The sequence below is a fragment of the Streptomyces sp. LN549 genome, assembly GCF_043203805.1.
Lineage (GTDB): Bacteria > Actinomycetota > Actinomycetes > Streptomycetales > Streptomycetaceae > Streptomyces.
Window position 1 is genome coordinate 2924218 of sequence record NZ_JAZHRI010000002.1, and the last position, 57671, is coordinate 2981888.

45 protein-coding genes and 2 tRNA genes (1 of these 47 running past the window's edge) are annotated in these 57671 nt (G+C 70.8%); 25 read left to right on the forward strand and 22 right to left on the reverse strand.

Features of this window, described 5'->3' with window-relative positions:
• Positions 1-136: 136 nt before the first annotated feature.
• Positions 137-1522 (reverse strand): trigger factor, encoded by a 1386-nt coding sequence (gene tig, locus SH922_RS13055; RefSeq protein ID WP_393058133.1) that lies wholly within the window; start codon positions 1520-1522, stop codon positions 137-139.
• A 151-nt stretch (positions 1523-1673) separates the two neighbouring features.
• Positions 1674-1750 (reverse strand) — tRNA-Pro (locus tag SH922_RS13060).
• 165 nt (positions 1751-1915) lie between these two features.
• Here SH922_RS13060 and SH922_RS13065 point away from each other — a divergent pair.
• Positions 1916-1989 (forward strand) — tRNA-Gly (locus SH922_RS13065).
• A gap of 118 nt (positions 1990-2107) precedes the next feature.
• Here the strand turns inward: SH922_RS13065 and SH922_RS13070 are convergent.
• Entirely contained in the window at positions 2108-2302 is a 195-nt protein-coding gene (locus SH922_RS13070) for a hypothetical protein (protein WP_123471025.1), read from the reverse strand.
• 491 nt (positions 2303-2793) lie between these two features.
• On the opposite strand from SH922_RS13070, the gene SH922_RS13075 reads away from it, so the two are divergent.
• Positions 2794-3945, forward strand: coding sequence for an acyltransferase family protein (locus SH922_RS13075; protein ID WP_393058136.1), 1152 nt, complete (start codon positions 2794-2796; stop codon positions 3943-3945).
• Positions 3946-4021: 76 nt separating this feature from the next.
• Here the strand turns inward: SH922_RS13075 and SH922_RS13080 are convergent, their stop codons facing one another.
• Positions 4022-4507: an HD domain-containing protein gene (locus tag SH922_RS13080; RefSeq protein ID WP_393058137.1), complete on the reverse strand. Its 486-nt coding sequence runs from the start codon at positions 4505-4507 to the stop codon at positions 4022-4024.
• Positions 4508-4677: 170 nt separating this feature from the next.
• Between SH922_RS13080 and SH922_RS13085 the strand changes: the two genes are divergently transcribed.
• On the forward strand, positions 4678-5841 hold the full coding sequence (locus SH922_RS13085; protein WP_393063548.1) for a cation:proton antiporter: 1164 nt from the start codon (positions 4678-4680) through the stop codon (positions 5839-5841).
• Positions 5842-5892: 51 nt separating this feature from the next.
• On the opposite strand, the gene SH922_RS13090 is transcribed toward SH922_RS13085, so the two are convergent.
• Entirely contained in the window at positions 5893-7038 is a 1146-nt protein-coding gene (locus tag SH922_RS13090; protein ID WP_393058138.1) for a PP2C family protein-serine/threonine phosphatase, read from the reverse strand.
• Between the two features lie 105 nt (positions 7039-7143).
• Here SH922_RS13090 and SH922_RS13095 point away from each other — a divergent pair, with 105 nt between their 5' ends.
• Positions 7144-8376, forward strand: a complete 1233-nt coding sequence (locus tag SH922_RS13095; protein ID WP_393058139.1) for a GNAT family N-acetyltransferase — start codon at positions 7144-7146, stop codon at positions 8374-8376.
• A 67-nt stretch (positions 8377-8443) separates the two neighbouring features.
• Here the strand turns inward: SH922_RS13095 and SH922_RS13100 are convergent, their stop codons facing one another.
• Positions 8444-9253, reverse strand: coding sequence for an Fpg/Nei family DNA glycosylase (locus SH922_RS13100; RefSeq protein ID WP_393058140.1), 810 nt, complete (start codon positions 9251-9253; stop codon positions 8444-8446).
• Positions 9254-9318: 65 nt separating this feature from the next.
• The gene (locus tag SH922_RS13105; protein ID WP_326736186.1) at positions 9319-9807 is read right to left on the reverse strand and encodes a ribose-5-phosphate isomerase; all 489 of its coding nucleotides are present in this window, start codon (positions 9805-9807) and stop codon (positions 9319-9321) included.
• A gap of 231 nt (positions 9808-10038) precedes the next feature.
• Here SH922_RS13105 and SH922_RS13110 point away from each other — a divergent pair, with 231 nt between their 5' ends.
• Positions 10039-11499 (forward strand): amino acid permease, encoded by a 1461-nt coding sequence (locus SH922_RS13110; protein ID WP_393058141.1) that lies wholly within the window; start codon positions 10039-10041, stop codon positions 11497-11499.
• Between the two features lie 87 nt (positions 11500-11586).
• The gene (locus SH922_RS13115; RefSeq protein WP_393058142.1) at positions 11587-12894 is read left to right on the forward strand and encodes an FAD-binding oxidoreductase; all 1308 of its coding nucleotides are present in this window, start codon (positions 11587-11589) and stop codon (positions 12892-12894) included.
• Here the strand turns inward: SH922_RS13115 and SH922_RS13120 are convergent.
• Positions 12875-13471, reverse strand: coding sequence for a biotin transporter BioY (locus tag SH922_RS13120; RefSeq protein ID WP_393058143.1), 597 nt, complete (start codon positions 13469-13471; stop codon positions 12875-12877). The genes SH922_RS13115 and SH922_RS13120 overlap by 20 nt on opposite strands.
• Positions 13472-13862: 391 nt before the next feature.
• Between SH922_RS13120 and SH922_RS13125 the strand changes: the two genes are divergently transcribed.
• Positions 13863-15284, forward strand: a complete 1422-nt coding sequence (locus tag SH922_RS13125; RefSeq protein ID WP_393058144.1) for an amino acid permease — start codon at positions 13863-13865, stop codon at positions 15282-15284.
• Between the two features lie 190 nt (positions 15285-15474).
• Positions 15475-16116: a superoxide dismutase gene (locus tag SH922_RS13130; RefSeq protein ID WP_393058145.1), complete on the forward strand. Its 642-nt coding sequence runs from the start codon at positions 15475-15477 to the stop codon at positions 16114-16116.
• A gap of 150 nt (positions 16117-16266) precedes the next feature.
• Here SH922_RS13130 and SH922_RS13135 read toward each other — a convergent pair whose 3' ends face one another.
• The 3 genes from SH922_RS13135 to SH922_RS13145 form a co-directional block, all read right to left on the reverse strand.
• A complete protein-coding gene (locus tag SH922_RS13135; protein ID WP_393058146.1) occupies positions 16267-17157 on the reverse strand; it encodes a DUF4232 domain-containing protein in 891 nt (296 codons plus the stop codon).
• Positions 17158-17307: 150 nt separating this feature from the next.
• The gene (locus SH922_RS13140; protein ID WP_393058147.1) at positions 17308-18771 is read right to left on the reverse strand and encodes a pyridoxal phosphate-dependent decarboxylase family protein; all 1464 of its coding nucleotides are present in this window, start codon (positions 18769-18771) and stop codon (positions 17308-17310) included.
• Positions 18761-20131, reverse strand: coding sequence for an MFS transporter (locus SH922_RS13145; RefSeq protein WP_393058148.1), 1371 nt, complete (start codon positions 20129-20131; stop codon positions 18761-18763). Before SH922_RS13145 ends, SH922_RS13140 begins: the two co-directional genes overlap by 11 nt.
• Before the next feature lie 129 nt (positions 20132-20260).
• On the opposite strand from SH922_RS13145, the gene SH922_RS13150 reads away from it, so the two are divergent.
• Positions 20261-20386, forward strand: a complete 126-nt coding sequence (locus SH922_RS13150; protein ID WP_393058149.1) for a hypothetical protein — start codon at positions 20261-20263, stop codon at positions 20384-20386.
• A 45-nt stretch (positions 20387-20431) separates the two neighbouring features.
• Here SH922_RS13150 and SH922_RS13155 read toward each other — a convergent pair whose 3' ends face one another.
• Positions 20432-21082 (reverse strand): DsbA family protein, encoded by a 651-nt coding sequence (locus SH922_RS13155; RefSeq protein ID WP_393058150.1) that lies wholly within the window; start codon positions 21080-21082, stop codon positions 20432-20434.
• Positions 21083-21216: 134 nt separating this feature from the next.
• Between SH922_RS13155 and pepN (SH922_RS13160) the strand changes: the two genes are divergently transcribed.
• From pepN (SH922_RS13160) to SH922_RS13175, 4 genes are all read left to right on the forward strand, one after another.
• On the forward strand, positions 21217-23814 hold the full coding sequence (pepN, locus tag SH922_RS13160) for an aminopeptidase N (RefSeq protein WP_393058151.1): 2598 nt from the start codon (positions 21217-21219) through the stop codon (positions 23812-23814).
• A 279-nt stretch (positions 23815-24093) separates the two neighbouring features.
• Positions 24094-25161 (forward strand): hypothetical protein, encoded by a 1068-nt coding sequence (locus tag SH922_RS13165; RefSeq protein WP_393058152.1) that lies wholly within the window; start codon positions 24094-24096, stop codon positions 25159-25161.
• 176 nt (positions 25162-25337) lie between these two features.
• Positions 25338-28649: a S8 family serine peptidase gene (locus tag SH922_RS13170; protein ID WP_393058153.1), complete on the forward strand. Its 3312-nt coding sequence runs from the start codon at positions 25338-25340 to the stop codon at positions 28647-28649.
• A 178-nt stretch (positions 28650-28827) separates the two neighbouring features.
• On the forward strand, positions 28828-29856 hold the full coding sequence (locus SH922_RS13175; protein ID WP_393058154.1) for an aspartate-semialdehyde dehydrogenase: 1029 nt from the start codon (positions 28828-28830) through the stop codon (positions 29854-29856).
• Between the two features lie 73 nt (positions 29857-29929).
• Here SH922_RS13175 and SH922_RS13180 read toward each other — a convergent pair whose 3' ends face one another.
• The gene (locus SH922_RS13180) at positions 29930-30433 is read right to left on the reverse strand and encodes a DUF1203 domain-containing protein (RefSeq protein ID WP_393058155.1); all 504 of its coding nucleotides are present in this window, start codon (positions 30431-30433) and stop codon (positions 29930-29932) included.
• A 112-nt stretch (positions 30434-30545) separates the two neighbouring features.
• Here SH922_RS13180 and pepN (SH922_RS13185) point away from each other — a divergent pair, with 112 nt between their 5' ends.
• Positions 30546-33122, forward strand: a complete 2577-nt coding sequence (gene pepN, locus SH922_RS13185) for an aminopeptidase N (RefSeq protein ID WP_393058156.1) — start codon at positions 30546-30548, stop codon at positions 33120-33122.
• A 73-nt stretch (positions 33123-33195) separates the two neighbouring features.
• On the opposite strand, the gene SH922_RS13190 is transcribed toward pepN (SH922_RS13185), so the two are convergent.
• From SH922_RS13190 to SH922_RS13215, 6 genes are all read right to left on the reverse strand, one after another.
• Complete coding sequence (locus tag SH922_RS13190) at positions 33196-33657, reverse strand: hypothetical protein (RefSeq protein WP_393058157.1); 462 nt, start codon at positions 33655-33657, stop codon at positions 33196-33198.
• 501 nt (positions 33658-34158) lie between these two features.
• Positions 34159-35298, reverse strand: coding sequence for an allantoicase (gene alc / locus SH922_RS13195; RefSeq protein ID WP_393058158.1), 1140 nt, complete (start codon positions 35296-35298; stop codon positions 34159-34161).
• 57 nt (positions 35299-35355) lie between these two features.
• Entirely contained in the window at positions 35356-36276 is a 921-nt protein-coding gene (locus tag SH922_RS13200) for a LysR family transcriptional regulator (RefSeq protein WP_393058159.1), read from the reverse strand.
• 116 nt (positions 36277-36392) lie between these two features.
• Complete coding sequence (locus SH922_RS13205; RefSeq protein WP_326736202.1) at positions 36393-36623, reverse strand: hypothetical protein; 231 nt, start codon at positions 36621-36623, stop codon at positions 36393-36395.
• A 20-nt stretch (positions 36624-36643) separates the two neighbouring features.
• Positions 36644-38875, reverse strand: a complete 2232-nt coding sequence (gene malQ / locus SH922_RS13210) for a 4-alpha-glucanotransferase (RefSeq protein WP_393058160.1) — start codon at positions 38873-38875, stop codon at positions 36644-36646.
• Entirely contained in the window at positions 38876-39172 is a 297-nt protein-coding gene (locus SH922_RS13215; protein WP_393058161.1) for a hypothetical protein, read from the reverse strand.
• A 310-nt stretch (positions 39173-39482) separates the two neighbouring features.
• On the opposite strand from SH922_RS13215, the gene SH922_RS13220 reads away from it, so the two are divergent.
• On the forward strand, positions 39483-42491 hold the full coding sequence (locus SH922_RS13220; protein WP_393058162.1) for a beta-N-acetylglucosaminidase domain-containing protein: 3009 nt from the start codon (positions 39483-39485) through the stop codon (positions 42489-42491).
• A gap of 40 nt (positions 42492-42531) precedes the next feature.
• Here the strand turns inward: SH922_RS13220 and SH922_RS13225 are convergent, their stop codons facing one another.
• A complete protein-coding gene (locus tag SH922_RS13225; protein ID WP_250969730.1) occupies positions 42532-43068 on the reverse strand; it encodes an HNH endonuclease in 537 nt (178 codons plus the stop codon).
• Positions 43069-43444: 376 nt separating this feature from the next.
• Between SH922_RS13225 and SH922_RS13230 the strand changes: the two genes are divergently transcribed.
• Positions 43445-44515 carry a mechanosensitive ion channel family protein gene (locus SH922_RS13230; protein WP_393058163.1) on the forward strand — a complete coding sequence of 357 codons (1071 nt, stop codon included), beginning with the start codon at positions 43445-43447 and terminating at the stop codon, positions 44513-44515.
• A gap of 73 nt (positions 44516-44588) precedes the next feature.
• Here the strand turns inward: SH922_RS13230 and SH922_RS13235 are convergent, their stop codons facing one another.
• Both SH922_RS13235 and SH922_RS13240 read right to left on the reverse strand, forming a co-directional pair.
• The gene (locus SH922_RS13235; RefSeq protein WP_393058164.1) at positions 44589-45020 is read right to left on the reverse strand and encodes a hypothetical protein; all 432 of its coding nucleotides are present in this window, start codon (positions 45018-45020) and stop codon (positions 44589-44591) included.
• A 92-nt stretch (positions 45021-45112) separates the two neighbouring features.
• Positions 45113-46687, reverse strand: a complete 1575-nt coding sequence (locus SH922_RS13240) for an RHS repeat domain-containing protein (protein ID WP_393058165.1) — start codon at positions 46685-46687, stop codon at positions 45113-45115.
• A 430-nt stretch (positions 46688-47117) separates the two neighbouring features.
• On the opposite strand from SH922_RS13240, the gene SH922_RS13245 reads away from it, so the two are divergent.
• From SH922_RS13245 to SH922_RS13285, 9 genes are all read left to right on the forward strand, one after another.
• A complete protein-coding gene (locus SH922_RS13245) occupies positions 47118-48341 on the forward strand; it encodes an ROK family protein (RefSeq protein WP_393058166.1) in 1224 nt (407 codons plus the stop codon).
• 61 nt (positions 48342-48402) lie between these two features.
• Positions 48403-49740, forward strand: a complete 1338-nt coding sequence (locus SH922_RS13250; RefSeq protein WP_393058167.1) for an ABC transporter substrate-binding protein — start codon at positions 48403-48405, stop codon at positions 49738-49740.
• A gap of 7 nt (positions 49741-49747) precedes the next feature.
• Positions 49748-50689, forward strand: coding sequence for a carbohydrate ABC transporter permease (locus SH922_RS13255; RefSeq protein ID WP_393058168.1), 942 nt, complete (start codon positions 49748-49750; stop codon positions 50687-50689).
• Position 50690: 1 nt separating this feature from the next.
• A complete protein-coding gene (locus tag SH922_RS13260; RefSeq protein ID WP_393058169.1) occupies positions 50691-51593 on the forward strand; it encodes a carbohydrate ABC transporter permease in 903 nt (300 codons plus the stop codon).
• A gap of 3 nt (positions 51594-51596) precedes the next feature.
• A complete protein-coding gene (locus SH922_RS13265; RefSeq protein WP_393058170.1) occupies positions 51597-52862 on the forward strand; it encodes a 6-phospho-beta-glucosidase in 1266 nt (421 codons plus the stop codon).
• Positions 52853-53827: an N-acetylglucosamine kinase gene (locus SH922_RS13270; RefSeq protein ID WP_393058171.1), complete on the forward strand. Its 975-nt coding sequence runs from the start codon at positions 52853-52855 to the stop codon at positions 53825-53827. Before SH922_RS13265 ends, SH922_RS13270 begins: the two co-directional genes overlap by 10 nt.
• A 339-nt stretch (positions 53828-54166) precedes the next feature.
• The gene (locus SH922_RS13275) at positions 54167-55570 is read left to right on the forward strand and encodes a hypothetical protein (protein WP_393058172.1); all 1404 of its coding nucleotides are present in this window, start codon (positions 54167-54169) and stop codon (positions 55568-55570) included.
• Between the two features lie 89 nt (positions 55571-55659).
• Complete coding sequence (locus SH922_RS13280; RefSeq protein WP_393063549.1) at positions 55660-56634, forward strand: glutamate ABC transporter substrate-binding protein; 975 nt, start codon at positions 55660-55662, stop codon at positions 56632-56634.
• 112 nt (positions 56635-56746) lie between these two features.
• Positions 56747-57671 carry the 5' portion of a hypothetical protein gene (locus SH922_RS13285; protein WP_393058173.1) on the forward strand. Its footprint extends 410 nt past the window's final position, so 925 of the gene's 1335 nt are visible here — the first part of the coding sequence; its start codon is at positions 56747-56749; its stop codon lies off the right edge, out of view.

Below are 57671 nucleotides of genomic sequence, written 5' to 3' on the forward strand. Positions count from 1 at the left end.
CCCGCTTCCGCAACTGTTCGCTGGGAGCGCAAGGTCCGCAGTCCGCACAAGGGTTGTGGGGGACGTCCGCCGATACGACGACGGGCTCCGGACGCGGTGGCGTCCGGAGCCCGTCGTACGGGGTTCAGCGCGAGGCTCAGGCCTCGGTCTTCTCCTCGGCGACGTCGGCGGTGCCCTCGGCGGCCTCGACCACCTCGGTGGCCTCCTCCTCGTCGTCCTCCAGCTCGACGATCTCACCGTTGGTGTCGACGACCTTGGCGGCCTCGACGACCACGGCCAGCGCCTTGCCGCGGGCGACCTCGCCGACGAGCATCGGCACCTGGCCACCCTCGACGACGGCCTGGGCGAACTGGTCCGGGCTCATGCCGGAGGAAGCGGCACGCCGCATGAGGTGCTCGGTGAGCTCCTCCTGGTTGACGTTCAGCTTCTCCTTGTTGACGAGCTCGTCCAGGATGAACTGGGTCTTGATGCCCTTGATGGCCTGCTCGGACGTCTCCGCCTCGAACTCCTCGAGGGTCTTGCCCTGGATCTCCAGGTACTTCTCGAGGTCGAGACCCATCTGGCCGAGCTGGTGGTGCTCCAGGTTGTGCTTGCGGGTCTGGACCTCGTCCGCGAGCAGCTTCTCCGGGATCGGGACCTCGGCGAGCTTCAGCAGCTCCTCCAGGACGCGCTCCTGGGCCTGGGTGGCCTGGTCGTACTGCTTGGTGTTCTCCAGGCGCTTGCGGCTGTCCGCCTTCAGCTCCTCCAGCGTGTCGAACTCGCTGGCCATCTGGGCGAAGTCGTCGTCCAGCTCGGGGAGCTCACGGGCGGCGACGGCGGTGACCTTGACGGTGACCTCGGCGTCCTTGCCCTCGGCGGAGCCGCCCTTCAGCGCGGAGGTGAAGGTGGCCTCGCCACCCGCCTCCAGGCCGGTGACGGCGTCGTCGATGCCTTCGAGGAGCTCGCCGGAACCGATGGTGTACGAGACACCTTCGGCCACGCCGTCCTCGAGGACCTCGCCCTCGACCTTGGCCTGCAGGTCGATCGTCACGACGTCGCCCTCGGCGGCGGCGCGCTCGACCGGGTTGGTCGAGGCGAAGCGCTCGCGGAGCTGCTCCACGGCCTTCTCGACGTCCTCGTCGCTGACCTCAAGCGCGTCGACGGTGACCTCGATGCCGGAGTAGTCCGGGATCTCGATCTCGGGGCGTACGTCAACCTCGGCGGTGAAGGAGAGCAGCTCGCCGTCCTTCAGCTCCGTGATGTCGACCTCCGGCTGGCCGAGGACGTTGAGCTCACCCTCGTTGACGGCCTCGGTGTAGAACTTCGGGAGCGCGTCGTTGACGGCCTCCTCCAGCACTGCGCCACGGCCGAACCGCTGGTCGATGACCCGGTTGGGGATCTTGCCCTTGCGGAACCCCTTCACCGTGACCTGCTGGTTGATCTTCTTGTACGCCGCGTCGAGGCTGTCCTTGAGCTCCTCGAAGGGCACCTCAATGCTGAGCCGAACCCGGGTCGGGTTCAGGGTCTCCACGGCGCTCTTCACGGTTCGGTCTCCTTGGTGGCTGACTTCTTGGGGTTCTGCTCCACCGCACAGGAGGCGGCTTCGCGGACCGAGCCCGGTACATCAGACACACGGGCACGCATTTTGCATAGTAACGGCAAGGGGGAGAACTCCCACAATGCGATCTTGCCGGTGGTCGGGGTGGCCGGATTCGAACCGACGACCTTCCGCTCCCAAAGCGGACGCGCTACCAAGCTGCGCCACACCCCGTCGGTGCGACACGTAGGGTACATGCAGACGGGCAGTGCATCGGACGCTTTACGCGGACGTCGCCGGACTCCGAGCCGCGCGCCGCAATCAGGTGTGCGGACAACGGCCGCGACCCGCTACGATGCTTCTCGTGCCGCGGTCCCCGTGACCTGCGGTGCGCTGCATGCGGGCGTAGCTCAATGGTAGAGCCCTAGTCTTCCAAACTAGCTACGCGGGTTCGATTCCCGTCGCCCGCTCCATGCTTCGGGCCCGGCCCGGCGGATCCCCTCGGGGATGTCCGCCGGACCGGGCCTCTTGCGTTCCCGGCCGGTTCCGGCCGCCCCACGCAGGGAGCGGCCCCGGCCAGTAGCCGATCCGTCAGAAGCTGATCTGGTTGATGCTCTGCGCTATCGAGTCCATGAATTTCTGGATCGACGGCGCCATGCCGGTCGATGCCAGGAAGAAGCCGAAGAGCACCGCGACGATCGCGGGTCCGGCCTTGATGGAGCCACCTCGGATCAGGACCACCAGGATGATCGCCAAAAGAAGCACCACGGACAGTGAAATGGCCACGACTGCTCACACCCTCGGTCGGTCCGCCTTGCCGGCCCGGAGGTGTGCGGCCGCGCACTCCTCCGTTGGCGTCCATCGTGCCACCAACTCCCCTGTGGTCGCTGCCAGGTGAGGAATCGACCTGTCGATATCGCGCCATCTTGCGCCCCCTGCGCCCCCTGCGCGCCGGTCACTTGACGGAGCAGGACCGAGCGCCGGCGGCGCGGCTGCCGGGCATCACGCCGGATCGCCCGGCAGCGGGAACTCCCTGCGCCCAGGAAATTGCGACGGTGATCGTTTCTGTATCCACACAGTTCATTCACAGGCAATTCCGACGTCCGGGCGAGACGTAATTCACCATCCCCAACCGCCTGCCGATATGCACCATTTAAGGAGGATTAACACGTGCATAACGGACAGTTTTCGATGGTTTGGCATTTAATCGAACGGGAACGCGAAGTAGTCCGACGACTGTTTTACGAATTGCAATCGAGGCGTCTAGGGTGCCTGAGATGTTCCAAGCTCCGAACGTATTTCAGAGGGCCACGCTCCCACCGGCGACCCGGGAGTCGGAGCCCAGACCCCAAGCAGCGGTGGCCACGGACGACAGCCCCGCGCCGGCCCCGGGCCGGCCTGGGCAGGACGCTGCCGCGAAGAGGCGTGACGCCTACTTCGACAATGCCAAGTACCTGGCCATCGTGCTGGTCGCGGTGGCTCACTCATGGGTGCCGGTCATGGAGGGGAGCAGGACAGCCCGTGCCCTCTACATGGTGACCTACACCTTCCACATGCCGGCCTTCATCATCATCTCCGGCTATTTCTCACGCTCGTTCGACATGAGCCCGGCCAAGGCGAAGCGCCTGATCACCAGCGTGGCCGTGCCGTACGTGGTGTTCGAGACGGCCTACACGCTGTTCCGGCGGTACGCGGGCTACGAGCCCGACGCCGCGATCAGCCTGACCGACCCGTGGTACCTCGCCTGGTTCCTGATCGCGCTGTTCATCTGGCGGCTCACCACCCCGCTGTGGCGCAGCATGCGCTACCCGCTGACGGTCTCCCTCGTCATCGCCGTCCTCGCCTCGGTCACCCCTGACATCACCGAGCACCTCGACCTGCCGCGCGTACTGCAGTTCCTGCCGTTCTTCGTGCTCGGCCTCCAACTCAAGCCCGAGCACTTCAAGTTGGTCCAACGCCGCGAGGTGCGGCTGTTGGCCCTGCCGCTGTTCGCCGGCGCGTTGACCCTCGCCTACTGGGTGGCGCCCCGGATGACGACCGACTGGTTCCTGCGTGACTACTCCGCCCAGGACTTGGGCGCACCCTGGTGGTCGGGCGTGCTCATGACGCTCCTGCTGTTCGGCAGCGCGACGCTGCTCACCGCCGGCTTCCTGTCCTGGGTCCCGAAGCGCCACATGTGGTTCACCGTGCTCGGAGGCGGCACGATCTGCGGCTATCTGTTGCACGGGTTCATGGTCAAGGGCGCCGAATACGCCGGTGTCTTCGACCGGAACGACTGGCTGATCTCGCCGACCGGTCTGGTGCTGGTCACCGTCGTCGCCTCGACCGGGGTGACCCTGATGTGCACGCCGCCGGTACGGCGTGTCCTGCGGTGCGTGACCGAGCCGGACATGAACTGGGCGTTCCGACGGGACTCCGCGAAGCTCTGAGAGCAGCAGACTCCCGTCAGCCTTCGGGATCCCTCGGAGCCCGGCCCCTTACCGGGCCGGGCTCCGACGTGTTGGCTCAATCCCGTTGGTCGGCGGGCGATTGCGGGACTGCGAGGCCGAGCAGCCCCCGTACCAGCGCATACTTTTCGGTCAGCCGGGTACGGGTCGCCGGGTCCAGCACCGCGAGGCGGGCCGGGTCGGCGTTGTGTGCGAGGTCGGCCTCCTTGATCAGCAGGGCGCCGGGCGTGGCCAGGATGCGCCGGGAGTACGCCGGCAGATCCTCGCCGTCCCGCTTGGTGACGGCGAGGACCATGTCCTTGACCTGCTGCGGCAGCGCGGCCCCGGCCAGCCACCGCTCCGACAGCGCGTCGTCCTCGACCGCGTCGTGCAGCCAGGCCGCGGCGATCTGTTCGTCGCTGCCGCCCCGGGCCCGCACCCCCTCGGCGACGGCCGCGAGGTGCTCGCTGTACGGCCTGCCCGCCTTGTCCCGCTGCGCGGCATGGGCCTCGCGGGCGATGGCCTCGACTTCGGTCAGGGTCAGCTGTGCGCGTGGTGCGGTCATGCCCCGACCCTACGAGGAACCGCCCTCGTTGCCTGCCCTTCGTCGCGGGGCCACCGACGGTCATAGTTGCAACGTCAATCGTTCGGTAAACTAATTACTGACGATTTCTTGACGCTCTCTTGACCCGACGAAGGATCAAGCTCATCGGACACGCAGACACGCTCATCGCCATGGGCGGCGCCTTCCTCGCCGCCGCCGTCCTCGCCCGCGTCGGCAGCCGTATCGGACTGCCGACCATCCCGCTGTTCATCCTGGCCGGGATCCTGCTCGGCCCGCACACCCCCGGCATCGTTCTCGTCGCCGACCCGCACGACCTGGAGATGCTCTCCGCACTCGGTCTGGTGCTGCTCCTCTTCTACCTCGGCCTGGAATTCCACCTGGACGACCTCAAAGCGGGCGGCCGCAAGATGGCCGTCGCGGGCGGCGCCTATCTCGCCCTGAACGTCGGCGCCGGGCTCGGTTTCGGCTTCGCGCTCGGCTGGGGCACGTCGGAGGCGCTGGTCCTCGCCGGGGTGCTCGGCATCTCGTCCTCGGCCATCGTCACCAAGGTCCTGGTGGACCTCGGCCGCATCGGCAATCCGGAGACCAAACCGATCCTCGGCATCATCGTCGTCGAGGACGTGTTCCTCGCTCTGTACCTGGCGGCCCTCCAGCCCATCCTCTCGGGCGCCGACAGCCTCGCATCGGCCGCGATCGACGGCGGCAAGGCCTTCGGATTCCTGCTGGTCCTCGCGCTCGCCGCCCGGTTCGGCACCAAGGTCATCGGCAAACTCATCAACACCCGGGACGACGAGCTCCTCGTCATCTCCTTCCTCGGCGCCGCCGTCCTCGTGGCCGGCGTCTCGGAGTGGTTCGGGGTCGCGGACGCCATCGGCGCCTTCATGGTGGGCCTGATGCTCGGCAGCACGACCTCGGGAACCCGCATCCTCAAGCTGGTCCACCCGCTGCGTGACGCCTTCGGCGCGATCTTCTTCTTCGCCTTCGGCCTCTCCATCAACCCCGGCGATCTGCCGACCGTGCTGTGGCCGGTACTGGCCGCCGTGGCGGTGACCCTCGCCATGAACGTCGCGGCCGGGCTCGCCGCCGCCAAGGTGTACGCGTTCGGCCCGCAGGCCACGGCGAACATCTCCACGACCCTGGTGGCGCGCGGCGAGTTCGCCCTGATCCTCGCCACGATGGCGGCGGGCGCGGGGCTGGACGAACGGCTCTCCCCGTTCATCGCGGGCTATGTACTCGTCCTCGCGGTCCTGGCCCCCCTGGCCGCCGGGCGCTCGCACTGGCTGGCCGGGTTCCTGCCCGGCGGGCGCGAGGCGGTTCCGCTCCCGATCCGGTGACGGGCCGGGCCCGTGTTGACGTACGTCCGGTTCGAACCGGTCCTGCACGGTTCAGGATCTGCGTGACAGCAGCAGCAGCGCCCGGTCGTCGTTGACGTCCTTGGCGCAGGCCTCGATGAGGTGCCAGGCCGCACCCTCGAAGCCCGTGGTGACATAGCGGTCGGCCTCGCCCGTCAGCCGGTCGATGCCTTCCGCGATGTCACGGTCGGAGGCCTCCACCAGTCCGTCGGTGAACAGCATCAGGACGTCGCCGGGGGCCAGATGGCCCTTCACGGCGTCGAACTCCGCCCCGTCGTACACCCCGAGCAGCGGGCCTTCCGCCGCCATCTCCTCCCACTGGCCGCTGCCGGCGTGGAGCTGGAGGGCGGGCGGATGGCCTGCCGAGAGGAGCTCGTAGTCACCGGACTCCAGGTCCAGCACCAGGTGGATCGACGTGGCGAAGCCCTCGTCCCAGTCCTGGCGCAGCAGATAGCCGTTGGCCGCGGGCAGGAAGCCGTGCGGCGGCAGTGATCCCAGAAGTCCGCCGAAGGCGCCGGAGAGCAGCAGGGCCCGGGAGCCCGCGTCCATGCCCTTGCCGGAGACGTCGGTGAGCACGGCCTCCAGGGTGCGGCCGCCGTTGGTGCGGGCCGCGACGACGAAGTCCCCGGAGAAGGACTGGCCGCCCGCCGGGCGCAGCGACATCTCGCGGTGCCAGCCCTGCGGGAGGCGGGGCAGCGCGCTCTGGACCCGGATGCGTTCGCGCAGGTCGAAGAGCATGGTGCCGCCGCGCCGCCACGGGACGCCGACCCTGGCACGGAACTGGGCGAGGATCAGGCCAAGGAATCCGCAGGCGGCGACCGTCAGCACGGTGCCGGGAGTGACCCTGGCCGGGCCGTCCTCGTACGGACCGAGCCAGAGGGCCTCCACGATCAGGGCCGCGGCGGCGGTCGCGTACAGGCCGAGCAGGCTGGCGGGCCGTAGCAGCAGTCCGCCGGCGACGATCGGCAGGACGAGCGCGGTGGGCGAGCACCAGATCGGGTTCCACAGGGTGGCGCAGGTGATCGCCGGGATGGTCAGCAGCAGGCCGGCCAGGGCGATCCAGTCCGATCCGTCCCCGCGGAAGTAGTCGACCCCGGACCTGCGCAGCGTGGTGCGTACCCGGTGTGCCGATTTCCGCAATCGGGCCGGGTATCTCTCTGCTCCTGCGCGTCGGGCCATTGCGGGGACCTTATCCACCCGGCGGGCTCCGGTGCAGGGGGACCCCTGTGACCACGCGTTCGAAAACGACTCGCCCAGCTGAGAAAGCCCTGGTAGGCATGGCTTATGACTACAGAGCTCCGCGTATTGCAGCAGTCCGAATGGAACAAGTGGTTTTCGTCCCTGGAGCTCGCGTTCGGAGGGGCCCAGGAGCCCGCCGAGCAACGGGAGCAGTATCAGTCCGTTACCGAGTACGAGCGGTCGATCGGGATCTGGGACGGCGACGACGTGGTCGCGACGGCGGGGGCGTTCAGCTTCCGGCTGGCCGTGCCCGGCGGGGCGCTGGTGCCTGCGGCCGGGGTCACGATGGTGAGCGTCGCGTCCACGCACCGCAGGCGCGGGCTGTTGACCGCGATGATGCGCCGCCAGCTCGACGACGTACGGGCGCTGGGTGAGCCGGTCGCCGTGCTGACGGCGTCGGAGCCGGCGATCTACGGCCGGTTCGGGTACGGGGCGGCGACCCGCCAGATGTCCCTGACGATCGACACGGACCGGGTGCGGCTGAGCGTGCCCGAGGGCACGGACGAGGTCCGGCTGCGGTACGCGCGCGAGGACGAGGCGGTCGCCGCGTGCGAGAGCGTGTACGCGCGGCTGGTGCCGGGCCGGCCGGGCACCCCGGCCCACGGCCCCGGCTGGGAGCGCAAGTCTCTGATTGATCCCGCGAGTTCACGCGAGGGCGGCTCGGCGCTGCAGTGCCTGCTGGCGGAACGTGACGGCGAACTCGTCGGCTACACGAATTACCACATCAAGCCGGATTGGGACGCTGCGGGTCCCAAGGGGCGCGTCGTGGTGAGCGATCTGGCGGCGCTCGACCCGGCGGCATACGCGGCGCTGTGGCGGTTCCTCTTCGCGATCGACCTGACATCGACGGTCGAGGCACGGAACAGGCCGACGGACGACGCGGTGCTGCATCTGGTGTCGGACGTACGGCGGTGCGACATCCGGCTGCGGGACTCGCTCCATGTGCGGCTGGTGGACGTGGGCGCCGCGCTGGAGGCGCGGACCTACCGGGGCCCGCTGGACGTGGTGTTCGAGGTCGAGGACACCTTCTGCCCCTGGAACGAGGGGTGTTGGCGACTGACGGTCGACGCGAAGGGCGGCGCGTCGTGCAAGCGCACCGAGGACGCGGCTGATCTGGCGCTGTCGGTACGGGATCTGGGCTCCGCGTATCTGGGCGGCGAGGCACTGGGTTCGCTGGCCCAGGCCGGACGGGTGCGCGAACTGCGGGCCGGTGCGGTGGCGGAGGCGTCGTCGGCGTTCCTGTCCGACGTGGCGCCGTGGCTGCCGCGCGGGTTCTAGGTGGGTCGGTTCGTCCGGTGAGGGGCCTTGTCCTCCATCACCGGACGGGCTGGATTTCGCGCCGTCGCTACGCGGACTGGCAGCCCGGGCACCAGAACAGGTTCCGGGCCGCCAGGTCCGCCGTGCGGATCTCCGTACCGCAGATGTGGCACGACTGGCGGGCGCGCCGGTAGACGTACACCTCGCCGCCGTGGTCGTCCACGCGGGGCGGGCGGCCCATCGCCTCGGGCAGGTGCTCGGGGCGCACCGTGTCGATGCGGTTGTTCCGTACGCCCTCGCGCATCAGCGCGCCCAGGTCCGTCCAGATCGCGTCCCACTCGCGGCGCGCGAGGTCCCTGCCCGCCCGGTACGGGTCGATGCCGTGCCGGAACAGCACCTCCGCGCGGTAGACGTTGCCCACGCCCGCGACGACCTTCTGGTCCATCAGCAGGGCCGCCACGGTGATCCTGCTGCGGGAGATCCGCTGCCAGGCCCGCTCGCCGTCGTCGCCGGGGCGCAGCGGGTCGGGGCCCAGCCGGTCGTGTATCGCGCGCTTCTCCGCGTCGGTGATCAGGGCGCAGGTGGTGGGGCCGCGCAGATCCGCGTGGTGCTCGTCGTTCAGGATGCGCAGCCGGACCGTGTCGGTGGGCGGCGGGGCCGGGACCGTACCGAATCCGAGCTTGCCGAACAGGCCGAGGTGGATGTGGACCCAGCCGGTGTCCTGGAAGCCGAGGAAGAGGTGCTTGCCGTGGGCGTCCGCTCCGTCCAGCACCCGCCCGTCGAGCAGGGCCGCGCTGTCGGAGAACTTGCCCTGCGGGCTGCTCACCCGCACCGGCCACCCGGCGAACCGGTCCCGGTGGTCCTCCGCGAGGCGGTGGATGGTGTGTCCCTCGGGCACGGCTGCGGTTCTCCTTGACGAAATGGCTGTGCCGCCGGGGGTACCGGCGGCACGGGTGGGGACGGTCAGCCCTGCTGCGGGTGGTGGGCCGGGATCGGGGGGAGCTCGCCGGTGTTCTCGTACGCCGTGAGCATCTCGATGCGGCGGGTGTGCCGCTCCTCGCCCGAGTACGGGGTGGAGAGGAAGATCTCGACGAACTTGGTGGACTCCTCGGCCGTGTGCATCCGGCCGCCGATGGAGATCACGTTGGCGTCGTTGTGCTCGCGGCCCAGTGCGGCGGTCTGCTCGCTCCAGGCGAGTGCGGCGCGGACGCCCTTGACCTTGTTCGCTGCCATCTGCTCGCCGTTGCCCGAGCCGCCGATCACGATGCCCAGGCTGCCCGGGTCCGCGGCCGTCTTCTCGGCGGCACGCAGGCAGAACGGCGGGTAGTCGTCCTGGGCGTCGTAGATGTGGGGACCGCAGTCGACGACTTCGTGGCCCTGTGCCTTGAGCCACTCGACGAGGTGGTTCTTGAGTTCGTAACCGGCATGGTCGGATCCGAGGTACACGCGCATGTGAGGAGTGTGGCACGAGCGACGCCGGGTAACCGACGACGGGGTGCGGTGTGCCCCTGATGTGCGGGCCCTGTGTGCGCAACGCCACTCAGGCAACGATCCGGTCAACTAACCGGAGGAAGGGGTTCCGCTTTCGGGGTTCGCCGGGCTTCAATGCATCGCTTGCCGTTCCGCCACCGCGGTGCGGCCGGCAACGCAACCGAGTGATCCGGAAACGTAAGGATTCGATCCATGACGTCGCAGACGACTCTGGCAGGGCCGGGCCACCAGCCCGACGGGCCGGACCGTTCGGACCGGACGGAGTCCCAGGGCGGGCTCCAGGCCGGTCTCAAGAACCGTCACCTCTCGATGATCGCGATCGGCGGTGTGATCGGCGCGGGCCTGTTCGTGGGCTCCGGGGCCGGCATCGCCGCCGCCGGGCCGGCCATTCTGCTGTCGTACGCACTGGTCGGCCTGATGGTCGTCTTCGTGATGCGGATGCTCGGCGAGATGGCGGCCGCCCGCCCCGCCTCGGGCTCCTTCTCCACCTACGCCGACCAGGCGCTGGGCCGCTGGGCCGGTTTCTCGATCGGCTGGCTGTACTGGTTCTTCTGGGTCGTGGTGCTCGCCGTCGAGGCCACGGCGGGTGCCAAGATCCTGGAGAGCTGGGTGCCGGGCGTCCCGCAGTGGGGCTGGGCCCTGATCGTGATGCTGGTGCTGACCGCGACGAACCTGGTCTCGGTCGGTTCGTACGGTGAGTTCGAGTTCTGGTTCGCCGGGATCAAGGTGGTCGCGATCGGCGCGTTCGTGATCGTCGGTCTGCTCGCCGTCTTCGGCGTGCTGCCCGGATCGGACCACGCCGGATCGGGTCTCTCCCACCTCACCGACACCGGCGGCTTCTTCCCCGAGGGTCCGGGCGCGATCCTCACCGGGGTGCTGATGGTCGTCTTCTCCTTCATGGGCAGCGAGATCGTGACGCTGGCGGCCGGTGAGTCGGAGAACCCGCAGCGCGCCGTCCAGAAGGCCACCAACAGCGTCATCTGGCGGATCGCCGTCTTCTACCTGGGCTCGATCTTCATCGTGCTGACGCTGCTGCCGTGGAACGACCCGTCAATCGTCGAGAAGGGCAGCTACGTCGCCGCGCTCGACGTCATCGGCATTCCGCACGCCGGCCAGGTGATGGACGTCATCGTGCTGACGGCCGTGCTGTCCTGCCTCAACTCCGGCCTCTACACGGCCTCCCGGATGGCTTTCTCGCTCGGTGGCCGCGGCGACGCGCCCAAGGCGTTCGCGCGGACCAACAAGCGGGGCGTGCCGCAGGCGGCGATCCTCTCCTCCGTCGTCTTCGGCTTCGTCGCCGTCTTCTTCAACTACCAGTGGCCCGACACGGTCTTCGCGTTCCTGCTGAACTCCTCCGGCGCGGTCGCCCTCTTCGTCTGGCTGGTCATCTGCTTCACCCAGCTGCGGATGCGCGGCATCATCCTGCGCGAGACGCCCGAGAAGCTGGTCGTACGGATGTGGCTCTTCCCGTACCTGACCTGGGCGACCATCGCGATGATCTCGTTCGTGCTGGTCTACATGCTGACCGACGACGCGGGACGCGAGCAGGTGCTGCTCTCGCTGCTGGTCGCGGTGCTGGTGGTGGGCATCTCGCTGGTACGGGAGGCGCGCAGGCGCCGGAGCGGTGCGCCGGCCGTGACCGCCGAAAGGTGATCACCCATACCTGACGGTCGTTGTCAGGTATACCGGGGAGGCTCTCCCTCGCAAGCGCATCGAGCGAGCGACTGGAGAGCCTCCGCCATGACTGCCGCCCCCACCGGTTACCAGACCGGTTTCGCGATCCGCCCGGACCTCGTCGTCGAGGCCGCCGGGGCCGAGGACGTAAGCACCGCGGTGTCCCGTGCCGCCCGGGACGGGCTCCGGGTGGGCGTCCACGCCACCGGGCACGGCCTGGCCGGGGCCGTCGAGGGCGGGGTCCTGATCGACACCCGGCGGATGGACTCCGTCCTGGTCGATCCGGTGCGCCGCACCGCCCGGATCGGTGCGGGCGTGACCTGGGGCCAGGTGATCGAGGCCGCCGCTCCGCACGGGCTCGCCCCGCTGAACGGCTCCTCCCCCGGCGTCGGGGCCGTCTCGTACACGCTCGGCGGAGGTCTCGGCGTGCTGGCCCGGGAGTTCGGCTACGCCGCCGATTCGGTCCGCTCGTTCGACGTGGTGACCGGGGACGGAGCGCTGCGTCATGTCACCGCAGAGGAGGAGCCGGAGCTGTTCTGGGGACTGCGCGGCGGCGGGCACCGGCTGGGCGTGGTGACCGGGATGGAGACGGGGCTGGTCCCGGTGGCCCGGCTGTACGGCGGCTCGATCGCCTTCGACGGGGACGGGGAGGCCGGTACGGAGGTGCTCCGGCGGTACCTGGAGTGGACCCGGTCCGTGCCCACGGCCCTGACCTCCTCGGCCGGCGCTCTCGTGTACCCGGACCTCCCTCAGGTGCCGCCGGAACTGCGGGGCCGGTACGTGATCTCGGTGCGGGTCGCGTACACCGGCTCGGCGGCCGAGGGCGAACGCCTTGTCGCACCGCTGCGGGCGATCGGTCCCGCACTGGCGGACTCGCTGCGGGAGATGCCGTACCCCGAGAGCCACACCATCCACAGTGATCCGCCGTTCCCGCACGCCTACTACGGGGACGGACTGATGCTGAGCGGGATCGATCCCGGACGTGCGGCGCGGGTGCTGGAGCTGACCGGCCGGAAGGCGCCGATGATGACCGTGGTGCAGCTCAACCACCTGGGCGGCGCCCTGGCCGCCGCGCCGGACCCGGACAGTGCCGTGCCGTACCGGGACGCCGGCTTTCTGCTGCGGCTGCTGTCGCCGCTCGACGGTACGGACGTGCCGTCGGTCCGGGCGTTGTACGAGCAGGTGGCGGCGGTCCTGGGGTCGCTGGTCGTCGGCCGTTCGCTGAACTTCTCCTTCGGCGGCGGGGACCGTACCGCGGGCCTCCACGACCCGGAGACGCAGAAGAGGCTCGCCGGTCTGGTGTCGCGATACGACCCGGCGAGCCTCTTCGGAGGTGCTTACGCAAGCGGTGGCGTCAGCCGCGACGGCCGATGAGCCTCCAGGACGCGGGCAGCGCGCCCATGGCGAGCGCGGCCTTCAGCGCGTCGCCGAGAAGGAACGGCGTCAGGCCGGCCGCGATCGCGGCGCTCGCCGACATGCCGGTGGACAGCGCCAGGTAGGGCACGCCGACCGCGTAGATGATCGCCGAGCCGAGCACCATCGTGCCCGCGGTGCGCAGCACGGAGCGGTCGCCGCCGCGGCGCGCGAGGCCGCCGACGACGGTGGCGGCGAGCAGCATGCCGAGCACGTAGCCGAAGGAGGCACCGCCCGCGCCCGAACTGCCGGCGGAGAACCACGGCATGCCGGCCATGCCGACGAGCGCGTACACGGCGAGGGCCAGGAAGCCGCGGCGGGCACCGAGCGCGGTGCCGACCAGGAGCGCGGCGAAGGTCTGGCCGGTGACCGGGACCGGGGAGCCGGGGACCGGGACGGCGATCTGGGCCGCTATGCCGGTCAGCGCGGCGCCGCCGAGCACCAGGGCGGTGTCCACCGCGTAGCGGTGCCGGGCGGCGGGCAGCAGGTCGGCGAGGACCGCTCCGGTACGGACGGGGGCGGCGGCAGCAGTGCTCATCGGGACTCCGCGGGGTGAGGGCAGGTGGGGACAGACTGAGCCTGACGTTAGCCGACGGAGCATCGCCGGATCACCATCAGCGGCCCACAAAGCGGCGGTTGGAGGATTGGTGGGATTCACACAAAGCACGGCCCGCAATCACGTCGGGGCGTGATGCTCATCACTGAGGTGATGGCAGTCAGCGCCACCTCGGGCCGGGAAGACCGGCCGAGTCCGGACTGTGAATTCCCTCTAAAACGACCGTTCATGGCGGCGACCGGTCCCACGCGGCCGGGTGTGCACGGTGTGTGAGCCTGGTGCCCGTATAGCGGACGGCTGTTCCCCGTGAACGGGGCACGCGTTCAGACTGTGTACACGTCCCCCCGTCTCACCGACCGAACAGAGCTCGTCCATGTCTCGGACCTCCGTGCCTCCCCCCACAGGCTCCCCGGCTGTCGCCTCCGACGCCGGAGGCGACTCGGCCCTCACCCACGGACTCAAGCAGCGCCACCTGTCGATGATCGCCCTCGGCGGTGTCATCGGCGCCGGGCTGTTCGTCGGCTCCGGGGCGGGCATCGCCGCCGCGGGCCCGTCGATCGTCATCGCTTACGCGGTGTCCGGCCTGCTGGTCATGCTCGTGATGCGCATGCTCGGCGAGATGTCGGCGGCCAATCCGGCCTCCGGTTCGTTCTCCGTCCACGCCGAGCGGGCCATCGGGCCGTGGGCGGGGTTCACGGCGGGCTGGGCCTTCTGGGTGCTGCTCTGCGTGGCCGTCGGCCTGGAGGGCATCGGCGCCGCCAAGATCGTCACCGGCTGGCTGCCCGGGACCCCGGAGTGGGCCTGGGTGGCACTGTTCATGGTGGTGTTCCTGGGGACGAACCTGGCCTCGGTGACGAAGTTCGGTGAGTTCGAGTTCTGGTTCGCCGCGCTCAAGGTCGCCGCGATCACGCTGTTCCTGGTGCTGGGCGTGCTGGCGGTCCTCGGGGTCCTTCCGGGCACGGACGCCCCCGGGACCGCCAACCTCAGCGGCGAGGGCGGCTTCATGCCGAACGGCTCCGAGGGCCTGGTCATCGGACTGCTCGCCTCCGTCTTCGCGTACGGCGGTCTGGAGACCGTCACCATCGCCGCGGCGGAGTCCGAGAACCCGGTGCAGGGCGTCGCGAAGGCCGTGCGGACGGCGATGTGGCGGATCGCGCTGTTCTACGTCGGCTCGATGGCGGTCATCGTCACGCTGGTCCCGTGGGACGACCCGAAGGTGGTGGAGGTTGGTCCGTTCTACGCGGCCCTGGAGCACCTCGGCATCCACGGGGCGGCGGAGATCATGAACGTGGTCATCCTGGTGGCCCTGCTCTCGGCGATGAACGCCAACATCTACGGCGCCTCCCGCATGGGCTGCTCCCTGGTCGCCCGTGGCCAGGGCCCCAAGCGGCTCGGCCGGGTCACCTCCGGCGTGCCGCGCACGGCTGTCCTGGTCTCGTCGGTGTTCGGCTTCCTGTGCGTGCTGCTGAGCTACTGGCGGCCGGACGACGTGTTCCCCTGGCTGCTCAACATGATCGGCGCGGTGATCCTGGTCGTCTGGATCTTCATCGCGGTCTCCCAGCTGATCCTGCGCGCCCGGACGGAGCGGGAGGCGCCCGAGAAGCTGGTGGTACGGATGTGGCTCTTCCCCGGCCTGACCGTGGTGGCACTCCTGGCCATGGCCGGCATCTTCTTCCTGATGCTCCGCCAGCCCGACACCCGCGACCAACTGCTGGCGACGGGCGCACTGACGGCGGTCCTGATCGCGGTCGGAGTCGTACGGCAGCGGCGTTCCGCGGCGGCGACGGACGAGTAACCCCGGTACACGAGAACGCCGGGCGGGCCGGATCACTCCGGCCCGCCCGGCGTTTTCGTATGCGCCGGAGCGGGTGCGAGGCCGCGGTCCTACGCCGAAGGGCCGATCCACCCTCAGCCACTCCTGCTGTTAGCCTGCTCTTGCATATAGGTTGCAATAACAACAGAGCAGCATCTGGAGGGTTCGAACCATGGCCACGTACACGCTTCCGGAACTCCCGTACGACTACGCGGCGCTCGAACCGGTCATCAACCCGCAGATCATCGAGCTCCACCACGACAAGCACCACGCCGCGTACGTCAAGGGCGCGAACGACACCCTGGAGCAGTTGGAGGAGGCACGCGACAAGGAGGCCTGGGGAGCGGTCAACGGGCTCCAGAAGAACCTCGCGTTCCACCTCTCCGGCCACATCCTGCACTCGATCTACTGGCACAACATGACCGGCGACGGCGGCGGCGAGCCCCTCGCCGCGGACGGCGTCGGCGACCTCGCGGACGCGATCACCGACTCCTTCGGCTCCTTCGCGGGCTTCAAGTCACAGCTGACGAAGGCCGCGGCCACCACGCAGGGCTCCGGCTGGGGCGTCCTCGCGTACGAGCCGGTCAGCGGCAAGCTGATCGTCGAGCAGGTCTACGACCACCAGGGCAACGTGGGCCAGGGCTCGGTCCCGGTCCTGGTCTTCGACGCCTGGGAGCACGCCTTCTACCTCCAGTACAAGAACCAGAAGGTCGACTTCATCGAGGCGATGTGGCGCGTCGTCAACTGGCAGGACGTGGCGAAGCGGTACGCGGCCGCCAAGGAGCGCGCGAACGTCCTGCTGCTCGCCCCCTGACCCTCGGCACACCGGGAACGTCCTGCCTCGTGATCGTCTTCTCAACCTTCACCGGGCAGGCGGACGAAGGAGGGCCCCCTGCGAGGACGTGACTCGCAGGGGGCCCTCTGTTGTACGGCGGGGGCTCGGGGGCGGCCCCGGGGAGCCGACTCACCGGGCCGACGTGTCGTCCTTGGTCCACGGGCCGACGCCGAGCCGGCCCGTGGTCCCGAGGTCGAGTTCCGGGGTCACCGTCACGGGCGCGGCGCCGGCCTTCGCCGTGACCCTGACGTACGGGGCGTTCACCGCGTCGCCCGCGCCGGTGGTGTTGCGCCACGCCAGGCTGGCGTACGCGGACTCGCCCGGCTGCAGCGTCACGGGCCGGGGCGCGGCATCGCCGCCGATCCCGGTGGAGATCTTGTCGGTGCCGTGGAGGATCCGCACGCCGCTCACCGGCTCGCGGCCCTCGTCCAGCAGTTGGAGTCCGGGATACCCCTCGACCCCGTAGGCGGCGGTGCCGCAGTTGAGCAGGTGGAGGCCCACCACGCGCAGCCCCATGGCGGCGTCGCCCTGGTCGGCCGTGACGCGGATCCCGGAGGGCGGGCAGGTGCCGGCCCCGGAGGACGCCTCGTCCGCCGCGACGGTCCGCACCTTCATGATCCGGGCCAGTCTCCCGCGGGCCATGACCGGTTCGTCGTCCGTGTCGAGGGTGCGCCGCACGGTCTGGCCGGGCTTCACCGACTCGACCGTGCGCGTGGTGTTGTCCATGGCCTGACCGGACTCGTTCATCAGGGTGAACGTGATGGTGAAGGTGAGCGCTTCCTTCTCGGTGTTGGTGACCTCGAACTCGGTGACCGGGGCCGCGGACGGGCCGCAGAGCCGGTTGACGAGGGTCACGTTGTCCCATGTCCGGCCCGAGGGATCCGCGACGGGCGAGGCGGCTGCGCACGTGGCGGAGGCGGCAGGGGTCCCCGAGCCGCCGGCCGTCTCCGTCCCGCATCCGGCGAGCAGCGCGGTGCTCGCGAGGGCGGCACACAGAGCGAGAGGGGTGGCGGTACGCATGCGCCCAGAAGATCAGGGGCCACCCGCCCCGGCTGTGCTCCAGGTCACATATCGCGTCACGGTGGCGTCACAACAGCGGCCGGCGCTCGGGCCTTTCGTCGTACGGCAGGCGGCAGGCGGCAGTTCGACGACGGCCCCGGGGGCGGGGCGTCAGAGCCGGAAGACCGATCCCACGAACTCCGCCAGCAGCCGTTCCTTCAGCGGTCCGGGAAGCGCGTCCAGCAGGACCAGGACCGGGGCCATCCGCGTCGGCAGGCCGCCGTCACCGGTGAGCCCCGCGAAGGCCAGGACCGCTTCGATCTCGTCGGGCCCGAGCTTCGACGGATCGAGCCCCACGGCCAGTTCGGCGAGTGCGGGATCCACCGTGACCGGGGGAAGGGCGCGGGCCGCATCCAGCGCCGTGGCGAGATCGGTGAGCAGGGCGTCCACCTGGCCGACCGTCGCCGGGGTCAGGGTGAGGTGGAGATTGGGCGGCAGGCCGTCGAAGGAGAGCTGCGGCTGGAGGTACCAGCCGCGCTCCCGCATCTCGTCCGCGAGGTGCAGCAGCAGGCTCAGGCCCGGGGTGCCGTCCGGTCCGTCCACGAGCGTGAAGGCGACGAGCCCGGCCGCGGGATCGCCGAGCACCCTGACGCCGCCCATCGTGCGCAGCCCGGCGAGCAGCCGGTCGGACGCCTCGGCGACCCGCCCCGCCAGCGCGGTGTACCCGTCCTCACCGACGTACCGCAGCACCGCCCACGCCTGCGCCAGCAGTCCGGCGGACTTGGTGCCCTGGACGGTCGGGTTGACCACGGGGTAGCCGGGCCAGCCCGCGTGGGCGAAGTACTGGTGGCGGCGGAGGCCGGCGTCGCGGTAGAGCACCACGGACGCGCCTTTGTCTGCGTAGCCGTACTTGTGCAGGTCCACGGAGAGCGAGGTGACACCGGGCACGGAGAGGTCGAACGGCGGTATCTCCCGGCCCGCGCGCCGCAGATGGGGAAGGATCCAGCCACCGATGCAGGCGTCCACATGGCACAGCACGCCCTGCTCGGCGGCGGCTGCGGCGATCTCGGGGACCGGGTCGATCACCCCGTGCGCGTACGAGGGGGCCGAGGCGACGACGAGGGCGGTGCGCGAGGTGATCGCGGCGGCCATGGCCGTGGCGTCGGCCCGGTACGTGGAGCGGTCGACGGGCACCGCGACCGTGTCCAGGCCCAGATAGGCGGCCGCCTTGTGGAAGGCGGCGTGGGCGGTGGAGGGCAGCACCAACTGCGGTTCGGCCACGCCGCGTTCGGCCTTGGCATGGTCGCGGGCGGCCTTCACCGCGAGCAGGATCGACTCCGTGCCGCCGCTGGTGAACGTGCCCTGGACTCCCGGCACGCCCAGCAGTTCCGCCGCCGCCCGCACCACGTCGTTCTCCAGATGGGCGACGCTCGGGAAGACCGTGGGATCCAGACCGTTGACGGTGGCGTACGCGCTGTACGCGGCGGCGGCCAGCTCGTCGAGGCCCTCCAGGCCCGCGTCGTAGACGTACGCGAACGTGCGGCCGCCCCGGGTGGGGGCGTCGGCGCCGCGCAGGGCGGCGAGTTCGGCGAGGACGTCCGGGGCGGGGACGGCGGGTGCGGGGTCAGTCGGCATGGGCGGGCTCTTCCTGGAGTGGGACTCGGTACAGGTGCAGCAGCCAGAGGCTCGCCGCGGCCAGGACGGCGGGCAGCACGCTCATGCCGAGCGTGATCCCCGTCAGCGCCGCCTCGGGCTGGTCCACCCGGTGACCGGCGTCCGAGGACCGGAAGCCGGTCACGGCCAGCACCAGGGCGAACACCCCGGCGCCCAGCGCGAAGGCCAGGGTCTCGGCTGCGGTCCAGAGCCCGGTGAACGTCGCGGCCCGCCGCCTACCGGTCCGGGCCACGTCGTCGGCGAGGGTGTCGGCCAGCATGGTGAGCGGCAGCAACTGGAGCCCGGCGTAGGCGATCCCGATGACGGCGACGGACACGTAGCCGAGGGCCGGTCCGCCCTGCCGGGTGAAGGCGAGCGCGATCGCCCCGGCGAGGTAGAGCAGCGAGGCGCACCACTGGGCGTACCGGGTGGAGCGCAGCCGGGCCAGCCGGCTCCAGAGCGGCATGCACAGCACCAGCGGGCCGATCAGGCAGGCGAAGAGCGGGGTGACGGCACCGGCCGAGCCGAGGGTGTACGTGGCGAAGTACTGGACGCCCGCGAGCATCACGCCGATCGCGAGGGCCTGGAGCGTCCACATGGCGAGGAGGTTGCGGAAGGGCCGGCTGGAGCGGGCCGCGGCGAGCTGGGCGCGCAGGGTCGGCTCGGCCTCGCTGCGGGCGACGGCCGGGGCCCCGCGGGTGGTGAACCAGGCGCCGAACATGCCGACGGCCAGGAGCACGGCGACCGCGAGGCCCATCAGCCGGTAGCTCGCCGGGGTGTCCCCGTCGGCGTGCGCGATGGCGGGGGCGAGCGCCCCGGAGAGCAGGATGGCGACGCCGAGGAAGGCGACCCGCCAGCCGAGGATCCGGCGGCGTTCGTCCGGGTGCTCGGTCATCTCGGCGGGCATCGTCACGTACGGCACCTGGAAGACGGCGTAGGCGGTGGCCGCCAGCAGGAACAGGGCCGCCACATAGCCCGCGGCGGCCGCGCCCCGCAGCGGCGGCGCGGCGAAGAGCAGGGCGAAGAGCGGCGGCAGGGTGCAGGCGCCGATCAGCAGGAAGGGCCGTCGCGGACCGCCGCTCAGTCGGCTGCGGTCGGATACGGCACCGACCAGCGGGTTGATCAGGACGTCCCAGGCCTTGGGCAGGAACACGGCGGCGCCCGCGACGGCGGCGGGCACGGCGAGCACGTCGGTGAGGTAGTAGAGCAGGATCAGTCCGGGCACGGTGGCGAACGTGCCGGTGCACAGCGAGCCGAGCCCGTAACCGATCCGGACCCGGCGCGGCACGCGGGGGGCCGTGTCCGGTTCCGCTTCCCTGGCCGTGCGGGCGTCGGCTGGCATGCCGCCGATCATGAACGAGAGTTCGAGCCCGCGGCAAGGGTCCCGCATGACAGGTGTGTGAACTCGGCCTGTGCCGACCGCGGCTCGGGCCCGCTCGGGCACGGGCCCACTGTCAGACCCCTGTCGCATGTGCTTCGGCCCCAGGCCTCGTTCACGATCGACTACCCGGTGCTGGACCCGGATGGGGGCTTCGACTTCGACGACGCGGAGCAGATCGCGCGGCGGCTGCCCCGGCTGCACGCGCTGTACGGGTGACGCGACGGGGTGCGGGATCCGTCCGGACCCCGCACCCCGGGACGGTCAGTCGAAGATCGGGCCCTGCGTCCGGGTCCGCTTGATCTCGTAGAAGCCCGGGATCGACGCGACCAGCAGCGTGCCGTCCCACAGCTTCGCCGCGTCCTCGCCCTTCGGGGCGGGGGTGACGACCGGGCCGAAGAAGGCGATCTGCTCCCCGTCCGCGCCGGGCACCGCGATGACCGGGGTGCCGACGTCCTGGCCGACCTTGTCGATGCCCTCCTGGTGGGAGGCGCGCAGCTCGGTGTCGTACGCGTCGGAGTCCGCGTACTCCACGAGCTCGGCCGGCAGGCCGACGTCCTTCAGCGCGCCCACGATCGCGTCGCGGGTGGGGCCCTCGCCCTGGTTGTGGAAACGCGTGCCGAGCGCGGTGTACAGCGGGCCGACGATGTCGTCGCCGTGCTTCTGCTGGGCGGCGATCACCACGCGGACCGGGCCCCAGGCCTTGTTCTCCAGCATGTCGCGGTACTCGTCGGGAAGCTCGTCCAGCTTGTCCTCGTTGAGCACGGCCAGGCTCATCACGTGCCAGCGGACCTCGACGTCGCGGACCTTCTCCACCTCCAGCATCCAGCGGGAGGTCATCCAGGCCCAGGGGCAGAGCGGGTCGAACCAGAAATCGGCGGGGGTCTTGCCGGTCACCGTGCTGTTGTCAGACATCTCTCTCCTCATGAGGGCCGTTCGCATGCTGTGACCGAGAACACCGCCGGGCGCCCCCGCCATTCCCGAACGCGTGACCGGAAGGCGGCATGGGAGGATCAAAATATTCGAAGGTGACACAAAGGAGTGTGCTCGTGCCCGGTGAGAACCTGTCCCGCGACGAGGCCCGTGAGCGGGCCGAGCTGCTGACCGTCGACGGTTACGACGTCGTGCTCGACGTCCGTTCCGCGATCGGTGGGCCCGATGGGGAGGGCGAGCAGACCTCCGGTCCGCGGACCTTCCGTTCGGTGACGACGATCCGGTTCCGCTCGGCGCGTGCCGGTGCGACGACGTTCGCCGATCTGATCGCCCCGTCCGTGAACGCGGTGACCCTGGACGGCACGGCGCTGGACCCGGCAACCGTCTTCGACGGAGTGCGGGTGACCCTGGCGGACCTGACGGAGGGCGAGCACGTCCTGGTGGTCGACGCGCAGTGCGCGTACAGCAGGACCGGCGAGGGCATGCACCGCTTCGTGGACCCGGAGGACGGCGAGGTCTACCTCTACACCCAGTACGAGCCGGCGGACGCGCGACGCGTCTTCGCCAACTTCGAGCAGCCCGACCTCAAGGCGCCCTACCGCTTCCAGGTGACGGCTCCCGAGGAGTGGACGGTCTGGAGCAACGGGGCCGAGGAGTCCCGCGACGGCGGGGTGTGGCGGTTCGCCGAGACGAAGCCGATCTCGACGTACATCACGGCGGTCGTCGCCGGTCCGTACCACTACGTGACCGACTCCTACAGCCGTACGTTCGACGACGGCACGACCCTGGACATCCCCCTCGGCGCGATGTGCCGCAAGGGACTCGCCCGGCACTTCGACGCCGACGACGTCTTCCTGATCACCAAGCAGGGACTGGACTTCTTCCACGACAACTTCGACTACCCGTACCCGTTCGGCAAGTACGACCAGGCCTTCGTCCCCGAGTACAACCTCGGTGCGATGGAGAACCCGGGCTGTGTCACGTTCCGCGAGGAGTACATCTTCCGCGGCAAGGTGACGCAGGCGGCGTACGAGGGCCGGGCCAACGTCATCCTACACGAGATGGCGCACATGTGGTTCGGCGACCTCGTCACCATGCAGTGGTGGGACGACCTGTGGCTCAAGGAGTCCTTCGCCGACTTCATGGGCGTTTTCGCCATGGTGGAGTCCACGCGGTTCAAGGACGGCTGGATCACCTTCGCCAACAACCGGAAGTCCTGGGCCTACCGCGCCGACCAGCTGCCGTCCACCCACCCGATCACGGCCGACATCCGTGACCTGGAGGACGCCAAGCTGAACTTCGACGGCATCACGTACGCCAAGGGCGCCTCGGTGCTGAAGCAGCTGGTGGCGTACGTGGGGCGGGACGCGTTCCTGGAGGGCGCGCGGCGCTACTTCAAGAAGCACGCGTACGGCAACACGCAGCTGGGCGACCTGCTGTCGGTGCTGGCCGAGACGTCCGGGCGGGACATGGCCTCGTGGTCGCGCTCCTGGTTGCAGACCGCCGGTGTCAACTCGCTGACCCCGGTGGCGGTCTACGACGCCGCGGACCGGATCACCGAGCTGGCGGTCCTCCAGGAGGCGGCCGAGTCGCACCCGGAGCTGCGCCCGCACCGGGTCGCGGTCGGCCTGTACCGGCGCACGCCCGACGGTGACCTGGTGCGTTACGCCCGGGCCGAGGCGGACGTGGCGGGGCCGCGCACCGTGATCACGGAGCTGGCCGGGGCCGAGCGGCCCGAGCTGATCCTGGTCAACGACGACGACCTGACGTACTGCAAGGTCCGCTTCGACGAGGTGTCCCTGGCGACGCTGCGCTCGCACCTCGGCGACATCACGGATCCGCTCGCGCGGGCGCTGTGCTGGTCCGCGCTGTGGAACCTCACCCGGGACGGGCTGATGCCGGCCCGCGACTTCGTCTCGCTGGTCCTGGCCTTCTCCGGCCGGGAGACGGACATCGGTGTGCTCCAGATGCTGCACGCCTGGACCCGGACCGCGCTGGTGCACTACGCGGCGCCCGCATGGCGCGAGGAGGGCGGCCGGGCGCTGGCCGAGGGCGCGCTGCGCGAGCTGCGGCTCGCCGCGCCGGGCAGCGAACACCAGCTGGCGTGGGCCCGCTTCTTCGCGGCGGTCGCCGCCTCGGACACGGACTTCCAGCTGCTGTCCGGGCTGCTCGACGGCACGGCGCGGATCGACGGGCTCGACGTCGACCAGGAGCTGCGCTGGGTGTTCCTGTCGCCGCTGGCCTCGCACGGCGCGGCCGACGAGGCGGCCATCGGCGCCGAACTGGCCCGGGACGACACGGCGTCCGGCAAGCGCCACCAGGTGCGGTGCCTGGCCTCGCGGCCGTCGGCCGCGGTCAAGGCTCAGGCGTGGGCGGGTGTCGTGGAGTCGGACGCGCTGTCCAACGCGCTGGTGGAGGCGACGATCGCGGGGTTCGAGCAGTCGTCGCAGCGGGAGTTGCTGGCGCCGTACGCGAGCACGTACTTCGAGGTGATCGAGCGGGTGTGGGCCGAGCGGTCCATCCAGATCGGGATGGCCGTGGTGAAGGGCCTGTTCCCGGCCCTTCAGGACGATCCCGCAACGCTGGAGGCGACGGACGCGTGGCTGGCGGCGCACGCGGACGCGGCGCCTGCGCTGCGGCGGCTGGTGCTCGAGGCCCGGGACGACCTGGCCCGGGGGCTGCGGGCTCAGGCGTGTGACGCTGCCGAGGTCTGATGGTTCGGCCCGTCCGGCGTGACGGCCCTCGCCCGGGTGCCCCGCACCCCGGCGAGGGGTCCGTCCTCGAACGCCGCACGGGCTGGATCGGAGCCCGAGGGGCGTGCGCGTGCGGCGCCCGGCCGTGGCGGCGCGCCCCCTCGGCGCCGCTCATAATCCCAGGCGGGTCGGACCTTTTCGGCAGTCGAACGTCCGTACTTCAGGACGGCGTTGTCCTGAAATGTCGACGGGCCTGTAACAGGGGTTAAGGCCTCGGCCACCGGCGGGATAAACCGGAGCATGGCCCAGAACACCCCGCTCTCCCCCTGCCACCTCCGCATCACCTCCGAGGTCCGGCAACGCGTCCTGTCCGCCGCCCGGTTGAAGGCCCTCGGGGTCTCCCCCGCACAGGCCGGCGAGCAGTGCCGGACCGGTGGGCCGTGGCAGCAGCCACTGCCCGGCGTCTTCGTGCTGCACCCGCGGCCGCTCAGCGGCCGGGAGCGCCTGCGATCGGCCCTGCTGTACGCGGGACGGCCACCGGCCTCCGGGCGGCGGACCGTGCCGGCGCAGGCCGGCGGCACGGACGCCGGGTACGGCGAGGCGATGGTCACCGGGCTGGCCGCGCTCTCGCTGTACGGCTTCGCCGCCGCGCCACCCGTCGTGTCCACGGACCGCATCGACGTACTGGTGCCCCGCAGCCGCCGGCTGCGGTCGGTCCGGTACGTCCGTCTGGTGCGGACGTCCGAGCCGCCGCGGCCCGAGCAGCTGGACGGGATGCCGGTGGCGCCGGTGGCCCGCGCTCTCGCGGACGCCGTCGCGGGTCTCGCGGACGCCCATGCCGTACGCCGGCTGCTCACCGAGGCGGTCCGCGGCGGCCACTGCGAACCTGCCGTCCTGGTCGGCGAGTTGAACCGCGCCAAGGTGCTCGGCCGCCCCCAGGTGGTGAACGCCGTGGACTCGCTGCTCGCCGAGGGCCGGGCGCTGGCGGAGGAGCGGCTGTACGACATGGTGCGGGCCCACGGGCTCCCGGAGCCGCTGTGGAACGTGGACCTGCGACTGCCCGGCGGTCCGCACCTGGGCGCCGTCGACGCCTACTGGCCCGAGGAGGCGGTCGCCGTGGAACTGGACACCAGGGCCCCGCGCCACAGCCGGCTCGACGACGGCCACCGCCAGGAGGAGCACGAGGCCGAGTGGTCCGCGTACACCGCCCGGCGCGAGCACCTGGAAAGGCTCGGCGTCACCGTCGTCAACCTCGCGCCGATGAAGCTTCGTGACTCGAGGGAGCAGCAGGCGACCGTCGTCCGGACGGCGCTGATGGCGGCGGCCGACCGCGAACCGGCCGCGTACGTGATGATCCTGCCCAGGTGAGGCCCCCACGCGCCCCGTATCCACCACTTCGTCCCACGTGACGCTTCGGCCCCAGTGGCGGAAGTCCGCCATGTCCATAACTCGCCCCTCACAACTCTCCACAAACCCCTGTCATTTACGAAAGGGTGAGCGGTCATCCGGTACCGATTTCCGGACTCTCTCTTTCACATACAGGGATGCTGATGACCTCCGAATCCCCCAGCTACATACCCGGGGCGAGACGCGTGGCCCGCGTCGCGGCCGCCGCCGGACTGGTGGCCGCACTGGCCGCCACCGGCGCCGCTCCCGTCTTCGCGGCCGACGACCCGGCCACCGCCCCCGTCAAGGCGGCCGCCGGCAACGCCACGGCGGACAAGCTCGGCACGGCCGACGCCGATGTACTCGCCAAGGCCGAGGCCAAGGGCGAGAAGAACATCACCATGATGGTCGCCACCGCTCCGGGTGCGACCGAGCAGGTCACGAAGCAACTGGACGCCGTCAAGGGCTCCGTGCTGGGGCGTGCGTACGACAAGCTCGGGTACGTACGGGCGACCGTGCCGACCGCGTCCGCCGAGGCCACCATCAAGGCGGCCTCGAAGCTGACCTCCGTCCACGGCATCGATCTCAAGCAGGAGATCGTTCTGGACGACCCGACTCCCGCGGCCGACCGGGCGACCGGCAGCCGGACCGCGGTGAAGTCGACCGGGACCTACTCGGCGCCCGGGAAGAAGACCCCGGCGAAGAACCCGTACAACCCGTCCTTCGAGACGGGTGCGGTCGACTTCGTCAAGCAGCACCCGAAGGCCGACGGCCGCGGCGTGACCATCGGCATCCTCGACTCGGGTGTCGACCTCGGCCACCCCGCGCTGCAGAAGACCACCACCGGTGAGCGCAAGATCACCGACTGGGTGACGGCCACCGACCCGGTCAGTGACGACGACGGCACCTGGCTGCAGATGACGGACGCCGTGTCCGGCCCGACGTTCACGCACGACGGCCGTACCTACTCGGCCCCGGCGGGCTCGTACAAGATCAGCGTGTTCGAGGAGGCCGCCACCAAGGGTGGCGACATGGCCGGCGACCTCAACCGCGACGGTGACACCACCGACGCGTGGGGCGTCCTGTACGACCCGGTCACCGGTACCACCCGGGTGGACCTGAACAACAACGCGGACTTCTCCGACGACGCCGTCCTGAAGCCGTACAAGGAGAAGCACCAGGTCTCCTACTTCGGTACGGACGACCCGCGGACCGACGTCGTCGAGCGCATCCCCTTCGTCGTGGAGACCCGCAAGGACGTCGTGTACGACGCGGCGGGCAACACCTCCGACTACGTCAGCATCGGCGTCATCGAGTCCGAGCACGGCACGCACGTCGCGGGCATCACCGCTGCCAACGGCCTGTTCGGCGGCAAGATGAGCGGTGCCGCGCCCGGCGCGAAGATCGTCTCCTCGCGCGCCTGCACCTGGTCCGGCGGCTGCACCAACATCGCCCTCACCGAGGGCATGATCGACCTCGTCGTGAACCGCGGAGTCGACGTCGTCAACATGTCGATCGGCGGACTGCCGCCGCTCAACGACGGCAACAACGCCCGCTCGGAGCTGTACAAGCGCCTCATCGACATCTACGGCGTCCAGCTGGTCATCTCGGCCGGCAACGACGGTCCGGGCGTCAACACCATCGGTGACCCCGGCCTCGCCGACCACGTCATCTCGGTCGGCGCGTCCATCTCGAAGGAGACCTGGGCCGCGAACTACGGCTCCGGCGTCACCAAGAAGTACGACATGATGCCGTTCTCCTCGCGCGGTCCGCGTGAGGACGGCGGCTTCACGCCGACCCTGACGGCCCCCGGCGCGGCGATCAACTCGACGCAGACCTGGCTGCCCGGCGGTCCGGTCAAGGAGGCCGGCTACTCGCTCCCGGCCGGCTACTCCATGCTCCAGGGCACGTCGATGGCCTCCCCGCAGGCCGCCGGCGCGACCGCACTGCTGCTGTCCGCCGCGAAGCAGAAGCACATCGAGCTGCCCCCGGCCGATCTGCGCACCGCGCTGACCAGCACCGCCACCCAGATCAAGGGAGTGCCCGCGCACGCCCAGGGTGCCGGTCTGATCAACATCGTCGGCGCCTGGAAGCAGATCGAGAAGCAGGGCGCCCCGGCGCACGAGTACACGGTGAAGGCCCCGGTCGACACCGCGATCGACTTCGCGCTGAAGACCCCGGGCTTCGGCACCGGCCTGTACGACCGCGAGGGCGGCCTCAAGGCCGGCCAGACGAAGTCGTACGACGTCACGGTCACCCGCACCACGGGCCCGGACAAGGACGTCAAGCACAAGCTCTCCTGGAAGTACTCCGACGGCACCTTCAAGCTGACCGGCCCGAGCACCGTCTCGCTGCCGCTCGGCAAGCCGGTGACGGTCAAGGTCCAGGCGAAGCCGGGCAGCGCGGGCGTGCACAGCGCGATCCTGCAGCTCGACGACGCGAAGACCTCCGGTGTGGACCAGCAGATCCTGACGACGGTCGTCGTCGCCAAGGACCTGGTGAAGCCGGGTTACGCGTACACGGCGTCCGGCTCGGTGCAGCGCAACGGCACCACGTCGTACTTCGTGAACGTGCCGGAGGGCTCCAAGACCCTTGAGGTCGCCATGAGCGCCCTGCGCTCGGGCAGCCAGACCCGCTTCATCTCCATCCACCCGTACGGGGTCGCGGTGGAGGACAGCGGGACGCCGTTCTGCTACCCGAACTACGAGAACCCGGCCAACACCTGCCGCCCCGACGTGCGCTCGTACGCCGACCCGCAGGCCGGTGTCTGGGAGATCGAGGTCGAGGCCCGGCGCACGTCGCCGCTGCTCGACAACCCGTACAAGCTGGATGTCTCGCTGCTCGGCGCGACCTTCGACCCGGCGGTGCAGACCATCGCCGAGGCGAAGATCGGCACCCCGGCCGCGGTGAACTGGACGGTCACCAACAACGCGGGTGACCTGGCGGGCAAGCTCAAGGGCGGCTCGCTGGGCTCGGCCGACGTCGAGCGTCCGTCGATCTCCACGGGCGGCGAGTACGTCAAGGAGGTCACCATCGGTGAGGGCGTCGAGAAGCTGGACGTCGCCATCGGCGGCACCTCGGACGCCAACGCCGACCTGGACCTGTACGTCTACAAGGGCGCGGCCCAGGTGGGTGCCTCCACCACGGCCGGCTCCGAGGAGGCCGTCAGTCTGCTGAAGCCCGCCGCGGGCACGTACACGGTCGTCATCGACGGGTACGACGTCCCGGCCGGCACCACCGAGTACGACTACCGCGACGTGTACTACTCGCCGTCGCTCGGTGCGATCAACGTCGACGAGTCGAAGGCCGTCGACCTGGCCTCCGGCGCATCGGCCCAGGTCGGTGCCGAGGTCGCGGTCGCCGGGGCGGCCCCCGAGGGCCGGCAGTTCTTCGGCGAGGTCCAGCTGGTCAACGCGCGCGGCACCGCCGCGGGCACCGGCAGCGTCGTGATCGAGAAGGTCACGCCGTAGCCGCATCGCGGTGACCATGTGATCCGTACGACAGTGGGGCGGGCGCTCAACGGGCGCCCGCCCCACTGCGCTGTCCGCACCCCGTCCGCAGGTCGGACAATGGATTGGACAAGGAAGCCGTGGACATACGCATCATGGAGCGGCAACCGTGCCCGTTCGTACGTTTGAAGGAGTCCCCGTGAAGGTCGGAATCGTCGGCGCCACCGGTCAGGTCGGCACAGTCATGCGCAGCATCCTGGCCGAGCGGAAGTTCCCGGTCGCCGAACTGCGGCTCTTCGCCTCCGCACGCTCCGCGGGCTCCACCATCGCCTACGAGGGCACCGACATCACCGTCGAGGACGCCTCCACGGCCGACTACACGGGCCTGGACATCGTGCTCTTCTCGGCCGGCGGCTCGACGTCGAAGGCGCTCGCCGAGAAGGTCGCCGCACAGGGCGCCGTCGTGATCGACAACTCCTCCGCATGGCGCAAGGACCCCGAGGTCCCGCTGGTCGTCTCCGAGGTCAACCCGCACGCGATCGCGAACCGCCCCAAGGGCATCATCGCCAACCCGAACTGCACCACGATGGCCGCCATGCCCGTGCTGCGCCCGCTGCACGAAGAGGCCGGCCTGGAGACGCTGACCGTCGCCACGTACCAGGCGGTGTCCGGCTCCGGAGTGGCCGGCGTCGCCGAGCTGCACGGCCAGGCCTCCAAGGTCGTCGCCGACGCCGACAAGCTCACCCACGACGGCGGAGCCGTCGACTTCCCCGAGCCGGGTGTCTACAAGCGCCCCATCGCCTTCAACGTGCTGCCGCTGGCCGGTTCCATCGTCGACGACGGGTCCTTCGAGACGGACGAGGAGCAGAAGCTCCGCAACGAGTCCCGCAAGATCCTGGAGATCCCGGAGCTGAAGGTGTCCGGCACCTGCGTCCGGGTCCCGGTCTTCTCCGGCCACTCGCTCCAGGTCAACGCCCGTTTCGCCCGTCCCATCAGCGTGGAGCGCGCGTACGAGCTGCTGAAGGACGCGCCGGGCGTCGAACTCTCGGAGATCCCCACCCCGCTCCAGGCGGCCGGCCAGGACGCGTCCTTCGTCGGGCGCATCCGGGTCGACGAGACCGTGGAGCACGGTCTGGCCCTGTTCGTCTCCAACGACAACCTGCGCAAGGGTGCTGCGCTGAACGCGGTGCAGATCGCGGAGCTGGTGGCGGCGGAGCTCGCGGGCTGACCGCGTTCAGCCCTCCCGCGGGGGTCCGGGGGCTCCGCTCCCGGACCCCCGCTCCTCAGTCGCCGGAGGGGCTTCAGTTCGGTCGGCGGACCTCGAAGTGCCAGCAGCCGTACTCCACGGCCCTGACGTGCACCAGCGCCACCTCCGGGGCGGCGAAGGCCTCCGCGATCGCCTCGTCGAAGCCGCGCTCCTCGTCCGCCGGGATCTCCATCAGCCGGCCGCCCACGATGTGTCCCTCCGCGTTGTAGCGGCGGACGGTGCGCAGCGCGCCCGCCCGCGAGAACGGGTAGCCGGGCCGGCCGGCGTCGGGTCCCCCGCACTCCTCGGCGTGGATGAAGACCGGGCCCTGCTCGTCGTACGCACCGGGGCGGGCCCAGGTCGCGGCCGCCCAGCGCCGCAGCGGAGCGTACGAAACGAGGGCGATCTCCTCCCCCACCTCGTTGCCCCGCAGGCAGCAGCGCAGCGGGCTGCCCGCGTCCGTGGCGGTGTACGGGACGCAGGCGCGTCCCGCGTCGTCGGTGTCCCGGAGTTCCTTCAGCGCGGCCGGGTCGATCGCGCGTGCCTCGTAACTGGTCATATGACGAGAATGGCCCGCCCGCCCGGCGCGGTCCGGCGGAAAACGGACATCGCTCTGACAGGGGCCACGTGGAAGGATGGCGGGAAACATCACATATCAAGGAGATGACCGCGTGCCTGGCACGAATCTGACCCGCGAAGAGGCACAGGAGCGGGCGCGCCTGCTGACCGTGGACGCGTACGAGATCGATCTCGACCTCTCCGGAGCGCAGGAGGGCGGGACCTACCGGTCCGTCACCGTCGTGCGCTTCGACTCCGCCGAAGCCGGTGCGGAGACCTTCATCGACCTGGTCGCCCCTGCGGTGCACGAGGTCGAGCTGAACGGCAAGGCCCTGGACGTCGCGGCCGTGTTCCGCGATTCGCGCATCACCCTGCCGCACCTGGTGGCGGGCTCCAACGAGCTGAAGGTCGTCGCCGACTGCTCGTACACCAACACGGGTGAGGGTCTGCACCGCTTCGTCGATCCGGTCGACGAGCAGGCTTACCTGTACACCCAGTTCGAGGTCCCGGACGCGCGCCGCGTCTTCGCGAGCTTCGAGCAGCCCGACCTGAAGGCGACCTTCCGGTTCACCGTGAAGGCCCCGTCCGGCTGGACCGTGATCTCCAACTCGCCGACGCCGGAGCCCAAGGACGACGTCTGGTCCTTCGAGCCGACGCCGCGCATCTCCTCGTACATCACGGCGCTGATCGTGGGTCCGTACCACTCGGTGCACAGCAGCTACGAGAAGGACGGCCAGTCCGTCCCGCTCGGCATCTACTGCCGCCCCTCGCTCGCCGAGTACCTCGACGCGGACGCGATCTTCGACGTGACCCGGATGGGCTTCGACTGGTTCCAGGAGAAGTTCGACTACGCGTACCCCTTCGCCAAGTACGACCAGCTCTTCGTCCCGGAGTTCAACGCCGGTGCGATGGAGAACGCGGGCGCGGTCACCATCCGCGACCAGTACGTCTTCCGCTCCAAGGTGACGGACGCGGCCTACGAGACGCGGGCCGACACGATCCTGCACGAGCTGGCCCACATGTGGTTCGGCGACCTCGTCACCATGGAGTGGTGGAACGACCTGTGGCTGAACGAGTCGTTCGCCACCTACACCGCGGTCGCCTGCCTTGCGTACGCCGACGGATCGCAGTGGCCTCATTCCTGGACCACGTTCGCCAACTCCATGAAGACGTGGGCGTACCGCCAGGACCAGCTGCCGTCGACACACCCGATCATGGCGGACATCCGTGACCTGGACGACGTCCTGGTCAACTTCGACGGCATCACGTACGCCAAGGGCGCCTCGGTCCTGAAGCAGCTGGTGGCGTACGTCGGCATGGACGCGTTCTTCAAGGGCGTCCAGGCGTACTTCAAGGCGCACGCGTTCGGCAACACGCGCCTGTCCGACCTGCTGGGCGCGCTGGAGGAGACCTCCGGCCGCGACCTGAAGACCTGGTCGAAGGCGTGGCTGGAGACGGCCGGCATCAACATCCTGCGCCCGGAGATCGAGACGGACGCGAACGGTCACGTCACCTCGTTCACCGTCCTGCAGGAGGCGCCCGCGCTGCCCGCAGGGGCGAAGGGTGAATCGACGCTGCGGCCGCACCGGATCGCCATCGGCTGCTACGACCTGGACGGGGCCGGCAAGCTGGTCCGTACCGACCGGATCGAGCTGGACGTCGAGGGCGAGCGCACCACCGTGCCGTTCCCGGCCGGCACCGCGCGCCCTGCCGTCATCCTCCTCAACGACGACGACCTCTCGTACGCGAAGGTCCGCCTCGACGCGGAGTCGCTGCGGGTCGTCACGGAGCACCTGGGCGACTTCACCGAGTCGCTGCCGCGGGCTCTGTGCTGGGCGTCCGCCTGGGACATGACCCGTGACGGCGAACTGGCCACGCGCGACTACCTCTCGCTCGTCCTGTCCGGGGTGGGCAAGGAGTCGGACATCGGCGTCGTGCAGTCGCTGCACCGTCAGGTGAAGATGGCGCTGGACATGTACGCGGCGCCGGAGTGGCGCGAGGCGGGTCTGACCCGGTGGACCGAGGCGACGCTCGCGCACCTGCGTGCGGCCGAGCCTGGCAGCGACCACCAGCTGGCCTGGGCCCGCGCCTTCGCGGCCACGGCCCGCAACCCGCAGCAGCTCGATCTGCTGCAGGCGCTGCTCGATGGCACCGAGACGATCGAGGGCCTGGCCGTCGACACCGAGCTGCGCTGGGCCTTCGTCGAACGGCTGGCCGCCACCGGTCTGCTCGACGACGAGGAGATCGACGCCGAGTACGCGCGCGACCGGACCGCGGCGGGCGAGCGCCACGCGGCCGCCGCCCGTGCGGCGCGTCCCTCCCAGGAGGCGAAGGCCGAGGCGTGGGCCTCGGTCGTCGAGTCCGACAAGCTGCCGAACTCCCTCCAGGAGGCGGTCATCGGCGGCTTCGTCCAGACCGACCAGCGCGAGCTGCTGGCCCCGTACGCGGAGAAGTTCTTCGCCGCGGTGAAGGACGTCTGGGACTCGCGGAGCCACGAGATGGCGCAGCAGGTCGCCATCGGTCTCTACCCGGCGCTCCATGTCTCGCAGGAGACCCTGGACGCCACGGACGCCTGGCTGGCCTCGGCCGAACCGGGCGCCGCGCTGCGCCGGCTGATGTCGGAGTCCCGGTCGGGTGTGGAGCGTGCGCTGAAGGCCCGTTCGGCGGACGCGGAGGCGGCGACCGCGTAAGTGCCGCAACCACCGCACAGGTGAGGGGCGCCTCCTTCGGGGGGCGCCCCTTCGCGTTCAGGCCGTGACCGGATCACTCCGGCTGCGGCGCCAGGATGAGCGGCCAGTGCTCGCCCGACCGGGCTTCCGCCAGGACCTGTTCGGCCGGCGTCCCGGCGGGTGCGGTCAGTACGGCGGTGATGTCCGCGGCCTGTGCGTACGTACCGGGGCTGACCCGTGCGCTCACCCGCAGGAGCCGCACCGCCTCCGGATCGGCCGCCGACCGTTCGGGGAACCGGTCCTCGGCGGCCTCAAGGCCCTTCAGCACGACGGGGTACGCGACGATGTCCACGGTCAGCAGCTCGCCGTCCAGCCGCCGCTCGGCCCAGCCGTCCGTCCGCACGAAGCAGAGGCAGCCGTCGCCTTCGTATCCGTAGAGTCCGAGCCTCGCGACGGCGTCCTCGTCCGGGGCCCTTCCCTCGGCGACGATCACGACGAGCGTCACGGACTCCGGTTCGTCAGGATCCAGTCCGGTGCACAGCACGAGCTCTGCCATCTGCCATCCCCACGGGAGCGAAGTAACGGGACCGACCGTGGGCAGACTAGTCCGTCCTTCGGGGCCTTTCCCCGGGCGTCCCCCTAGGGGCTGTCCCGTAATTCCTGGTGGATCAGCGCGCGGCGTCAGATGCGGTGCATCGCAAGGCGGAGGGACGCCCGAATACTGGATGTATTCGGGCGTTCCGACAACGCCGCGAGGTGCCGTAGCTGTCGTCGCGCGCCCGCCAGGAATTGCGGGACAGCCCTTAGGGCCTCTCGTTTGGATCATGCCGGGCTCGCGGGCTCTGGCGCCGCACCTCGCGGCGTTGTCGTCAGTCGGCATGGCTCCGCCATGACTCCCTCCTCCGCCTTGCGATGCACGGCGCCGGAGCCCGCTCCCTGATCCGGCCTGATCCAAACGAAAAACCCTAGGGCCGGGAGGGGCGTGGAGACCCGCCCGGCGGGCGGGCGCCGCAGCGCAGCCGTCCGCCGGGCGGGAGCAGGGATTGCGGTACCGCTCTCAGCCGCCCGACTCCTCGTGGCGGTGGGCCAGTTCGGCCGCGCCCGACTCCGTCAGCGAGCCGTGCAGACGCATCCTGGCCACGCCGCCGTCGGGGAAGGCGTCGAGCCGGACGTGAGTGACGACGGCCTGGGCGCGGAGCGGGAAGCGGTGCAGGGTGTCGGGCTGGAGCCCGGTGCGCGGGATGATCTCGAACCACTCGCCCGTCTCACCGTTGCGGCCCTGGAGGGCGATCCAGCCGGCCGCGTTTCCCTTGAGGTAGGCCGTGTCGATCTCGACCGCGCGGACCGCGCCCTGGGCGGGCAGCCGGAAGCGGACCCAGTCGTTGGTGTCGCGGACGCGACGGCGGCGGTTCTCCCAGCCGTCGTCCATCTTGCGGGACGTGCCGGGCAGGATGATCTGGGTCGGCGAGGAGTAGAAGCGGTCCGAGGCGTCCTCGTAACTGCCGCCGTTCAGGACCGAGATCAGGTCGAACGTGCCGAGTGTGGCGAGCCAGGACGGGTCGGGGAGCACCTCGCCGTGCACCCGGAGGCGGGCGATGCCGCCGTCGGGGTGCTGGCAGAGCCGGAGGTGGGTGCAGCGGCGGCCGCCGGTGATCTCGAAGCCGTTGGCGGCGTGGCCGCGTACGGGGGTCGGCGGGACGATCTCCTCCCACTTCACGTCGTCGGCGAGGAGTTCGGCGGGGCCGGGCGAGCCCTCGACGGACGTGGCCTGGACCGAGACGCGCTGCGGGTAGTTGCCGCGGAAGTGGGCCGTGTCGACGACGATGCCGCGGATGATGCCGGGGGCGCCGAGGCGGATCAGGGCCCAGTCGTGCTCGTCCGGGGCGGGGAACGGGTGGGCGGCGTCCGCGCCGCGCCGGCGGCGGGTTTCCCAGCCGTCCATGATCTTGCCCTTGTGACCGAAGTGCTCGGGGTCGAAGACCGCACGCTCCCGGACCAGGAGGTTCTCGCGCTGGGCGAAGAACTCGTCGTTGGCGGCGATCACGCCTGCGCCGAGGCGGCGGTCGGCGAGGTCGATGAGCTCGGTGAAGGGGAGGTCGGTGGTGCGGTAGTCGGCGTACGGGTCACCGCCGCCGTACGGGGCCGCGTCGTTGGCGTGGGGGTCGTCGTGGCGGTTCTCATTCTGTTCGAAGGTCATGCGTTCACTGTCGTACGACGGAGCCGTTAGGTCCATCGAAAGTTTTCGCATGAAACTTTAAGGCTGACTGAACGGTTTCGCGGCCTCGCGCAGCGCCTCAAGCACCCGGGCCACCGCCGGGCCCTGCTCGGCGCCCTGCCGGACCGCGGCCACCACATGGCGACGGGGCCGGTCCTCGCCGAGGACCCGCATCACCACACCGTCCCGGCCCTGCCGCTCCGCCGACGCCATGCGCGGGATCAGCGCGACCCCCATGTCCGCCTCGACCATGGCGAGGATCGCCGTCCAGCCGGAGGCGCTGTGCGCCTGCTCCGGGACGAAGCCCGCGGCCTCGCACGCGGCCGTGGTGATCTCTGACCAGGGTCCCGATCCGCCGAAGATCCACGGCTCGGCGGACAGGTCCGCCAGCCGCAGCCCGGGCTCGGCGGCGAGCCGGTGGCCGGCCGGCAGCGCCACGTCCAGCGGGTCGGCGAGCAGCGGCAGCACGGCGAACCGGGGGTCACGGGCGGTCGGGGCGTGGGCGGCCAGCGAGAGGGCCAGGTCCACCTCACCGGCGACGAGGAGTTCGTACGCCTGCGCCGCCTCGGCCTCCCGGACCCGCACGTCCGGCCCCGGGCGGTCCTCGTCACGCAGCGCCTGCACGGCGGGCACGACCAGGGCGGGGACGGCGGTGGCGAACGCCGCGATCCGCACCTCGCCTGCCTCGCCGTGCAGATATCCGGTCAGTTCGGCGTCGGCGCGCTCCAGTTGGGCGAAGACCGCCTCGGCGTGCCGCAGCACCAGATGGGCGGCGTCGGTCAGGCGGACGCGCCGTCCCTGCGCCTCCAGAAGCGGTACGCCGAGCTGCCTGGAGAGGTTGGAGAGCTGCTGGGAGACGGCCGACGGAGTCATCAACAGCGCCTCGGCGGCCGCGGTGACGGTGCCCCGGTCGCGCAGGGTGCGCAGGATGCGGAGCTTCTTGACGTCCCACTCGATCATGGCCGCAACCTACCGGGCGCGCTGGGCTCCGCCCCGGGTCCGGACATGCGAATGCGCCGCGCGGTACCTCTGTACCGGCGGCGCACCCGGGATGTCCGGGGTGTCCTGAGCAGCCCTCAGGCCTGCTTCTTGGACTTGTCGAGGACCATGACCAGGCCCGCGATGACCGCGAACAGGGCGATCGGCGCCACGACGAACAGACCGATCGTGTCGATCACGCTCAGGCCCGGACCGGGGTCGTCGCCGTCGTCGCGGGTGAGCGCGAGCGCGGGGGACGACATCAGCAGCATCATCAGCGTCGTTCCGGCGGCGACGGCGCCGGCGCGCATAGCGTTCTTCTTGTCCACGGTGCAAACGTAGCGAACGCCTACGAGGGCCGCTCGCCCGGGGGTGCCGTACGGGTCCTCGGGGGCTCCTGGCGAGGTCTGAGGACTTCCATCAGCCGGTGCAGCCGGGGTGAGGCGGCGAGTTCCTCCAGGGTGACCGGATGGCCCTCGGCGTCGGCGATGGGCAGCCGCCAGTTGGGGTACTGGTCCCAGGTGCCCGGCAGGTTCTGCGGGCGGCGGTCGCCGATCGTGTCCGGGAGCCAGACCCCGGCCATGCGAGCGGGGGTGCGCAGCAGGAAGCGGTGGACGGCGCGGACGGCGGCCTCCTCGTCGCCGCCGCCCTCGGGGAGCATGCCGAGGCGGGAGAGCAGGCCGAGCCACTCCGCGGTGTCGGTGCCGTCCTCGGTGCGCTCCTCGTCCAGCGGGCGGGTGAGCAGGCCGAGGCGGTGGCGCAGCGCCACATGGTCGCCGGTCAGCCGGGCGGCGGTGGACGGCAGGTCGTGGGTGGTGGCGGTGGCCAGGCAGTCCTCGCGCCATTCCTCGGGGGCGAGCGGGCGGCCGGTGCCCGACCAGTCCCGCTCGAACCAGAGCACGGAGGTGCCGAGGACGCCGCGGCGGGCGAGTGCCTCGCGGACGCCCGGTTCCACGGTGCCGAGGTCCTCCCCTATGACGACGGTGCCGGCGCGGTGGGCCTCCAGGACGAGGACGGCGAGCATCGCCTCCGCGTCGTGGCTGACGTAGGTGCCCTCGGTGGGCGGGCGCCCCTCGGGCACCCACCAGAGCCGGAACAGACCCATGACGTGGTCGATGCGCAGGGCACCGGCATGGGCGAGGAGCCCGCGCAGCAGTCCTCGGTACGGGGCGTAGCCGGACGCGGCGAGCGCGTCGGGTCTCCAGGGCGGCAGCCCCCAGTCCTGGCCGCGGGCGTTGAAGGCGTCCGGGGGTGCGCCGACGGACATGCCGTGCGCGAAGGCGTCCTGCTGGGCCCAGGTGTCGGCGCCTCCGGGGTGCACACCCACGGCGAGGTCGTGGACGATCCCGACGGCCATCCCGGCGTCCTTCGCGACGCGCTGGGCCGCGGCGAGCTGAGCGTCGGTCAGCCAGGCGAGCCGGCAGTGGAAGTCGACCCGGTCCAGCAGTTCGGCGCGGGCGCGGGCGGTCTCCTTGGAGCGGGGGTCGCGCAGGCCGGCCGGCCAGGTGTGCCAGTCGGAGCCGTGCACCTCGGCGAGGGCGCACCACAGGGCGTGGTCCTCCAGGGCCTGCCCCTGCTCGGCGAGGAAGTCGCAGTAGGCGGCGCGCCGGCCGGGTGTGAGGGGGACGGCGACGAGGATGTCGAGGGCCTGCCGCTTGAGCGCCCAGACGGCGTCCCGGTCGATCAGGGCGCCCTTGTTCAGCACGGCGTCGCTGAGCTCTGCGGCGCGGCGGCGCAGCTCGTCGAGGGCGGCCGGGTCGGGCGCGTGCCCGTACTCCGGGACGGACTCGATGTGCAGGTGCACGGGGTCGGGGAAACGCCGCGAGGACGGGCGGTAGGGCGAGGGGTCGGTGGGGGTGCCGAGGACCGCGGCGTGCAGCGGGTTGACCTGGACGAAGCCGGCGCCGAGGGAGCGCCCGGACCAGGAGGCGAGGTCGGCGAGGTCACCGAGGTCGCCCATGCCCCAGGAGCGGGCGGAGAGCAGGGAGTAGAGCTGGACGAGGAAGCCGTGGCTGCGCCCGGGCGGCTGCGGGACCCGGGCCGGGGCCACCACGAGCGTGCAGGTCTCGGCCGGCGCACCCGGCGCGCGGACGGTCAGCCGGTGCACCCCCAGCGGCGGTTCGGCCCACCAGCCGGGCACGGCGGGGGTTCGCGGCGGGGCCGTCCCACGTGTCGCGGGGGTGCCTGCGCCCGGCGTTCCGGGGTCCGCGGCGGCCCGGACGGCGCCCGGGCCGGAAACGGCCGGAACGGTACCCCCGGCGGGGATGTGCATCGGCGGCGGCGGGGCCGGAGCGGGCTCCTCCGGACGGACCGTCAGCACCGTGCCGGGCGGCAGTGCGGTCAGGTCCGGGGGCAGCGGCTCCCCGGTCCACACCACCAGCGTGGCCGGGAGCAGCCGGGAGCCGGCCGCGGACTCGGCGGCGGCGAGCGCCTCCAGTACCGCTTCCGGCGTGGCGGCGTCGACACCGAGCGCGGCGAGCACCTCGACGACCGTGCCCTCGGGGACGGGCACCGTGACATCGGCGGACGGGGAGAAGGAGGTGGCGACGCCGTGCAGTGCGGCGAGCCGGGACAAGCCCATTCAGACTCCTGGGGACTCCATGCCCCGAGCGCTGCCGGAGGAAGCCGGCTCGCTGGTCAGCGGGGCGAGGACGGCGAGCGGGGGTTCGCTGGTCAGTGGTGTGGCATCGGCGAGCGGGGGCTCGCTGGTCAGGGGTATGGCGTCGGCCAGCGGCGCTTCGCTGGTGAGTGGGCCGGGGCCGGGAACGGTGGCCGGGCACGCGCTGATCAGCGGGGCGGGACCCGGCGCCTGTTCGGTCAGGGCACCCGGCACCTGTTGGGTCAGGGCGGAGAGCAGAAGCTGCGCTGCGGCGGGCATGGTGGCCTCCTGGCCGTGGGGAACAGGACACAGCAGGCCTACCCAGCGGACGCGGCCGCAGACGTAGGCGTTATGACAACGAGTTCAACGTGCTCCGGGTCACAATCCGTTCCCCGGGGGCCGGTTATCCGTAAGACGTCCGCTGATTTCGGCCATTCGGCGCTGTCTTTCGCGTGCACCGCTGATCACGGCGCACCCTTCACGCCACCCGACATAGCGGGCATTTACCCTACAACGACCATGCGCATTGACACCCTCGCGCGCGGGTGGTGGGCTCGGTGCCCACCGGTGGAAGCGAGGGGAGACAGGCATGCAGCTCAGGCGCAGGAAGCACGCGACGGCCGTCGCCGTGGCCGTGCTCGGCGGGCTGCTCTCCGCGGGGGCCCCGGCCGCCGTCGCAGCCCCCTCGCCGCCCGGTACCCCCGCCGTCACCACCCCGGACCGCACCGACGACGCCGCGCCGCCCGCCGTTTGGCCGCGGCCGCAGAGCATCAAGGTGTCCGGGTCCTCGGTCCCGCTCTCCGGCGAGGTGACGCTCCTCGCCGACGGCCGGGCCGACCCGTACGCGGTCGACGCGCTCCGCCAGGTGCTGCGCGACGCGGGTGTTCGGACCGTCCACGAGGAACTGCCCGGCAGCGGGCCCGTCATCCGGCTCGGCGGGGACGGCGCCGTCGACGCACTGCGCACGCTGCGCGCACCCGACCGCACCGATCTCCCGTCCGGCGGCTACCGGATCGCGGTCGGCCGGGTCGCGGGCCGGGACACCGTCGCCGTGGACGGCGTCGGTGACGACGGCCTGTTCCACGCGGTGCAGACGCTGCGTCAGCTGACCGGGGGCGGCCGCATCGCCGGCGTCACCGTCCGGGACTGGCCGGCCGGCGCCGTACGCGGGATGACCGAGGGCTTCTACGGACAGCCCTGGTCCCAGGAGGAACGGCTCTCCCAGCTCGGCTTCATGGGGCGCACCAAGCAGAACCGGTACCTCTACGCGGCCGGCGACGACCCGTACCGGCAGGACCGCTGGCGCGATCCCTATCCCGCCGGGCAGCGTGCCGAATTCCGCGCGCTGGCCGAGCGGGCCGCCGCCGAGCATGTGACGCTCGGCTGGGCCGTGGCTCCTGGCCAGTCCATGTGCCTGTCGTCGGACCGCGACGTGAAGGCGCTGACGAAGAAGATCGACGCGATGTGGGCGCTGGGCGTGCGGGTCTTCCAGGTGCAGTTCCAGGACGTCAGCTACAGCGAATGGCACTGCTCGGCCGACGCCGACACCTTCGGCAGCGGCCCGGAGGCGGCGGCCAGGGCGCAGGCCCGCGTCGTGAGCGCGGTGGCGCAGCACCTCGCGGACCGCCACCCGGGCTCGGAGCCGCTGTCGATGATGCCGACGGAGTTCTACCAGGACGGGGCGACGGACTACCGCACCGCGCTCGCCCGGGAGCTCGACGAGCGGGTGCAGGTCGCCTGGACCGGGGTCGGGGTCGTACCGAGGACCATCACCGGCGGCGAACTGGCCGGTGCCCGCACCACGTTCCGCCATCCGCTGGTCACGATGGACAACTACCCCGTCAACGACTACGCGCAGGACCGGATCTTCCTGGGCCCGTACACCGGCCGGGACCCGGCGGTCGCCATCGGTTCGGCGGCGCTGCTGGCCAATGCGATGGAGCAGCCGTCCGCTTCCCGGATCCCGCTGTTCACCGCCGCCGACTTCGCCTGGAATCCGAAGGGGTACCAGCCGCAGGAGTCCTGGCAGGCCGCCCTGGACGATCTCGCGGACGGCGACGCCCGCAGCCGGGACGCGCTGCGCGCACTGGCGGGCAACAGCACGGGCTCGGTGCTGGGCGGGGACGAATCGGCGTATCTGCAGCCGCTGTTCGCCGCATTCTGGAACTCCCGTACGGGCGACGGCTCCCCGGCGCGCGACGAGGCGGCACGCCGGCTGCGGGCCGCGTTCACGGTGATGCGCGAGACCCCGCAGCGGCTGGCCGGGCTGGCCGACGGGCGGCTGGATGAAGAAGTGCGGCCGTGGAGCGAGCAGTTGGCCCGCTACGGCAGGGCGGGCGAGCTGGCCGTCGATCTGCTCCAGGCGCAGTCACGCGACGACGGTGCGGCCGCCTGGGAGGCCTCGCTGGCTCTGGACCCGGCTCTCAAGGCCGTGCGGGCGGGCGGCGCGACGGTCGGCAAGGGCGTGCTCGGCCCGTTCCTCGACCGGGCGCGCAAGGAGGCCGACGCCTGGACCGGTTCGGACCGCGACAACGGCACGGTGGCCGAGGCTCCGGGCAGCTACACGGTGCGGTTCGCCCGGGTGCGCCCGCTGGAGGCCGTCACCGCGATGACGGTGCCCGGCGACGACACGACCGCGTCGGGGGCCACGGTCCAGGCCCATGTGCCCGGCGAGGGCTGGCGCAGCCTCGGCACCCTGTCGGCGCGGGGCTGGACCCAGTCGCCGGGCCAGGGTGTGCGGGCCGACGCGGTCCGGATCAGCTGGCCGACCGCCACCCCGGCGATCACCGGCGCACCGCCCCTGATCATCCCCCCGCTCGCGGGCGCCGCCCCGTCGGCCGGAACGGCTCCCCGGGTGCGCTCGCTCGTCCCGTGGTTCGGCGACGAACCCGCCGCCCGGCTCGATCTCGCACGCGGGGAGACGGACGCCGAGATCGGCGGCAAGCCGCAGCGGGTCGAGGCGCAGCTGTCAGCGCGCCGCCCGGCCGAGGTGCGCGGCGCACTCACCGCGAAGGCGCCCAAGGGCATCAAGGTGCGGGTGCCGAAGCAGACGACCGTGCCGCGCGGTTCCCGCACCGGGGTGCCCGTGGAGATCACCGTCGCCGCGGACACGCCCGCGGGTGAGTACCAGGTGCCGTTCTCCTTCGGCACCGAGGAGACCACCCTGACCGTCCGGGCCTTCCCCCGTACGGCAGGCCCCGATCTGCTGCGTACGGCCACCGCCTCCTCGTCCGGCGACGAGACCGCGGACTTCCCGGCGGCAGCGGCCTCGGACGGCGACCCGAAGACCCGCTGGTCCTCACCGGCCGAGGACGGCGCCTGGTGGCAGGCCGAACTGCCGGCCACGGCCCGGATCGGCCAGGTCGTGCTGGACTGGCAGGACGCCTACGCCTCCCGCTACCGCGTACAGGTCTCCGCCGACGGCCGCACCTGGCGCACGGCGGCCACCGTCCGCAACGGCGGCGGGGGCCACGAATCGGTCCGGATGGACGCGAAGGACACCCGTTTCATCCGGATCCAGGGCGACGGGCGGGCCACCGAGTACGGCTACTCGCTCTGGTCGGTCCAGGCGTACGCGGTGGCCGGGCAGGACGACTGACGCACCCCGCCGGGCCCCGGGACGACCGGGGCCCGGGTGCTCAGGCCGAGATGCCGTCGATCCGGGCCATCGCGTCGTCCGCGCCGAACGGTTGCAAGTAGGGAAGCCAGCGTGGGTCGCGGTGTCCCGTGCCGATGATCCGCCAGGCCAGTCCGGTCGGCGGGGCGGGCTGCTGGTGCAGCCGCCAGCCGAGCTCGGGCAGATGGCGGTCGGCCTTGACGTGGTTGCAGCGGCGGCAGGCCGCCACCACGTTCTCCCAGGCGTGCTGCCCGCCGCGGCTGCGCGGAATGACGTGGTCGACGCTGGTCGCGGCGGCGCCGCAGTACATGCAGCGCCCTCCGTCCCTGGCGAAGAGCGCCCGGCGGGTCAGCGGGACGGGCCCCCGGTAAGGGACGCGGACGAACCGCTTCAGGCGGACGACGCTGGGCGCCGGGACGGCACGGGTGGCACTGTGCATGAAGGCGCCGGACTCCTCGAGGCAAATGGCCTTGTTCTCGAGGACGAGGACGAGCGCGCGGCGGAGCGGTACGACGCCGAGTGGCTCGTACGACGCGTTGAGAACCAGGACATGCGGCACGTGGACGCCTCCTTGTACGCCGGCGGCGCGTGGCTCGCGCCGGGACGATCCGATCTCAGTCTCCCCTCCTGCCTGGTCGGAGCGCCACCACGTGCGGGTAACGGGCCGGAAGGATTTTTCTCCGGGGCCCTGTCGCCCGTACACCGGGACGCGCCGGAACAGGCGCTTCGGGGCCCCTGCCGCCGCGATCGCGCCCGGTGTGCGATCGGCCACAGGCCGCCCGCACAGACCGCCGCCACCGCCCTCGCCGGACAGGTCCCTTACCCCTTCCATATCCCCGGGTGAGACGCGTCTCTCCCCTCGATCACGGCAACGGAGCATTCCGGATGCCCCGTTAGTGTGGTTGTTCAGCGCTCGCCCAACTGGAGGTTTCGCCGTGCCCCTGTCCGCCCTGTTGGCCGCAGCCCCGTCGCCCGAGCCCGGTGGCTCGCTGGACGAAGCGGCGAAGCAGGCCGGCAACGCCGCGGGCTGGGTGGAGGAGAACTGGTCCACCTGGCTGAACACCGGTCTGCGGATCGTGCTCATCGCCGCCATCGCGATCGCGTTGCGCATCGCCGTCCGCCGCACCCTGACCAAGCTCATCGAGCGCATGAACCGCAGCGCCCAGGCGGTGGAGGGCACCGCGCTCGGCGGTCTGCTGGTCAACGCGGAACGGCGCCGCCAGCGCTCGGAGGCGATCGGTTCGGTACTCCGTTCGGTGGCCTCGTTCCTGATCCTCGGCACGGCCGCTCTGATGATCCTGGGCGCGTTCGAGATCAATCTGGCCCCGCTGCTGGCCTCCGCGGGGGTCGCAGGGGTGGCGCTCGGCTTCGGTGCGCGCAACCTCGTCACCGACTTCCTGTCCGGCGTCTTCATGATCCTCGAGGACCAGTACGGCGTCGGCGACACCATCGACGCGGGCGTCGCCTCGGGCGAGGTCATCGAGGTCGGCCTGCGGGTCACCAAGCTGCGCGGCGACAACGGTGAGATCTGGTACGTCCGCAACGGTGAGGTGAAGCGGATCGGCAACCTCAGCCAGGGCTGGTCCACCGCCGGCGTCGACGTACAGGTACGCCCCACGGAGGACCTCGACCAGGTACGCACGGTGATCACCGAGGCCGCCCAGCTGATGGCCAAGGACGACCCGTGGACCGAGCGCCTGTGGGGCCCGGTGGAGATCCTGGGCCTGGACTCGGTACTGCTCGACTCGATGACGGTCCGGGTGACCGCGAAGACGATGCCGGGCAAGGCCCTGGGCGTGGAGCGCGAGCTGCGCTGGCGTATCAAGCGCGCCTTCGACGCGGCGGGCATCCGCATGGTCGGCGGCATCCCGGCCCAGCCCGACGAGCCCTCGGCCGCCGACCCCACGGCGGCGATGGCCGCCCCCTCCGCCTACGCCTCGGCCACCTCGCCCCAGTCCCTGGCGGCGACGCCGATTCCTCCGTCCGCGACGAACATCTCGAAGTAGCACGGTCCCGCACGTCCGAGGGGCGCCCCGCGAGGTCTGCGGGGCGCCCCTCGTGCGTGGTGCGGGGGTGGGGTCATCCTGTCTTCGTGGGACAGGTGCGCTGGGCGTTGATCTGGGCGCGGGTCATGGTCTTGCCCCTGGACGTCCTGTACTCGTCAGCACCAAGCTTGACGGACTTCAGCTTGTCAACGTCGACCGAACCCTCGTCCCCCTTCACCTCGTGCCCTCGCGTGCCCAGAATCGCGTCGACGTAGAAGGCCTTGGGCAGCCGTTTGGTCAGCGGCTTCGTCTCCGTCTCGAAACTGCGACCGCTCCCCACGACGAACACCCCCCTGCGGACAGCGTCCGATCGGGGGCCCGTGGCCCGCCATCGGGTTTCGAAGCCGTCACCACGACCAGGTCCGTCCACACTCACCACGATCTGGGCGCCGAAGACGGCTTCCGACGGACAGATCGGATAGGCGACGAGGATGTCGTTGCCCTCCATCCTGAACCCGAAGTGCATGGGCTGAGGTCCCTGCGCCAGCTGGCACGAGGAGAGTGAGGCCGAGAAGAGAAGCGCTGCGGCCGCGAGGCGGATACTTCGCCATTCCCCCCTCACGGAGTGCATGGGTAGTCGCCATCGGCAAAACCCGCCGCCTCTTCGTATGCGTTCTCGCATGGGTCGAAGAGCCCTTCCTGAGCGTAGTCGTATGCGAACTTGAACCCCCGTTTCTGCCACTGCTTCACGTGCTTGCGCTCGTGTCTCAGCTTGTCCGCGTCCACGTTGTTGATGTCCCCTGGCGCCGTGACATAGGTACTCCCGAGGGTCGTCCCCCCACGCCCGAACAGCGGCGCGTTCGTCGTGCAGACCGTGATGTCCGGCTTGTTCTTGCATGAGGCGCCGGCCAGCTCCGCCGCGCCTTGGTACATCACGCCGATAATCGCTGTCTGGAATTTGGGATCCTTCCACACCTCGTAATCACGTCTGGCGCGTTGTCCCAGCCCGATCAACAAGTTGTTCGCCGGATCGAAGAGACTGAAGCCCCGGTGCGAACCACTACCCGTCGGCATGTTCTTGATGTGCAGACGCAGGAACTCCGCCCGGCAGTCCTCGTTGCAGCCTCTCAGGTCCACCGTGGGGAGCAGTCTCGTCGCCGGCGGCATGACCCCGTACATCAACATCCGGATCTGATCCGCGCGCGCCTGCCGCAGGGCGAGCAGTCGCTGCTGCTCGTACAGGAGCGCTCCCTGGCACCGTGCGTCGCAGGTGTTTCCGGTACTGCTGCTGGATGCCGTGCCGTTGGTGCCCGAGCCACCGCTCTGATCCAGCGGCGGGGCCGCGGTCTCCTCGACGGCGATCACTTCCGGTGAGCACTCGTTGCCGGAGCAGGACACGGCGAGGCCGGTCGGGTCCGACAGCGACACCGGGTTGTTCTCGGCATAGGCGTATCCGTTCAGGGACTGGTGCCGGTCGGTCTCCAGCAGCGGGTCCACGCTGAGGAACCGCCCGATGGCCGGGTCGAACTCGCGGGCGTCGATGTGCGTGAGCCCGGTGGCGGTGTCCGCGGTCTTGCCGAGGAACTGTTTGTCGTTCGGCCAGGTGCCGGCCGCTGCTCCACGGCTGCCGCCGAACGGCGTGAAGTAGCGCCTGGTGACGGCCTGGGTCGTCGCATCGAGGGCGATGCTCGACGTGCCGTGGTTGTCCCCGGCCAGGAACATGAGCCGCTGGCTGCCCGACTCGTTGCTCCGGACGGCAACGGCCGTACCGTCCACGGCGTACGAGCGGGTGGCCCAGGTTCTGGTCGTGCTGCCCGTCACCTTCCGGTGGATCTCCGTGCCGCCCAGGTGGAGGACGCTCTCCCCGTCACCGGTGGCCCGGCGGATGAGCAGCGAGCCGTCCGCGTCGTAGAGATACCCCGTCTTCCTGGTTCCCTCCGTGAGCAGCGCCAGACGCCCCTCCGGGTCCCACTTCAGGTCCTGCGCGGCGGACGCGCCGGGCCGCTTGATCGTGTTGCCCGCCTTGTCGTACGTGTACGTGGGGGCGACTCCCGTACAGGGCGCCGTGCCGGTCGCCTTGGTGGTGGCGGTCAGCGTGCGGCGCTGAGTGGTGCTGGTGTAGCAGTAGGTACTGGTCGTACCCGGCGTCGTACTGGGTCTCGGAGGTCCGCAGTCCCGCCGCGTCGTAGGCATACGTGGTGCGGTACGGAGCCGGGCCCCCGAGTGTTGTGCCGGAGCAGTCGACGGTGGTCGACGTCCGCGCCTCCTTGAGCCGCCGCTGCCCGTCGTGTCACGGACATCAGGCAGCTTCGGTCGGGCGGGAGTGGGGCGTTCCGCGGACAGCTCCGGCCACCCCGCGGGGAACACCCCCGCCGGAGCACCTCCGCCGCAACGGCCCGCGAGCGAACCAATGCCGGGACAACTCGGTTCATCAAGGTGAGTGTTGGGAATACACAGCCCCGTGACACCGCCTGGCGAAGGTCCGGGCCGCGCGGGCGCCTCCCCGCCCAGGTAACGCTTTGGTTGCCACCGCGGTGCAGACCATTGACGCCCTGGTGACGCGCGTCCTACGGTCCTCTCACCGAATAGGAAACTTTCCTAACAGAGGGCAGGTGCAGTGATCATGGCCGGAACCACGCCGGGCACCCCCCGCGTTCTGCGCGCCATGAACGACCGCGCCGCACTCGATCTGCTGCTGGAGCACGGCCCCCTGTCGCGGACCCGGATCGGGAAGCTGACCGGGCTCTCCAAGCCCACTGCCTCCCAGCTGCTGGCCAGGCTGGAGGCGGCCGGACTGGTCGTCGCCACCGGGACCGCGGCCGGGCGGCCCGGGCCCAACGCGCAGCTGTACGCCGTCAACGCCTCGGCCGCCCATGTCGCGGGGCTCGATGTGAACGCCCAGCGGATCGTCGCCGCCGTCGCCGACGTGACGGGCCGGACGGTCGGCGAGTTCGAGCTGCGGACGCCGGGCCGGCGCGCCGACAGTGTGGTGCGCCAGGTGGCGGACGCGCTGGACGGGGCGGTCAAGGAGGCCGGGCTGACGCGGTCCGATGTGCACCGGGTCGTCATCGGTACGCCGGGCGCGTTCGACCCGGGCACGGGCAGGCTGCGGTACGCCTCGCACCTGCCCGGCTGGCACTCCCCCACCCTGCTGGACGAGCTGGCGGCCTTCCTGCCGATGCCGGTGGAGTACGAGAACGACGTGAACCTCGTCGCGGTGGCCGAACAACGGCTCGGCGCGGCGCGGGGGCACGACGACTTCGTGCTGCTGTGGAACGAGGAAGGGCTCGGTGCCGCCCTCGTCATCAACGGCCGGCTCCACCGCGGCTTCACCGGCGGCGCCGGCGAGGTCGGCTTCCTGCCGGTACCGGGCGCCCCGCTGGTCCGCCAGGTCACCAAGGCGAACGCGGGCGGCTTCCAGGAGCTGGCGGGCGCCCAGGTGCTCGCCCGGCTGGCCCGCGAGCTCGGCATCGACGACGAGGCGGTGCGCGGCCCGGGCACCCATCACGAGATCGCGGCCGAGCTGGTGGGCCGGGCGGCCGCGGCCGTGGAGCAGGGTGAGGGCGGGCCGTACGGCCGGCTGCTCGATCTGTTCGCCACCGGTCTGGCCACCGGTCTCGCCTCGATGGTCGCCGTCCTGGACCCCGAGCTCGTCGTGCTGTCCGGTGAACTGATCGCGCGCGGCGGGGAACCGCTGCGCGGCCGGGTTGCGGCCGAGCTCGCCGAGCTCGCGGCGTCCCGGCCCCGGCTGATCACCGGCGAAGTGACCCACCGACCCGTACTGCGCGGCGCGCTGGAGAGCGCGCTCGCCACCACCCGCGACGAAGTGTTCGACACCTCGCGCTGAACCCGCCCCGTCCACGTACGCCCTCCTTCCCTGCCCCAACCCTTCATCGGGAGACACCACCATGTCCGGAAACCGCCGGAAGCCGGCCGTCGCGCTCGCCGTGACCGCCGCGATAGCCCTGTTCGCCTCCGCCTGTACCGGGCAGAGCAATTCCGGTGCCAGTGATGACGCGTCCAAGGACACGACCATCAACTTCTGGCACGGCTGGAGCGCCCCGAACGAGGTCAAGGGAATTCAGGACACGGTCGACGCCTTCGAGAAGGCGCACCCCAACATCCACGTGAAGGTCGTCGGCAACATGACCGACGACAAGATCAACCAGGCGCTCCGCGCGGGCGGTTCCAAGGCTCCGGACGTGGTCTCGTCGTTCACCACGAACAACGTGGGCAAGTTCTGTTCGTCGAAGGCCTTCGTCGACCTCAACCCGTTCCTGAAGAAGGACGGGATCGACGCGGACGCGACCTTCCCGAAGGCGATGAACGAGTACACGCAGTTCGACGGCGTGCGCTGCACGGTGCCGCTGCTGGGCGACGCGTACGGCCTGTACTACAACAAGGACGCGTTCAAGGCCGCCGGCATCACCAGCCCGCCGAAGACCTGGTCCGAGTTCGCCGCCGATGCCAAGAAGCTGACGAAGACCAAGGGTGACTCGTACGAGCAGCTCGGCTTCATGCCGAACTACCACGGCTACGAGTCGACGACCGAGCACTACCTCGGCAGCTGGAACCCGACCTACTTCGACGCGGACGGCAAGTCCAACATCGCCAAGGATCCGGCGTTCACGTCGATGCTCACCAACCAGAAGAAGCTGGTCGACTCGCTCGGCGGCTACCGGAAGCTGGAGAAGTTCCGTACCGGCTTCGGTGACGAGTGGGGCGCCAAGCACCCGTTCCACACCGGCCAGGTGGCCATGCAGATGGACGGCCCGTGGCGGCTCGGCATGGCCGAGGAGACCAAGCCGAAGTTCGAGATCGGCGTGGCCCCGATGCCCGTCGCCGACGACGAGGCCGACACGTACGGAAAGGGCTATATCACCGGCACCATCGCCGGGATCGCCGCCACCTCCAGCAAGCAGAACGCCGCCTGGGAGCTGGTGAAGTTCATGACGACCGACACCGACGCGGTGGTGAACTTCGCCAACGCCATCCACAACGTGCCGTCCACGCTGGCCGCGCTCAAGTCGCCGAAGCTGAAGTACGACCCGCGCTTCAAGACCTTCCTGGACATCGCGGCCGACCCGAAGTCCACCACCACCCCGCCCTCGGTGAACGGCGGCGCGTACCTGACGTCCCTGCAGAACCTCGGCTTCGACGTCGAGAAGGGCAGCCAGAAGGATCTGAAGGCGGGCCTGGAGAAGACCGCCAAGGAAATCGACGCCGCGATCGCACAGGCGAAGTAGCACCACGATGAGCACGTACACACTCCGTTCGAAGCGCCGCCGCGCGGCGCTTCGGACGGCGGCCTTCATGTCGCCGTGGCTGATCGGGTTCTGCGTCTTCTTCGCCTACCCGCTGATCTCCACGCTCTATTTCTCCTTCACCAGCTACGACGGTTTCTCGGCCCCCGAGTTCAGCGGGCTGCAGAACTGGTCGTTCGTCTTCAACGACTACCCGCTGTTCTGGCCCGCCCTGCGCAACACGCTCTGGCTGGTCGTGGTCATGGTGACCTGCCGGGTCGTCTTCGGCCTCGGCATCGGCATGCTGATCACCAAGATCAAGACGGGTACCGGCGTCTTCCGGACGCTCTTCTACCTGCCGTACCTGGCCCCGCCGGTCGCGGCCACGCTGGGCTTCGTCTTCCTGCTCAACCCGGGCACGGGACCGGTCAATTCGATCCTCGGCGAGCTCGGACTGCCGACCCCGGGCTGGTTCACCGACGCCACCTGGTCCAAGCCGGCGCTGACCGCCCTCGCCGTGTGGGGGGTCGGCGACCTGATGGTGATCTTCATGGCCGCGCTCCTCGACGTACCGAAGGAGCAGTACGAGGCGGCGGAGCTGGACGGGGCTTCCTCGTACCAGCGGTTCCGCTTCGTCACGCTGCCGAACATCTCGCCGATCATCATGTTCGCCGTGGTCACCGGCATCATCCAGACGATGCAGTACTACACCCAGCCCCTGGTGGCCGGGAAAGTCGCGTCCGGTGTCATGGGCGGCTCGGGGCAGCAGTTCGAACCCGGCTATCCCGACAAGTCGACACTGACGCTTCCGCAGCTGGTCTACAACCTCGGTTTCCAGCGCTTCGACTACGGCTCCGCCTGTGTGGTCGCGCTCGTTCTCTTCGTCCTCGCCATGGCGTTCACCGCACTGCTGATGCGGCGCCGCAGCGGACTGATCCAGGCAGGTGAGTGACGTGGCGCAGGTTCTCGACACCCCGAAGGCCGCCGGCCCGGCGAGTGACCCCGTCACCCCGGCCGAACGCGTAGCGCGCCGCAAGGCACTGCTGCACTGGATCGGTGTGCACTCGCTCGGCGTCGCGGCCGCGCTCTTCTTCGTGCTGCCGTTCGTCTTCCTGTTCCTCACCTCGCTGATGAGCGACCAGCAGGCACTGACCCGTGACCTGTGGCCGCACCCCTTCGAGTGGAGCAACTACAAGGAGGTGTTCGACACCCCGGGCTTTCTGACCTGGTGGAAGAACACCCTGCTGTACGCGGGCCTCGGCACCGTCCTCACGGTCGTGTCCTCGCTGCCCGTGGCGTACGCGCTCGCCAAGTTCCGCTTCCGCGGCCGTCACCTGTCGCTGATGCTCGTCATCTCGATGATGATGCTGCCGCCGCAGGTCGTCGTCATCCCGATGTACCTGTTCTGGGCCAAACAGCTGGACATGTCCGGCACACTCTGGCCGCTGATCATCCCGATGGCGTTCGGCGACGCGTTCTCCATCTTCCTGCTGCGGCAGTTCCTGCTGACCATTCCCAACGAGTATCTCGACGCGGCGAAGGTGGACGGCTGCGGTGAATTCCGCACCCTGCTGCGCGTCGTGATCCCGATGGCCAAGCCGGGCATCGCCGCCGTCGCCCTCTTCCAGTTCTTCTACGCCTGGAACGACTACTTCGGCCCGCAGATCTACGCCTCCGAGAACCCGGCGGCCTGGACGCTGAGTTACGGACTTGAGTCCTTCAAGGGCGCACACCACACCGACTGGAACCTGACCATGGCCGCGACCGTTCTGGTCATGGCCCCTGTGATCGTCGTCTTCTTCTTCGCACAGAAGGCATTTGTCGAGGGCGTCACACTGACCGGAGTAAAGGGCTGATTCATGAAGCTCGCAGTAGTGGGTGGCGGGTCCACCTACACACCTGAACTGATCGACGGATTCGCACGGCTGCGGGACACCCTGCCGGTCGAGGAGCTCGTGCTCGTCGACCCGGACGCCGAACGGCTCGAACTCGTCGGCGGCCTCGCCCGGCGGATCTTCGCCAAGCAGGGCCACCCGGGGAGGATCGTCACCACATCGGACATCGACGCGGGCGTCGCCGACGCCGACGCGGTGCTGCTCCAGCTGCGCGTGGGCGGCCAGGCCGCCCGCAACCGGGACGAGACGTGGCCGCTGGAGTGCGGCTGCATCGGCCAGGAGACCACCGGGGCCGGCGGCCTCGCCAAGGCCCTGCGCACCGTCCCCGTCGTCCTGGACATCGCCGAACGCGTCAGGAGCACCAACCCGAACGCCTGGATCATCGACTTCACCAACCCGGTGGGCATCGTCACCCGGGCGCTGCTCCAGGCCGGGCACAAGGCCGTCGGTCTGTGCAACGTGGCCATCGGCTTCCAGCGCAAGTTCGCCCGGCTGCTCGACGTGACCCCCGGTGAGGTGCACCTCGACCACGTCGGGCTGAACCACCTGAGCTGGGAGCTCGGAGTGCGTCTCGGCGGCCCCGAGGGCGAGAACGTGCTGCCGCGGCTGATCGCCGAGCACGGCGACGCGATCGCGGACGACCTGCACATGCCGCGGGCGATCGTGGACCGGCTCGGCGTCGTCCCCTCGTACTACCTGCGCTACTTCTACGCGCACGACGAGGTCGTGCGGGAGCTCGGGACCAAGCCCTCGCGGGCGGCCGAGGTCGCCGCGATGGAGAAGGAACTCCTCGCCATGTACGGCGACCCGGCGCTGGACGAGAAGCCCGCGCTGCTCGCCAAGCGCGGCGGTGCCTTCTACTCGGAGGCTGCCGTGGACCTGGCGGCCTCGCTGCTCGGCGGCGGCGGCCCCGCGGTGCAGGTGGTCAACACGTACAACAAGGGGACGTTGCCGTTCCTGCCGGACGACGCGGTCATCGAGGTGCAGGCGCGAGTCGACGGGACGGGTGCGACGCCGCTCGCCGTACCCGAGCTGGACCCGCTGTACGCCGGTCTGATCGCCAACGTGACGGCGTACGAGGACCTCGCTCTGGAGGCCGCCCTGCGCGGTGGCCGCGACCGGGTGTTCAAGGCGCTGCTCGCACACCCCCTGATCGGCCAGTTCGAGTACGCCGAGGCGCTCACCGACAAGCTGATCGCGCACAACCGGGAGCACCTCGCGTGGGCGTGAACGGTTCGGTCCTCGCGATCGATGCGGGGAACAGCAAGACCGATGTGGCACTCATCGGTGAGGACGGCACCGTGCTGTCCACGGCCCGCGGCGGCGGCTTCCAGCCGCCGGTGGTCGGTGTCGGTACGGCCGTGGACGTGCTCGGCGCCGCGGTGGAGCAGGCGCTGGCCTCGGCCGGTGCGGACGCCGGGTCCGTCGCCCATGTCTCCGCCTGTCTCGCCAACGCCGATCTGCCGGTCGAGGAGGCGCAGTTGACCGATGCCCTGCGCGCCCGCGCGTGGGGTCGCACGGTGGAGGTGCGCAACGACACCTTCGCGATCCTGCGGGCCGGGGCCGATGAGCCGCGCGGAGTGGCCGTGGTGTGCGGTGCGGGGATCAACTGTGTCGGCATGGTGCCGGACGGGCGGACCGCACGGTTCCCCGCGATCGGCCGGATCTCCGGTGACTGGGGCGGTGGTTCGGGGCTCTCCGAGGAGGCGATGTGGTTCGCCGCGCGTGCCGAGGACGGCCGCGGTGAACCGACCGAACTGGCCCGTGCGCTGCCCGCGCACTTCGGGCTCGACTCGATGTACGCGCTGATCGAGGCGCTGCATCTGGGCCGGATCGAGTCCGCGCGGCGGCATGAGCTGTCGCCGGTGCTGTTCGCGACCGCCGCGGCGGGCGACGCGGTGGCGCGCGGGCTCGTGGACCGGCTGGCCGAAGAGGTCGTGGCGCTGTCCTCGGTCGCGCTGTCCCGCCTCGGGCTGCTCGGGGAGGAGGCTCCGGTGGTGCTGGGCGGCAGCGTGCTGGCCGCCCGCCACCCTCAGCTGGACGACCGGATCGCCGAACTCCTCTCCGTGCACGCCCCCAAGGCGGTGGTGCGGGTCATGAAGGAGTCCCCGGTGCTGGGTGCCGGGCTGCTTGGCCTGGACCGCACGGGCGCGGCGCCTGAGGTGCACGCCAGGCTGCGGGCGCAGTACGTCTGACGGACTGCCGCGCCGGAACGTGTCAGAGGCGTCCCGTAGCCTTCGGGTTACGGGACGTCTTCTGCGTACGGGAACCGATCAGTTGCCCCGGACGTGTTCATGAATGGGGAGATCGATCCGCTTCGGGGATTGCGCCGCCGATCGTCTTGATCGACGGCGTCGATCTTGATCGAATGCTGTGTGACTGCGGTTGATCACGGTTGGCTGCTTCATGGACCGGTGCAGGATCCGGGCGTTCACCATGTGGACACCGGTCCCTGCGGCCATACTTCTGGCCGGGTACCAGTCCCCCGATCGGCCGGGGGGCGGGCCACCGTCAGTGACCGAGGGGGAGGTCAAGTGACATACCCGCCGAATGTACGACCGGCGCCGCACCACGCGCCGGAGCAGCAGCCTGCGCCGGCGGCGGCCGTACCCGCGCCACCGCCGCACAGCGTCCGGGCCCTGGTGACCGAGCGGCTGCGTGCCGCGGCGACCACCGAGCCGGGCCGGCTCCAGATCATCGGAGCCGTGCTGGCACTGCTCGTCGTCGCGTTCGGTGCCGTGACCGCGTTCGAGATCAGCGACCGCGCGGCAGCTGCGAACGACGTGGTGGAACACAGTCAGCCGCTCAGCGCGGACGCGGCGGGCATCTACCGCTCGCTGGCCGATGCGGACGCGGCGGCCGCGAGCGGCTTCCTGGCCGGACCGCAGGAACCGAAGGCGGTCCACGACCAGTATGTGAAGGACATCGACGACGCCTCCCGGCTGCTGGTGAAGGCCGCGGCCAACACGGACGCGTCGACCACGTCCGGCCACGAGATCACCACGCTCAACAAGGAACTTCCGCGCTACACCGGGCTGATCGAGCGCGCCCGCGCCAACAACCGGCAGGGGCTGCCGCTGGGCGGCGCCTACCTCCGGTACGCGAACCAGAAGATGGCGAACGAGCTGCTGCCGGCCGCCGAGCGGCTCTACACGGCCGAGACGGACCGGCTCGACCAGGACTACCGCTCCGCCCGGACGTGGCCGTTCCTCTCGCTCGGCATCGGCGTCATCGCGCTGGCCGTGCTGTTCTGGGCGCAGCGGCGCAACTACCGCAGGACGAACCGGGTGTTCAACCACGGACTGCTCGCGGCGACCGCGGCGGCGACCGTGGTGCTGCTGTGGCTGGCGGTGGGGCACACGGTGGCCCGGTCCGATCTGGCCGAGGCCGACACGCACGGGCAGCAGTCCCTGGACGTGCTCAACCGGGCGCGCATCGACTCGCTGAAGGCGCGCTCCAGCGAGAACCTCACGGTGGTCGCCCGCGGCGCGGTGCTCACCCCGGACGGCAAGAACGACAAGTACGAGACCGACTACGGCACGGCCATGAAGGCACTCGGCGAAGAGCTGCGCAAGGCCACGAAGCTCGCCGAGGACACCCACGACGCCGCGGGCGGCAAGCCCGTGGCGGATGCCGTCACCGCTGTCACCGAGTGGCAGGGCCGCCACCGGACCGCCCGCAAGACCGACGACGGCGGCGACTACGACACCGCGCTGGAGCAGATCATCGGGTCGGAGAACTCGACGGGGCAGTCCTTCAGCCGCGTGGACGAGGCGCTGCGGAAGGCGCTCGCCCACGAGCAGAGTGAATTCACCCAGGCCGCCGAGGACGGACGCGGAGCCCTGGGCGGGCTGCCGATCGGGGCCGCGGCCCTCGCCGTACTGGGCGCGGTGGCGGCGATCGTCGGGATCAACCGCAGGCTCTCGGAGTTCCGGTGACAGGGGGAGCGATGACAGCGAAGGACCCGAAGAGGGGCCCGGGGACGGCCCGCTGGGGCCGGCTGCGCGGCTGGGGCGGGGTGACCGCCATGGCCGCGGCCTGCGCGGTGACGGCATCGCTGACCCTGCTGCCGCTCTCCCACGGCGGCAAGGACGCCTTCGACGCGCAGGGGGCGGGGCCCGGAACGGCCCACGCCGTTCAGGCGCGGGCGGACGACTGCACGGCCCCGGAGGCCAGCCTGCCGCCCGCCGAAGTGGACGGCGACGCCATCCAGCGGATCAAGACGCGCGGCAAACTGATCGCCGGCGTCGACCAGAACAGCTTCCAGTGGGGCTTCCGCAACCCGGAGTCCGGGAATCTCGAGGGCTTCGACATCGACCTGGTGCGGGCCATCGCCAAGGACATCCTCGGCAGCGCGGACCAGGTGATCTTCCGGGCGATCCCCACCAACCAGCGCATCGCCGCGCTGGAGAACGACAAGGTCGACGTCGTCGTCCGGACGATGACGATCAACTGCGCCCGGCTGGACCAGGTGTCCTTCTCCACGGCTTACTTCCAGGCCGGTCAGCAGGTCCTCGCGTCGAAGGAGGACTCGACGATCACCGGCTTCAACTCCTCGCTGGCCGGCAAGCGGGTCTGCACCGCCGAAGGCTCCACCGCGTACGAGGCCCTGGAGAAGGAGTCGTTCGGCTCCGTGTTCAAGGACGAGCACGACGGCACCGAGGCCGACGAGGACAAGCTCACCGTCCCCAACCAGCTGGACTGCCTGGTGCGGCTCCAGCTGGGCGAGGTCGACGCGGTCGTCACGGACAACGCCCTCGCGGCCGGCCAGGCCGCCCAGGACCCTGCCGTGGAGCTCAAGGGCGACCCCTTCACCACCGAGTACTACGGCGTGGCCACGAAGAAGGGCGCGGACGACCTGGTGTCCCGGGTCAACAAGGTGCTGGTCGGCTACCGCACCGGTGGCGCGAACAGCCCCTGGATGATCTCGTACCGCCATTGGCTGGCCGCCGGCCTGCCTGGAATAGAGGAACCACCGGCGCCCAAGTACCGGAACGACTAGGGCGTCTCGTTTGGATCAGGCCGGATCAGGGGGACACAGACACCCGGACGGCGGGTTGGCAGCACTGATCCTGCCGGGCCCCCGCCCGGCAGGAAGAGCGGAGAGGTGATCGATGGGCGTCGCGGGCCCCTTCCCCAGCTACGCGGCCCGGCCCCCCGGACCGGTCATGGACCGGGACGAGGCCGACCGTGCGCTGGCCCGGCTCGGCGCGGAGCACGAGGCGATCGAGACCTCGCTCCTCGCCCTGCAGGACCACGCCGGGCGCCGTCTGCTGGAGGGCGCCGACCTCACCGGTGTCACCAAGGAGCGCTGGAGCACCACCGAGCAGTCGATCACGCTGCTGTGGACCTACTTCGACGCGTACGCGGGAGCGCTGAACCGTGCGCGCGAGGTGCGGGCCAGGCGTCGTCAGCCCAACCGCGAGGACCTGGTGGCGCTCACCGAGCTGCTGCGCGGCCAGGGGGTCACGGTGGCGCATGCCGCCGCTGCCCACGATCCGGCGCTCACCGGCCCGGCCCGGCTCTCGGAGCGCTTCTCGCTGGAGGAACTGGTCCAGCGGATGAACGAGCTGTACGCGCGCTCGCTCGACATGATCGTCGCCTCGGACTCCGTGTGGTCCGCGATGCCCGCCCGGATAGACCTGCTCGCCGCCGAGCTGCGCCGCACCCACTCACTGGCGCACTCGGTCGGCGTACGGCCCGGGGAGCACCCGTCGGGCGACGACCTGGAGTCGATCGTCCAGGAGCTGACCACGCTGCGGGTGCAGGTGATCTCCGACCCGCTGGCGTTCTGGCTGCCGGGGCCGGGGAGTTCGGCGCCGGGCGGCGGCCGCCCGGACACGACACGCTACGACCGGGCGGCGCGGGCGCTGGACGAGGTACGGCGGGAGGTCGAGGCGGTGCTCGCGGTCCGGCAGGACGCCGAGCAGCGCCTCGTCCAGCTGCGCGATGTCCTGTCCCGGGCCGACCGCACCCTGGCCGAGGCCAGGGCGGCGCGCGGTGAGGTGCTGGCGAAGATCGCCGCGTCCGAGGTGCCCG

Bases quoted from the DNA above. Each gene is read 5' to 3' on its own strand.
- SH922_RS13075 (WP_393058136.1), top strand. From the start codon at position 2,794: ATGTTCCAAGCTCCGAACGTATTTCAGAGGGCCACGCTCCCACCGGCG.
- SH922_RS13080 (WP_393058137.1), bottom strand. From the start codon at position 4,507: ATGACCGCACCACGCGCACAGCTGACCCTGACCGAAGTCGAGGCCATC.
- SH922_RS13085 (WP_393063548.1), top strand. From the start codon at position 4,678: ATGGGCGGCGCCTTCCTCGCCGCCGCCGTCCTCGCCCGCGTCGGCAGC.
- SH922_RS13090 (WP_393058138.1), bottom strand. From the start codon at position 7,038: ATGGCCCGACGCGCAGGAGCAGAGAGATACCCGGCCCGATTGCGGAAA.
- SH922_RS13095 (WP_393058139.1), top strand. From the start codon at position 7,144: ATGACTACAGAGCTCCGCGTATTGCAGCAGTCCGAATGGAACAAGTGG.
- SH922_RS13105 (WP_326736186.1), bottom strand. From the start codon at position 9,807: ATGCGCGTGTACCTCGGATCCGACCATGCCGGTTACGAACTCAAGAAC.
- SH922_RS13110 (WP_393058141.1), top strand. From the start codon at position 10,039: ATGACGTCGCAGACGACTCTGGCAGGGCCGGGCCACCAGCCCGACGGG.
- SH922_RS13115 (WP_393058142.1), top strand. From the start codon at position 11,587: ATGACTGCCGCCCCCACCGGTTACCAGACCGGTTTCGCGATCCGCCCG.
- SH922_RS13120 (WP_393058143.1), bottom strand. From the start codon at position 13,471: ATGAGCACTGCTGCCGCCGCCCCCGTCCGTACCGGAGCGGTCCTCGCC.
- SH922_RS13125 (WP_393058144.1), top strand. From the start codon at position 13,863: ATGTCTCGGACCTCCGTGCCTCCCCCCACAGGCTCCCCGGCTGTCGCC.
- SH922_RS13130 (WP_393058145.1), top strand. From the start codon at position 15,475: ATGGCCACGTACACGCTTCCGGAACTCCCGTACGACTACGCGGCGCTC.
- SH922_RS13135 (WP_393058146.1), bottom strand. From the start codon at position 17,157: ATGCGTACCGCCACCCCTCTCGCTCTGTGTGCCGCCCTCGCGAGCACC.
- SH922_RS13140 (WP_393058147.1), bottom strand. From the start codon at position 18,771: ATGCCGACTGACCCCGCACCCGCCGTCCCCGCCCCGGACGTCCTCGCC.
- SH922_RS13145 (WP_393058148.1), bottom strand. From the start codon at position 20,131: ATGCCAGCCGACGCCCGCACGGCCAGGGAAGCGGAACCGGACACGGCC.
- SH922_RS13155 (WP_393058150.1), bottom strand. From the start codon at position 21,082: ATGTCTGACAACAGCACGGTGACCGGCAAGACCCCCGCCGATTTCTGG.
- SH922_RS13165 (WP_393058152.1), top strand. From the start codon at position 24,094: ATGGCCCAGAACACCCCGCTCTCCCCCTGCCACCTCCGCATCACCTCC.
- SH922_RS13170 (WP_393058153.1), top strand. From the start codon at position 25,338: ATGCTGATGACCTCCGAATCCCCCAGCTACATACCCGGGGCGAGACGC.
- SH922_RS13180 (WP_393058155.1), bottom strand. From the start codon at position 30,433: ATGACCAGTTACGAGGCACGCGCGATCGACCCGGCCGCGCTGAAGGAA.
- SH922_RS13190 (WP_393058157.1), bottom strand. From the start codon at position 33,657: ATGGCAGAGCTCGTGCTGTGCACCGGACTGGATCCTGACGAACCGGAG.
- alc (WP_393058158.1), bottom strand. From the start codon at position 35,298: ATGACCTTCGAACAGAATGAGAACCGCCACGACGACCCCCACGCCAAC.
- SH922_RS13200 (WP_393058159.1), bottom strand. From the start codon at position 36,276: ATGATCGAGTGGGACGTCAAGAAGCTCCGCATCCTGCGCACCCTGCGC.
- malQ (WP_393058160.1), bottom strand. From the start codon at position 38,875: ATGGGCTTGTCCCGGCTCGCCGCACTGCACGGCGTCGCCACCTCCTTC.
- SH922_RS13215 (WP_393058161.1), bottom strand. From the start codon at position 39,172: ATGCCCGCCGCAGCGCAGCTTCTGCTCTCCGCCCTGACCCAACAGGTG.
- SH922_RS13220 (WP_393058162.1), top strand. From the start codon at position 39,483: ATGCAGCTCAGGCGCAGGAAGCACGCGACGGCCGTCGCCGTGGCCGTG.
- SH922_RS13235 (WP_393058164.1), bottom strand. From the start codon at position 45,020: ATGCACTTCGGGTTCAGGATGGAGGGCAACGACATCCTCGTCGCCTAT.
- SH922_RS13240 (WP_393058165.1), bottom strand. From the start codon at position 46,687: ATGCCTACGACGCGGCGGGACTGCGGACCTCCGAGACCCAGTACGACG.
- SH922_RS13245 (WP_393058166.1), top strand. From the start codon at position 47,118: ATGGCCGGAACCACGCCGGGCACCCCCCGCGTTCTGCGCGCCATGAAC.
- SH922_RS13250 (WP_393058167.1), top strand. From the start codon at position 48,403: ATGTCCGGAAACCGCCGGAAGCCGGCCGTCGCGCTCGCCGTGACCGCC.
- SH922_RS13255 (WP_393058168.1), top strand. From the start codon at position 49,748: ATGAGCACGTACACACTCCGTTCGAAGCGCCGCCGCGCGGCGCTTCGG.
- SH922_RS13265 (WP_393058170.1), top strand. From the start codon at position 51,597: ATGAAGCTCGCAGTAGTGGGTGGCGGGTCCACCTACACACCTGAACTG.
- SH922_RS13280 (WP_393063549.1), top strand. From the start codon at position 55,660: ATGGCCGCGGCCTGCGCGGTGACGGCATCGCTGACCCTGCTGCCGCTC.